Origin of the sequence: Sulfitobacter sediminis, assembly GCF_040811725.1 — a bacterium.
GTDB classification, from domain to species: Bacteria; Pseudomonadota; Alphaproteobacteria; order Rhodobacterales; family Rhodobacteraceae; genus Sulfitobacter; species Sulfitobacter sediminis.
The window spans coordinates 1-55,999 of the sequence record NZ_JBFNXX010000013.1 but is presented as its reverse complement, the minus strand read 5'-3'; the positions used below and the strand labels follow the sequence as shown (position 1 = coordinate 55,999).

At 61.7% G+C, this 55,999-nt stretch carries 52 protein-coding genes, 1 tRNA gene and 1 pseudogene (1 of these 54 cut by a window edge); 35 read left to right on the top strand and 19 right to left on the bottom strand.

Annotation, left to right across the window (positions count from 1 at the left end):
- Positions 1-336, top strand: the 3' portion of a protein-coding gene (locus AB2B41_RS16325) for an arylesterase (protein WP_367878880.1). 306 nt of this gene lie to the left of the window's left edge; 336 of the gene's 642 nt are visible here — the last part of the coding sequence; the start codon falls outside the window, past its left edge; its stop codon occupies positions 334-336.
- A 3-nt stretch (positions 337-339) separates the two neighbouring features.
- Complete coding sequence (locus AB2B41_RS16320; RefSeq protein WP_367878879.1) at positions 340-924, top strand: SOS response-associated peptidase; 585 nt, start codon at positions 340-342, stop codon at positions 922-924.
- A 124-nt stretch (positions 925-1,048) separates the two neighbouring features.
- On the opposite strand, the gene AB2B41_RS16315 is transcribed toward AB2B41_RS16320, so the two are convergent.
- Positions 1,049-1,255, bottom strand: coding sequence for a cold-shock protein (locus AB2B41_RS16315; RefSeq protein WP_367878878.1), 207 nt, complete (start codon positions 1,253-1,255; stop codon positions 1,049-1,051).
- A 286-nt stretch (positions 1,256-1,541) separates the two neighbouring features.
- On the opposite strand from AB2B41_RS16315, the gene AB2B41_RS16310 reads away from it, so the two are divergent.
- From AB2B41_RS16310 to preA, 4 genes are read left to right on the top strand one after another with little or no spacing between them, the layout of a single operon-like run.
- Positions 1,542-2,864: an NAD(P)-dependent oxidoreductase gene (locus AB2B41_RS16310; protein ID WP_367878877.1), complete on the top strand. Its 1,323-nt coding sequence runs from the start codon at positions 1,542-1,544 to the stop codon at positions 2,862-2,864.
- Between the two features lie 36 nt (positions 2,865-2,900).
- Positions 2,901-3,725, top strand: a complete 825-nt coding sequence (locus AB2B41_RS16305; protein ID WP_367878876.1) for a class I SAM-dependent methyltransferase — start codon at positions 2,901-2,903, stop codon at positions 3,723-3,725.
- A 31-nt stretch (positions 3,726-3,756) separates the two neighbouring features.
- Positions 3,757-4,542 carry an Fpg/Nei family DNA glycosylase gene (locus tag AB2B41_RS16300; RefSeq protein ID WP_367878875.1) on the top strand — a complete coding sequence of 262 codons (786 nt, stop codon included), beginning with the start codon at positions 3,757-3,759 and terminating at the stop codon, positions 4,540-4,542.
- A gap of 46 nt (positions 4,543-4,588) precedes the next feature.
- Positions 4,589-5,893: an NAD-dependent dihydropyrimidine dehydrogenase subunit PreA gene (gene preA, locus AB2B41_RS16295; RefSeq protein ID WP_367878874.1), complete on the top strand. Its 1,305-nt coding sequence runs from the start codon at positions 4,589-4,591 to the stop codon at positions 5,891-5,893.
- A gap of 18 nt (positions 5,894-5,911) precedes the next feature.
- Here preA and AB2B41_RS16290 read toward each other — a convergent pair whose 3' ends face one another.
- Both AB2B41_RS16290 and AB2B41_RS16285 read right to left on the bottom strand, forming a co-directional pair.
- Entirely contained in the window at positions 5,912-6,403 is a 492-nt protein-coding gene (locus tag AB2B41_RS16290; RefSeq protein WP_367878873.1) for a hypothetical protein, read from the bottom strand.
- 112 nt (positions 6,404-6,515) lie between these two features.
- Positions 6,516-7,136, bottom strand: a complete 621-nt coding sequence (locus AB2B41_RS16285; protein WP_367878872.1) for a TetR family transcriptional regulator C-terminal domain-containing protein — start codon at positions 7,134-7,136, stop codon at positions 6,516-6,518.
- Positions 7,137-7,287: 151 nt separating this feature from the next.
- Between AB2B41_RS16285 and AB2B41_RS16280 the strand changes: the two genes are divergently transcribed.
- From AB2B41_RS16280 to AB2B41_RS16240, 9 genes are all read left to right on the top strand, one after another.
- Positions 7,288-8,538, top strand: a complete 1,251-nt coding sequence (locus AB2B41_RS16280; protein ID WP_367878871.1) for a Zn-dependent hydrolase — start codon at positions 7,288-7,290, stop codon at positions 8,536-8,538.
- 52 nt (positions 8,539-8,590) lie between these two features.
- A complete protein-coding gene (locus AB2B41_RS16275) occupies positions 8,591-8,914 on the top strand; it encodes a hypothetical protein (RefSeq protein WP_367878870.1) in 324 nt (107 codons plus the stop codon).
- Positions 8,915-8,984: 70 nt separating this feature from the next.
- Positions 8,985-10,445: a dihydropyrimidinase gene (gene hydA, locus AB2B41_RS16270; protein WP_367878869.1), complete on the top strand. Its 1,461-nt coding sequence runs from the start codon at positions 8,985-8,987 to the stop codon at positions 10,443-10,445.
- Positions 10,379-11,092 (top strand): hypothetical protein, encoded by a 714-nt coding sequence (locus tag AB2B41_RS16265; protein ID WP_367878868.1) that lies wholly within the window; start codon positions 10,379-10,381, stop codon positions 11,090-11,092. Before hydA ends, AB2B41_RS16265 begins: the two co-directional genes overlap by 67 nt.
- Positions 11,089-11,868: an ABC transporter ATP-binding protein gene (locus AB2B41_RS16260; protein WP_367878867.1), complete on the top strand. Its 780-nt coding sequence runs from the start codon at positions 11,089-11,091 to the stop codon at positions 11,866-11,868. Before AB2B41_RS16265 ends, AB2B41_RS16260 begins: the two co-directional genes overlap by 4 nt.
- Positions 11,869-12,006: 138 nt before the next feature.
- Entirely contained in the window at positions 12,007-12,927 is a 921-nt protein-coding gene (locus AB2B41_RS16255; protein ID WP_367878866.1) for an ABC transporter permease, read from the top strand.
- The gene (locus AB2B41_RS16250) at positions 12,924-13,766 is read left to right on the top strand and encodes an ABC transporter permease (protein WP_367878865.1); all 843 of its coding nucleotides are present in this window, start codon (positions 12,924-12,926) and stop codon (positions 13,764-13,766) included. The genes AB2B41_RS16255 and AB2B41_RS16250 overlap by 4 nt, the downstream gene beginning before the upstream one ends.
- 45 nt (positions 13,767-13,811) lie before the next feature.
- Entirely contained in the window at positions 13,812-14,807 is a 996-nt protein-coding gene (locus tag AB2B41_RS16245) for an ABC transporter substrate-binding protein (protein WP_367878954.1), read from the top strand.
- 72 nt (positions 14,808-14,879) lie between these two features.
- Positions 14,880-15,275, top strand: a complete 396-nt coding sequence (locus tag AB2B41_RS16240; protein WP_367878864.1) for a nuclear transport factor 2 family protein — start codon at positions 14,880-14,882, stop codon at positions 15,273-15,275.
- 63 nt (positions 15,276-15,338) lie between these two features.
- Here AB2B41_RS16240 and AB2B41_RS16235 read toward each other — a convergent pair whose 3' ends face one another.
- Entirely contained in the window at positions 15,339-15,890 is a 552-nt protein-coding gene (locus tag AB2B41_RS16235; RefSeq protein ID WP_367878863.1) for a L,D-transpeptidase, read from the bottom strand.
- Positions 15,891-16,372: 482 nt separating this feature from the next.
- Here AB2B41_RS16235 and AB2B41_RS16230 point away from each other — a divergent pair, with 482 nt between their 5' ends.
- On the top strand, positions 16,373-17,332 hold the full coding sequence (locus AB2B41_RS16230; protein ID WP_367878862.1) for a PleD family two-component system response regulator: 960 nt from the start codon (positions 16,373-16,375) through the stop codon (positions 17,330-17,332).
- Positions 17,333-17,429: 97 nt separating this feature from the next.
- Here AB2B41_RS16230 and AB2B41_RS16225 read toward each other — a convergent pair whose 3' ends face one another.
- On the bottom strand, positions 17,430-17,636 hold the full coding sequence (locus AB2B41_RS16225) for a cold-shock protein (protein WP_367878861.1): 207 nt from the start codon (positions 17,634-17,636) through the stop codon (positions 17,430-17,432).
- Between the two features lie 210 nt (positions 17,637-17,846).
- Between AB2B41_RS16225 and AB2B41_RS16220 the strand changes: the two genes are divergently transcribed.
- Positions 17,847-18,371 (top strand): REP-associated tyrosine transposase, encoded by a 525-nt coding sequence (locus AB2B41_RS16220; protein WP_367878860.1) that lies wholly within the window; start codon positions 17,847-17,849, stop codon positions 18,369-18,371.
- Between the two features lie 114 nt (positions 18,372-18,485).
- Here AB2B41_RS16220 and ettA read toward each other — a convergent pair whose 3' ends face one another.
- Positions 18,486-20,141 carry an energy-dependent translational throttle protein EttA gene (ettA, locus tag AB2B41_RS16215; RefSeq protein WP_367878859.1) on the bottom strand — a complete coding sequence of 552 codons (1,656 nt, stop codon included), beginning with the start codon at positions 20,139-20,141 and terminating at the stop codon, positions 18,486-18,488.
- 396 nt (positions 20,142-20,537) lie between these two features.
- Here ettA and AB2B41_RS16210 point away from each other — a divergent pair, with 396 nt between their 5' ends.
- Genes AB2B41_RS16210 through AB2B41_RS16200 form a run of 3 tightly spaced genes read left to right on the top strand, consistent with a single transcriptional unit; the run spans position 20,538 to position 23,223 of the window.
- Positions 20,538-20,978, top strand: coding sequence for a universal stress protein (locus tag AB2B41_RS16210; RefSeq protein ID WP_367878858.1), 441 nt, complete (start codon positions 20,538-20,540; stop codon positions 20,976-20,978).
- Positions 20,979-20,994: 16 nt separating this feature from the next.
- Complete coding sequence (locus tag AB2B41_RS16205; RefSeq protein ID WP_367878857.1) at positions 20,995-22,545, top strand: alanine/glycine:cation symporter family protein; 1,551 nt, start codon at positions 20,995-20,997, stop codon at positions 22,543-22,545.
- Between the two features lie 21 nt (positions 22,546-22,566).
- Positions 22,567-23,223 carry a nicotinate-nucleotide adenylyltransferase gene (locus AB2B41_RS16200; protein ID WP_420014306.1) on the top strand — a complete coding sequence of 219 codons (657 nt, stop codon included), beginning with the start codon at positions 22,567-22,569 and terminating at the stop codon, positions 23,221-23,223.
- Here AB2B41_RS16200 and AB2B41_RS16195 read toward each other — a convergent pair.
- Entirely contained in the window at positions 23,206-24,030 is an 825-nt protein-coding gene (locus tag AB2B41_RS16195) for a DMT family transporter (RefSeq protein ID WP_367878856.1), read from the bottom strand. The genes AB2B41_RS16200 and AB2B41_RS16195 overlap by 18 nt on opposite strands.
- A gap of 86 nt (positions 24,031-24,116) precedes the next feature.
- Here AB2B41_RS16195 and dacB point away from each other — a divergent pair, with 86 nt between their 5' ends.
- Complete coding sequence (gene dacB, locus AB2B41_RS16190; RefSeq protein ID WP_367878855.1) at positions 24,117-25,619, top strand: D-alanyl-D-alanine carboxypeptidase/D-alanyl-D-alanine endopeptidase; 1,503 nt, start codon at positions 24,117-24,119, stop codon at positions 25,617-25,619.
- 91 nt (positions 25,620-25,710) lie between these two features.
- On the opposite strand, the gene AB2B41_RS16185 is transcribed toward dacB, so the two are convergent.
- The gene (locus AB2B41_RS16185; protein ID WP_367878854.1) at positions 25,711-26,133 is read right to left on the bottom strand and encodes a tellurite resistance TerB family protein; all 423 of its coding nucleotides are present in this window, start codon (positions 26,131-26,133) and stop codon (positions 25,711-25,713) included.
- Positions 26,134-26,254: 121 nt separating this feature from the next.
- On the opposite strand from AB2B41_RS16185, the gene AB2B41_RS16180 reads away from it, so the two are divergent.
- From AB2B41_RS16180 to AB2B41_RS16170, 3 genes and pseudogenes are all read left to right on the top strand, one after another.
- On the top strand, positions 26,255-27,835 hold the full coding sequence (locus AB2B41_RS16180; protein WP_367878853.1) for a lysine--tRNA ligase: 1,581 nt from the start codon (positions 26,255-26,257) through the stop codon (positions 27,833-27,835).
- 60 nt (positions 27,836-27,895) lie between these two features.
- Entirely contained in the window at positions 27,896-28,309 is a 414-nt protein-coding gene (locus AB2B41_RS16175; RefSeq protein ID WP_367878852.1) for a DUF4864 domain-containing protein, read from the top strand.
- Between the two features lie 204 nt (positions 28,310-28,513).
- Positions 28,514-30,801: pseudogene (locus AB2B41_RS16170) on the top strand (right-handed parallel beta-helix repeat-containing protein).
- Positions 30,802-30,843: 42 nt separating this feature from the next.
- Here the strand turns inward: AB2B41_RS16170 and AB2B41_RS16165 are convergent.
- Positions 30,844-31,473 carry a hypothetical protein gene (locus AB2B41_RS16165; protein WP_367878851.1) on the bottom strand — a complete coding sequence of 210 codons (630 nt, stop codon included), beginning with the start codon at positions 31,471-31,473 and terminating at the stop codon, positions 30,844-30,846.
- A gap of 157 nt (positions 31,474-31,630) precedes the next feature.
- Entirely contained in the window at positions 31,631-31,816 is a 186-nt protein-coding gene (locus tag AB2B41_RS16160; RefSeq protein WP_367878850.1) for a PLDc N-terminal domain-containing protein, read from the bottom strand.
- Between the two features lie 158 nt (positions 31,817-31,974).
- Here AB2B41_RS16160 and AB2B41_RS16155 point away from each other — a divergent pair, with 158 nt between their 5' ends.
- Positions 31,975-32,523: a hemerythrin domain-containing protein gene (locus AB2B41_RS16155; protein ID WP_367878849.1), complete on the top strand. Its 549-nt coding sequence runs from the start codon at positions 31,975-31,977 to the stop codon at positions 32,521-32,523.
- Between the two features lie 13 nt (positions 32,524-32,536).
- Here AB2B41_RS16155 and AB2B41_RS16150 read toward each other — a convergent pair whose 3' ends face one another.
- Both AB2B41_RS16150 and uvrB read right to left on the bottom strand, forming a co-directional pair.
- Positions 32,537-32,965 carry a hypothetical protein gene (locus tag AB2B41_RS16150; protein WP_367878848.1) on the bottom strand — a complete coding sequence of 143 codons (429 nt, stop codon included), beginning with the start codon at positions 32,963-32,965 and terminating at the stop codon, positions 32,537-32,539.
- Entirely contained in the window at positions 32,962-35,172 is a 2,211-nt protein-coding gene (gene uvrB, locus AB2B41_RS16145; RefSeq protein WP_367878847.1) for an excinuclease ABC subunit UvrB, read from the bottom strand. The genes AB2B41_RS16150 and uvrB overlap by 4 nt, the downstream gene beginning before the upstream one ends.
- 147 nt (positions 35,173-35,319) lie before the next feature.
- Here uvrB and AB2B41_RS16140 point away from each other — a divergent pair, with 147 nt between their 5' ends.
- The 4 genes from AB2B41_RS16140 (at position 35,320) to AB2B41_RS16125 (ending at position 36,602) form a co-directional block, all read left to right on the top strand.
- The gene (locus AB2B41_RS16140; RefSeq protein WP_367878846.1) at positions 35,320-35,631 is read left to right on the top strand and encodes an ETC complex I subunit; all 312 of its coding nucleotides are present in this window, start codon (positions 35,320-35,322) and stop codon (positions 35,629-35,631) included.
- Entirely contained in the window at positions 35,619-36,083 is a 465-nt protein-coding gene (locus tag AB2B41_RS16135; RefSeq protein ID WP_367878845.1) for a GNAT family N-acetyltransferase, read from the top strand. The genes AB2B41_RS16140 and AB2B41_RS16135 overlap by 13 nt, the downstream gene beginning before the upstream one ends.
- A gap of 58 nt (positions 36,084-36,141) precedes the next feature.
- Positions 36,142-36,218 (top strand) — tRNA-Arg (locus tag AB2B41_RS16130).
- A gap of 156 nt (positions 36,219-36,374) precedes the next feature.
- Positions 36,375-36,602 carry a helix-turn-helix transcriptional regulator gene (locus tag AB2B41_RS16125; RefSeq protein WP_367878844.1) on the top strand — a complete coding sequence of 76 codons (228 nt, stop codon included), beginning with the start codon at positions 36,375-36,377 and terminating at the stop codon, positions 36,600-36,602.
- A gap of 164 nt (positions 36,603-36,766) precedes the next feature.
- Here AB2B41_RS16125 and AB2B41_RS16120 read toward each other — a convergent pair whose 3' ends face one another.
- Positions 36,767-38,299 (bottom strand): recombinase family protein, encoded by a 1,533-nt coding sequence (locus tag AB2B41_RS16120; RefSeq protein WP_367878843.1) that lies wholly within the window; start codon positions 38,297-38,299, stop codon positions 36,767-36,769.
- Positions 38,300-38,759: 460 nt separating this feature from the next.
- Here AB2B41_RS16120 and AB2B41_RS16115 point away from each other — a divergent pair, with 460 nt between their 5' ends.
- The 3 genes from AB2B41_RS16115 to AB2B41_RS16105 all read left to right on the top strand — a co-directional run bounded on the left by AB2B41_RS16115 (position 38,760) and on the right by AB2B41_RS16105 (position 40,184).
- Complete coding sequence (locus AB2B41_RS16115) at positions 38,760-39,104, top strand: helix-turn-helix domain-containing protein (protein WP_367878842.1); 345 nt, start codon at positions 38,760-38,762, stop codon at positions 39,102-39,104.
- A complete protein-coding gene (locus AB2B41_RS16110; RefSeq protein WP_367878841.1) occupies positions 39,094-39,573 on the top strand; it encodes a hypothetical protein in 480 nt (159 codons plus the stop codon). The genes AB2B41_RS16115 and AB2B41_RS16110 overlap by 11 nt, the downstream gene beginning before the upstream one ends.
- 80 nt (positions 39,574-39,653) lie before the next feature.
- Entirely contained in the window at positions 39,654-40,184 is a 531-nt protein-coding gene (locus tag AB2B41_RS16105; RefSeq protein ID WP_367878840.1) for a DUF3768 domain-containing protein, read from the top strand.
- A 15-nt stretch (positions 40,185-40,199) separates the two neighbouring features.
- On the opposite strand, the gene AB2B41_RS16100 is transcribed toward AB2B41_RS16105, so the two are convergent.
- From AB2B41_RS16100 to AB2B41_RS16090, 3 genes are all read right to left on the bottom strand, one after another.
- Positions 40,200-41,357 (bottom strand): type IV secretory system conjugative DNA transfer family protein, encoded by a 1,158-nt coding sequence (locus tag AB2B41_RS16100; protein WP_367878839.1) that lies wholly within the window; start codon positions 41,355-41,357, stop codon positions 40,200-40,202.
- A 285-nt stretch (positions 41,358-41,642) separates the two neighbouring features.
- Entirely contained in the window at positions 41,643-42,116 is a 474-nt protein-coding gene (locus AB2B41_RS16095; RefSeq protein ID WP_367878838.1) for a DUF3291 domain-containing protein, read from the bottom strand.
- Positions 42,117-42,538: 422 nt separating this feature from the next.
- Positions 42,539-45,868: an AAA family ATPase gene (locus AB2B41_RS16090; RefSeq protein WP_367878837.1), complete on the bottom strand. Its 3,330-nt coding sequence runs from the start codon at positions 45,866-45,868 to the stop codon at positions 42,539-42,541.
- Positions 45,869-46,036: 168 nt separating this feature from the next.
- On the opposite strand from AB2B41_RS16090, the gene AB2B41_RS16085 reads away from it, so the two are divergent.
- A complete protein-coding gene (locus AB2B41_RS16085; protein ID WP_367878836.1) occupies positions 46,037-47,434 on the top strand; it encodes an FAD-binding oxidoreductase in 1,398 nt (465 codons plus the stop codon).
- Positions 47,435-48,938: 1,504 nt separating this feature from the next.
- Here the strand turns inward: AB2B41_RS16085 and AB2B41_RS16075 are convergent.
- From AB2B41_RS16075 to AB2B41_RS16065, 3 genes are all read right to left on the bottom strand, one after another.
- Positions 48,939-49,127, bottom strand: coding sequence for a hypothetical protein (locus tag AB2B41_RS16075; RefSeq protein ID WP_367878835.1), 189 nt, complete (start codon positions 49,125-49,127; stop codon positions 48,939-48,941).
- Positions 49,128-49,829: 702 nt separating this feature from the next.
- Complete coding sequence (locus tag AB2B41_RS16070; RefSeq protein ID WP_367878834.1) at positions 49,830-50,750, bottom strand: SDR family NAD(P)-dependent oxidoreductase; 921 nt, start codon at positions 50,748-50,750, stop codon at positions 49,830-49,832.
- A gap of 68 nt (positions 50,751-50,818) precedes the next feature.
- Entirely contained in the window at positions 50,819-51,652 is an 834-nt protein-coding gene (locus AB2B41_RS16065; RefSeq protein ID WP_367878833.1) for a class I SAM-dependent methyltransferase, read from the bottom strand.
- A 167-nt stretch (positions 51,653-51,819) separates the two neighbouring features.
- Between AB2B41_RS16065 and AB2B41_RS16060 the strand changes: the two genes are divergently transcribed.
- Positions 51,820-53,769, top strand: coding sequence for a BTAD domain-containing putative transcriptional regulator (locus tag AB2B41_RS16060; protein WP_367878832.1), 1,950 nt, complete (start codon positions 51,820-51,822; stop codon positions 53,767-53,769).
- Between the two features lie 443 nt (positions 53,770-54,212).
- A complete protein-coding gene (locus AB2B41_RS16055) occupies positions 54,213-55,802 on the top strand; it encodes a GMC family oxidoreductase (RefSeq protein WP_367878831.1) in 1,590 nt (529 codons plus the stop codon).
- The last annotated feature ends 197 nt before the right edge of the window (positions 55,803-55,999 follow it).

Here is a 55,999-nt window from a genome sequence, read left to right as displayed (position 1 = left end):
GCGCAGGCGCGGGCGAACCTCGACGGGATTATGCAGGCGGCAGGGACCGCCGATGTCGAGGTTCTGCTGATCGGGATGGAGGCGCCGAACAACTATGGCCCCGATTACAAGGCCGCGTTCGATGCGATCTATCCGGAATTGGCGGAGACCTATGGCAGTCTTTACCTCGACAGTTTCTTTGCCGGTTTGCGTGACGGTGAAGGCACGCCGGACCCTGCCGCGCTGCGGCCGTTCTTCCAGGCGGACGGCATCCATCCCAATGCCGAAGGGGTGGCGCGGATCGTCGAGAGCGTGGGCCCTAAGGTGCTGGAGCTGATCACCCGGATCGAGGATTAGGCATTGCCCGGGCGGCTATTTCTGGGGACGCCGGCCGAGCATGTGGCAGCGGAACGGCCACGCCAGAACATCGCGCCGGGGCAACAGATCATCACGCTGACTGAGGCGGGGCTGAAACTGATGCGCTGGGGGATCATTCCGGTGGGCAGGGTCAACGCGCGGGGCCGTCCGGTGATGGAGACGCTGATCAATGCGCGCTCTGAGACGGTCTTTGACAAGACCGCCTACGAAGGCGTGGGCCGCGCCGTGGTGCCGGTGAGCGGCTGGTACGAATGGACGGGCGAGACCCGGCGCAAGACCGCGTGGCGGATTGCTGACAGGGATGGGGGGCCGCTGTTCTTTGCTGCGATCACCGATGTCTGGAATGCGCCGGGTGGGATGGAGGTGCCGCAGGTCGCCACGGTAACCTGCCCGCCGAACGAGGACGTGGCACCGATCCATCACCGGATGGGGGTTCTGTTGGAAGAAAGCGATGTCGCTGGCTGGCTGACCGGTTCGGAGGAAGAGGCGCGCGTCATGATGCGGCCTTGGCCGAACGGGCGGTTGCGGATTGAAGAGGCGACAGGTGTGGATTGGAACGCGCCGTAGGATGGGTGCTTGCACCCATCTTGCCCGGCCAAATCTCTGATGGGTGCAAGCACCCATCCTACGGGACCCGCCACACGAAAACGGGCGCCGAGGCGCCCGTGATCTTCGACGAGATGCCGTTGGCTCAGGCCAGTGCGATGTTGTCCGCGCTTTCGCGGCCGTCGCGGCCTGCCTGCACTTCGAACGTCACCTTCTGATTGTCGGCAAGGCCCGTGAGGCCCGCGCGCTCAACCGCGGAGATGTGTACGAAGATGTCCTTGCCGCCCTCGTCGGGGGCGATAAAGCCGTAACCTTTTGTGGTGTTGAACCACTTGACTGTTCCAGATGCCATGACCTGTGTCTCCTTTAGTAAATCTGCCCGCAGGATGCGGCAGCGTGGCTCGGACGAAGTCGTGATCGTTCCAAAGCCCGTAAAGGCAGGTCGGGTCGAGAGTCGTTCGCGTTGCGTTCACCGGTATCGAGTGGAATCAGCTGAAAAGCAAGGAATTCCCCCAGGACACGCCTAATTGGCGGTTGTTTGCGCAGAAAATTTCACACGCCCGAAATAATTTTACCAGTTGATAAAAAAATCATTCCGTGTGAGCATTTTTCAGAACCAGTGAACAGGGATGGACCAGATGGGATCAGACGTCTTTCAATCGGGCATCAAGGCAGGTCGTTTGGCCGCGGAAAGCTACGCCGAACATTTCTCGGATTTGCATCCCCGGCTGGACCCGCACGAGGCGCTTGTCGCTGCGGATCGTTGCTATTTCTGCCATGACGCGCCCTGTATCACGGCCTGTCCCACGGACATCGACATTCCGCTGTTCATCCGGCAGATCGCGACGGGCACGCCGGACGCAGCGGCCAAGACGATCCTGAGCCAGAACATCATGGGGGGCATGTGCGCGCGCGTCTGCCCGACCGAGACACTCTGCGAGGAGGTCTGCGTGCGCGAGGCGGCCGAGGGCAAGCCGGTGCTGATCGGGCAGTTGCAGCGCTATGCGACGGACCATCTGCAGGAACAGGGCATCCATCCGTTCTCCCGCGCTGCGGTCACGGGCAAAACCGTGGCCGTGGTGGGGGCGGGGCCTGCGGGGCTCTCCTGTGCGCACCGGCTGGCGATGCTGGGGCATGACGTGGTGGTGATGGACGCGCGGGCAAAGCCGGGCGGGCTGAATGAGTTCGGGATCGCGGCCTACAAGACACCCGGCGGGTTTGCGCAGGCGGAGGTGGATTGGCTCTTGAAGATCGGCGGGATCGAGATGCGGTATGAGACCGCTTTGGGCCGGGATGTGACGCTGGCGCAGTTGCGCGATGAGTATGATGCGGTTTTCCTTGGCATGGGGCTGGGCGGCGTGAACGCGCTGGGTGCCGAGGGCGAGGACAAGGACGGCGTGCGCGATGCGGTGGATTTCATTGCCGATCTGCGCCAGGCCACCGATGTGGCGGACGTACCGATTGGGCGCGATGTCGTCGTGATCGGCGGCGGGATGACGGCGGTGGATGCCGCCGTGCAGGCCAAGCTTTTGGGGGCTTTGAATGTCACCCTTGTCTACCGGCGCGGACGCGACCGGATGAATGCGAGCGTTTTTGAACAGGATCTTGCCGCATCAAAAGGCGTGCGGATCGTGACCCATGCGGTGCCGAAAGCGGTGCACGGCAACGGCGCGGTGCGCGAGATCGAGTTCGAATATGTGGACGGCAACATGAAAGGCACGGGCCAGAGTCTGCGTATCCCCGCCGACCACGTGTTTCGTGCCATTGGCCAGCGGCTTGTGGACGGCGATCTCCCGGAGCTGGCACAGCGCAAGATCAAGGTGGACGCGCAGGGACGCACCAGCGTCGAGGGCGTCTGGGCCGGCGGCGATTGTGCTTCCGGTGGCGATGATCTGACCGTCACGGCGGTGGCCGAGGGGCGGGACGCGGCGATGGATATCCACGCGAAATTGACGGGGTGATGTGGTAGACCAAGCGAAAAAGCGGAGGAAATCGCCATGGCCGGACCGGAGGATAACATCGTTGCGCATTACGCGCAGACCGATCTTTTCGGCACGATCATGGCTGCCTTCGAGGCGAACGGAAAGACCCCCGAGCAGATCGGCCTCGGCGATCTGAAGCCCATCGACGAATTCCACATCGGCGGCTTTCCGGCGACGCGGGCGCTGCTTGATCCGCTGGGGTTCGGGAGTGACACCCGGGTTCTCGACGTTGGCTCGGGGCTTGGCGGCACGGCGCGCCACATGGCCCATACCTACGGTGCGCAGGTGACGGGTGTCGACCTCACGCCGGAGTTCGTGGAGACGGCGCGCAAGCTGTCGGGCCTCGTTGGGCTGGACATTCGGTTCGAGGTCGGCAGCGCGCTCGATCTGCCGTTCGGGGACGAAAGTTTCGATGCGGCGACGATCCTGCACGTTGGCATGAACTTGCCCGACAAGGCGCGGCTGTTTTCCGAGGTCTCGCGCGTGCTGGTGCCGGGCGGTGTCTTTGCCGTTTACGACGTGATGCTGAAGGGCAGGCACCCGCCCTTTCCGCTGCCTTGGGCGGAAGAGCCGTCGTTCTCGTTCCTGGAAAAGCCGGACGAGTACCTTGCTGCGGGGGAGGCTGCCGGGTTCACCTGCACGCATCAGGCGGGCAAGGGCGAGGTGGCAAAGGCGTTTTTCGCCGAGATGCAGCGGCGCATCGCCGAAAGCGGCCCGCCCGCGGTCGGGCTGCCCCTGCTGATGGGAGAGACCGCGCCACAGAAGGCGGCGAACATGGCGCAGGGTGTGGGATCGGGCGATATCGAACCGGTCGAAATGATTTTCAGGAAGCCCGGATGACGCATCGCGGCCTTTCAAAGGGGGTGGCCTGATGCCTGAATTGCCCGAATGCGAAGCGGCGCGCAGGCGCATTGACGCCGGTGCCCTGCACCGGACGATCGAAGGTTTCGATCTGGGCGAGGTGAGCCACGTGGAATTGCCGAGCGAGGACGAGAGGGCGCGTTTTGTCGGCACCCAGTTCAGCCGCACGCACCGGCATGGCAAGTATATCTTTGTCGGCTCCAAGGATGGGCCCTGGCTGCACATTCACCTTGGTATGGCCGGCTCCGTTCGTGTGCTGGAGGAAGGGGCGGAGTTGCCTGACTTCATCCGGTTCACGGTGAAGTTCGAGGGCGGCAACCGGCTGCATTTCCGCGATCCGCGCAAATTCGGACTGGTCCGGCTGGTTGAGGATGTGGACGAATTCATCGCGGACAAGGGTCTCGGTCCGGACGCGCTTGAGATCGGGGACAACGCCTTTTCCGAGACCATCGGCAAGACGAAAGGTGCGATCAAATCGGCGCTGCTGAGTCAAAAGAAGCTTGCGGGAGTCGGCAATCTCTGGGCGGACGAGGCGCTTTATCGAACCGGGATTGACCCTGAGGCGAAAGCGAACAAGCTGGAAGCGGGAAAGGTGAGCGAGTTGCACCGCGCCGTGAGGGATATCCTGCGCGCTGTGGTGGATACCGATGCGACCTATTCGAAGCTACCTGACGACTGGCTGATACACCACCGCGAGGATGGGGACGCCTGCACGCGCTGCGATGGAAAGATCACGAAAAAGACGGTGGGCGGCAGGACGTCCTACTATTGCCCGGACCACCAGTCCGGAACCTGAATGAAGCCGCCATGACAGGCGGCAGGAACAACAACGGGAGGCCCATATGGCTGATCTGACTTCGAACTTCCTCGGGATCACATCCCCCAATCCCTTCTGGCTGGCCTCGGCCCCGCCGACGGACAAGGAATACAACGTGCGCCGCGCCTTCGAGGCGGGCTGGGGTGGTGTGGTGTGGAAAACCCTCGGCTCAGAGGGGCCGCCTGTCGTGAACGTGAATGGGCCGCGCTATGGGGCGATTTACGGGGCGGATCGGCGGTTGCTGGGGCTGAACAACATCGAGTTGATCACCGACCGGGACCTTTTCACCAACCTCGAAGAGATCAAGCGCGTCAAGGCGGACTACCCCGACCGCGCGGTGATCGTGTCGATCATGGTGCCTTGCGAGGAAGGGGCGTGGAAGGCGATCCTGCCCTTGGTGGAGGAGACCGGGGCGGATGGGATCGAGCTGAACTTCGGCTGCCCGCACGGGATGAGCGAGCGCGGCATGGGCTCCGCCGTGGGGCAGGTGCCGGAGTACATCGAGATGGTGACGCGCTGGTGCAAGCAATATTACTCCAAGCCCGTGATCGTGAAGTTGACCCCCAACATCACCGATATTCGCAAGCCTGCGGCGGCGGCGAAACGGGGCGGGGCGGACGCGGTGTCGCTGATCAATACGATCAATTCGATCACTTCCGTGAACCTCGATACGATGTCGCCGGAGCCGTCTATTGACGGGAAGGGATCGCACGGGGGCTATTGCGGGCCTGCGGTCAAGCCGATTGCCATGTCGATGGTGTCGGAGATCGCGCGGAACCCGGAAACCCACGGGTTGCCGATCAGCGGGATTGGCGGGGTCACGACCTGGCGCGATGCGGCGGAGTTCATGACGCTGGGTTGCGGCAACGTGCAGGTCTGTACGGCGGCGATGACCTATGGCTTCAAGATCGTGCAGGAGATGATCAGCGGGCTGTCGGAGTGGATGGACGAGAAGGGCTATACTTCGACCGCCGATTTCGTGGGGGCGGCGGTGCCGAATGTGACGGACTGGCAGTACCTGAACCTCAATTACGTGGCCAAGGCCAAGATCAACCAGGACCTTTGTATTTCCTGCGGGCGCTGTTTTGCGGCCTGTGAGGATACCTCGCATCAGGCGATCGCGATGTCGGAGGACCGGGTGTTTTCCGTGATCGACGAGGAGTGCGTGGCCTGCAACCTTTGCGTCAACGTCTGCCCGGTGGAGGATTGCATCACCATGGAGGCGATGGCGCCGGGCACGACCGATCCGCGCACGGGCAAGGTTGTCCAGCCGGAGTACGCCAACTGGACAACCCACCCCAACAATCCGGCTGCGAAGGCAGCGGAATAGCCCGTTGGCGGCGGAGCCCTAGGATCCGGTGCGCTTGAGAAAAGGTGAGGTCGGCAGCGGGTCCGGCATCGGGCTCGCCTCTTTCTGCGGGTTCAGTTCAACGACCTCTGGCGCTTTCTTGAGCCCGTCTATGAGGTCGAGCTTGCGCTGACGCTCCATCAGGCCGATGGCGGTCTGACGGGCGAATTCCTCCGGCGGGGCAGCAAGGGGATCGCGGTCGGTTACCTGCGCGTTGACGACCGATATCGGAGCGGCATCGGGCGCGCGCGAGAAATTGGTCCGGGTCGAGCGGATCGGGGCCTGAGAGGCCTCTCCGCCAGCGCCGGCACCGCCGCCCGAGTTTGAGGTGGATGAACCGCTGTCATTCCTGGTGTTGGTTTCTTCGCTCGGCGTGACCGCCTCCGGCTCTTGGAGGCCAAGCACTGCGGTTGTGCCGCTGCCTTCTGTCGGCTGGGAAGAAGAGGGCTGTGTCGGCTGAGCAAACGGATTTGTAAGCAGTAGAATAGACATTCAGCGCTCCTGTCTGGATCAGAGGAGCCCGCCACCCATCCGCCTTATTGCGCTTTTAGAATGAAGGAAAGGTTAAGGCGGTTGAATTTCACGTCGGATGGTTAATCAGCCGCTACGGCATGCTCAAAAACTTGCGAAACATGGTTTCGAGATGCCGCGCAGCACTGGCGTGCGTATCGCTTTCCCCGTCCATCAGGAGGCTGACCTGGGTTTCGAAATCCGCGTAGTGCTGGGTGGTCGCCCAGATCGAAAAGATCAGGTGCCGGGGGTCGAGCGGCGGCAGTCGGCCCTGCTCGATCCATGTGGCAATCAGCGCGCATTTCTCGTCGAAGAGCGGTTTGAGGTGGCCCTCCAGTTCCGGGCGCATACGTGGCGCGCCCTGCAGGATTTCACCCGCGAACAAGCGGCTTTCCCGGGGCAACTCCCGGGCCATGTCGAGTTTGCGTCGGACGTAGGCCAGGATTTCCTCGACCGGGTCGCCATCGGGTTTCATCTCGACCAGCGGGTCGAGCCAAGTGTCCATGAGCTGGCTCAGGAGGGTGACATGGATGTCCTCCTTGCCGTCGAAGTAGTAGAGTATGTTGGGTTTTGAAAGCCCGGCCTCGGCCGCGATCTGGTCCAGAGTGGCGCCGCGGTAGCCATGACGGGAAAAGACGTCGAGCGCGGCGTCGAGGATGACGCGGCGGTTGCGCCTCTGGATGCGGCTTGGCTTCTTGGTCGACCCGTCTGGCACTATCTTTCTCCGGCTGCTGCGTCAGGAACGGGCTTGGTGCGGTGCATGGGGGCAGTCGTCCAAAGCAGTTCTTGACACGGACCAGCCTAACCGTAATCGTGGATTTACCAAATGGTAAAAATTTTCAGCCGAAAGCCGAAGGAGCCTGCCCATGCCCGCCCCCGGAGAGAACCTCAAGATCAACCCGGACCGTTTGTGGGACAGCCTGATGGAAATGGCCAAGATCGGCCCCGGCGTGGCGGGCGGCAACAACCGCCAGACGCTGACCGATGCGGATGCCGAAGGCCGGGCGCTATTCCAGAAATGGTGTGAGGACGCGGGCTGTACCATGGGGCTGGACCAGATGGGCAACATGTTCGCGCGGCGCGAGGGTACGGACCCGGAAGCGCTGCCGGTCTATGTCGGATCGCATCTGGATACGCAGCCGACGGGGGGAAAGTACGACGGGGTCCTGGGTGTGCTTGGGGGACTGGAGATCATCCGGACGCTGAACGATCTCGGGATCAAAACCAAGCATCCCATCGTGGTGACAAATTTCACCAACGAGGAAGGCACGCGCTATGCGCCGGCGATGCTGTCCTCGGGGGTGTTTGCGGGGATTCACACGCAGGACTGGGCCTATGACCGCGTCGATGCGGAGGGCAAGAAATTCGGCGATGAATTGCAGCGGATCGGCTGGCGCGGCGACGAGGAAGTAGGCGCGCGGAAGATGAAGGCATTCTTTGAACTGCATATCGAGCAGGGGCCCATTCTGGAGGCCGAGGGCAAGGACATCGGGGTTGTCACACACGGGCAGGGCTTGTCCTGGACCCAGGTGACGGTGACGGGGAAGGATGCGCATACGGGCTCAACGCCGATGCCGATGCGGAAGAACGCGGGGCTGGGGATGGCGCGTATTCTGGAGAAGGTGGATGAGATTGCCTGGTCCCATAAGCCGCATGCAGTGGGGGCGGCGGGGCATATCGACGTCTATCCGAACTCGCGCAATGTGATCCCGGGGAAGGTGGTGTTCACGGTGGATTTCCGGTCGCCGGAACTGAGTGTGATCGAGGATATGGAGAAGCGCCTGCGTATCGAGGGCCAGAAGGTCGCCGATGACATGGGGCTGGAGATCGCCTTTGAGAAGGTCGGCGGGTTCGATCCGGTGGCCTTTGACGAAGGCTGTGTTTCGGCCATTCGGAATGCGGCGGAGCGGTTGGGGTATTCCCATATGAACCTGATTTCTGGGGCCGGGCATGATGCCTGCTGGATCAACCGGGTGGCACCGACGGCGATGGTGATGTGCCCTTGTGTGGACGGGCTAAGCCACAACGAGGCGGAGGAGATCACGCGCGAATGGGCGCAGGCGGGCGCGGATGTGCTGATGCATGCGGTTGTCGAGACGGCGGAGGTCGTGGGGTGATCGATTTCTTCGAAGAAATCGGGCCGGAGTTTTCGAAAACTCCGGGGTGCGCGTGATCGAGCCGGAGCTCTCCATCGGCGCGCGGATCGACGCGCTGCTGGATGCGGAGATCGCGGAGGCGATGGCCGCCGAGGACCGGGTTATGCGGCGTACGGCGGAGGCCTTTCAGCTTACGCGCCGCGCGCCGCGGGAAGTGACGGTGAATTTCTCGGGCGGGATCACGCAAAGGTGCTGGTCGGTGTCGAAGGGGGATGGAACCTATCGCGTGGTATACCTGCCGACGGCGGGGTATTTTTCGCTTTGCGTGGAGAGCGATTTCGGGCCGCTGGATATCGGCGTGCATGGGCCGGCGTTGGGATGTTTCGGATCGGTGTGACATTCGGGGCTCTGCCCCGGACCCCGGGACTTTATAGGGCCAGAAAGAGAATGAAGACGGGAGAGTTGACATGAGCAAGGTGATCAAGGGCGGGCAGGTCTGTACGGCGGACCGGACCTGGGAAGCGGATGTGCTGATCGAGAGCGAGAAAATCGTCAAGATCGGGGAGGACCTGAAGGGGGACGAGTGTATCGATGCCGAGGGGGCCTATGTGATCCCCGGCGGGATTGATCCGCATACGCATCTGGAGATGCCGTTCATGGGGACGACGGCGGCGGAGACCTTCGAGACCGGGACCTGGGCGGCGGCCTGTGGGGGGACGACGATGGTGGTGGATTTCTGTCTGCCGGGGGCGGATGGGTCGATCAAGAACGCGATCAACGAATGGCACCGCAAGTCGGCGCCGCAGATTTGCTCCGACGTCGGCTATCACATGGCGATCACCGGGTGGGACGAGAACGTCTTTAACGAGATGAAGGACGCCGTGGATATGGGCGTCAATTCGTTCAAGCATTTCATGGCCTACAAAGGCGCCCTGATGATCGAGGACGACGAGATGTTCGCCTCTTTCAAGCGCTGTGCCGAATTGGGTGCGCTGCCGATGGTGCATGCGGAGAATGGGGACCTCGTCGCGGAGTTGCAGGAGAAATATTTCAACGAAGGGATCACCGGGCCGGAGGGGCATGCCTATTCGCGGCCGCCTGAGTTGGAAGGCGAGGCGGCGAACCGGGCGATCACGATTGCGGATGCGGCGGGGGTGCCTTTGTACATTGTCCACGTGTCCTGTGAGCAGGCGCATGAGGCGATCCGGCGGGCGCGGCAGAAGGGGATGCGGGTTTATGGGGAGCCGCTGATCCAGTTTCTGACGCTGGATGAGACGGAATATTTCAACAAGGATTGGGACCATGCGGCGCGGCGGGTGATGTCGCCGCCGTTCCGGTCGAAGGACCATCAGGATTCGCTTTGGGCGGGTCTTCAGGCCGGGTCGTTGCAGGTGGTTGCGACGGATCACGCGGCGTTCAATACCGAGCAGAAGCGGGCGGGGCGCAATGATTTCCGGATCATTCCGAACGGGTCGAACGGGTTGGAGGAGCGGCTGTCTGTTTTGTGGACGGAAGGGGTTGAGACGGGGCGGTTGACACCGAACGAGTTCGTCGCCTGTACCTCGACCAATGTGGCGAAGATTTTGAACATCTACCCGCGCAAGGGTGCGATTGTTGAAGGGGCGGATGCCGATATCGTGGTGTGGGATCCCAAGATCACCAAGACGATTTCGCCGGCGAACCATCATTCGATTTTGGATTACAACGTGTTCGAGGGCTTCGAGGTGACGGCGAATGCGCGGTATACGCTGAGCCGGGGGGACGTGATCTGGGCCTGGGGGCAGAACTCGCAGCCGCAGCCGGGGCGGGGAAAGTTTGTGCCGCGTCCGGCGTTCCCGTCTGCGTCGGTGGCGTTGTCGAAGTGGAAGGCTTTGACGAGCCCGAAGATGATCAAGCGCGATCCGTTGAATATTCCGGCGGGGATTTGATGTACCATCAAAACCCCGTTGGGTTTGAAAAGGAAAGTGCGAACTTCGGCACGATTGGTCGGACGATGGTTGAGTTGTCCAACCTAGAATGGGCGCACGACAAGTTCGTTTTGACAGTCAATGAGAAAGCACCTGACTTTGCCACGTCTCTCAGCAAAAAATTTCCGCGTCACTTAAAAGAGAAGACGGACTTTCTCATCCATGCAATTGCTCACATGCCGAAATTAAAGCAAGTTCCGATGTTTGGCGATGGCACACTCAATCTACAATGGTTGCAGTACCAACTCGATGAACTTTACCAGTTTAGGGCGGCGTTGGCTCATGGTTCTGTTCTCCTAACAGAAATTGACGACCGTGGAACGGTCTGGAAATTCGACAGATTTACAAGGCGTCGTTCGAATGTCTATGGGGAGCAACATAATTCCGTGGGCGATGGCTTCTTAGCGGACGTTTGCACCACGGCTGATGCTGTAGGTCACTACATCAACACTCTAACGAGAATGTTGGATGACAAGGAGTCTTGGGAAAGGGGCTACAAATGTGATCTGGAGATCAGGCAAAATCACCAGAAGATAGCGGAATTGGTAGAGTACGGGATAGTTGAAAGCGATCCTTTCGTAGATGCGTTGATCGGTTCAGCCAAATGACAAGCGTTATTTCAGCCCAATCCCTCGACCTGACCTTCCAGACGAACGACGGCCCCATCCACGCGCTCAAGGACGTGAACCTTGAGATCGAGGCGGGGGATTTCGTGTCTTTCATCGGGCCATCGGGCTGCGGGAAGACGACGTTTTTGCGGGTCATGGCGGACTTGGAGCAGCCCACCGGGGGGACGGTGACGGTGAACGGGGTGTCTCCGGCGGAGGCGCGGCGGGCGAGGGCCTATGGGTACGTGTTTCAGGCAGCGGGGCTGTATCCATGGCGGACGATTGGGGGGAATATTCGGCTGCCTTTGGAGATTATGGGTGTGCCAAGGCCTGAGCAGGCGGAGCGGGTTCGACGCGTGCTCGAGCTGGTGGACCTTGCGGGGTTTGAGCGGAAATTCCCGTGGCAACTCTCGGGGGGGATGCAGCAGCGGGCGTCGATTGCGCGGGCTTTGAGCTTTGACGCGGATATCCTGCTGATGGACGAGCCTTTCGGGGCGCTCGACGAGATCGTGCGGGATCATCTGAATGAGCAGTTGTTGAAGCTGTGGGAGCGGACCGGGAAGACGATTGCCTTTGTGACCCATTCGATCCCTGAGGCGGTGTATCTGTCGAGCAAGATCGTGGTGATGTCACCTCGACCCGGGCGGATCACGGATGTGATAGAGAGTCCTTTGCCAAAGGAGCGGCCTTTGGACATTCGCGATACGCCGGAATTCCTGGAGATTGCGCATCGGGTGCGCGAGGGGCTTCGGGCGGGGCATTCCTATGATGACTAGGGGGAGGCTCTTCGCGCCCCTGGCGGGGGCTCATCGCGGGTGGGGGCTGAAACGGCTGCCGCTGTGCGTGGTGCAGCCGGGGATGAGTCGTATTGGAAAGAAGAAGGGTCTGCCGTTCATGCCCTGTGGGGGCGGATCGTGAGGTCGATCCTGCCTGTCCTGACCGTGGTGGCGGCGATCCTGGGCTTCTGGCTGCTGGCTGTCATCCCGATGAACATGCATCTGGTCGCGGATCAGGCGCAGCGGGATGGGCTGGTTGTGACGCCTGGGGAGCCTGCCATGCGGCAGGAGGTGAGCGGGCTGGGGCTGGCGTTGCGGAATAGGCATTTGATCCCGCTGACCTATGATTTCGTGCGGCCCCGGCTGCCCGCGCCGCAGCAGGTGGCGGTGGAGTTGTGGGAGACGACGGCGGAGAAGAAGATCACCTCTAAGCGGTCGCTGGTTTACCATGGATGGGTGACGCTGGCGCCGACGCTTCTGGGCTTCGTCATCGGCACGGGGTTGGGGATATTGCTGGCGGTGGGGATCGTCTATTCGCGCGTCATGGACCGCAGCGTGATGCCCTGGGCCATCGTCAGCCAGACCATTCCGATCCTGGCGCTGGCACCGATGATCATCGTGGTGCTGGGGTCGATGGGGATACAGGGGCTGTTTCCGAAGTCGCTGATCGCGGCCTATCTGAGTTTCTTTCCGGTGGTCGTGGGCATGGTGAAGGGGTTGCGCAGCCCGGACGGGATGCAGCTTGATCTATTGCGCACCTATCATGCGTCGAACGGCCAAGGGTTCTGGAAGCTGCGGCTGCCGGCCTCGGTCCCCTATCTCTTTGCCTCTCTCAAGATCGGGATTTCGGCGTCGCTGGTGGGGACCATCGTGGCGGAGCTCCCCACGGGGGCCAAGGCGGGGTTCGGGGCGCGGATGCTGGTGGGGGATCAGTACGGGCAACCGCTGGTATCCTGGGCCGCGCTTTTCGCGGCGGCGATCACCGCAGCCGCCCTCGTGGGACTCTTCGGGCTGATCGAGCGGATGACCCTGCGGCGCATGGGGATGGCGGCGGCATGATCTGGGCGGTTCTGGCACTTCTGATCTGGGTGGCGGGCTGGTACCTGAATGTCCGGCTGGCCAACGGGGCGGCGTCGGACAATTGGGGCGTCAAGATCGCGGTGCCCGCGATTTTCGGCATCACGGTTCTGATCGTCTGGGAATTGCTGGTGCGGGGGTTCGAGATCAACCCGGTGATCCTGCCCGCACCTTCCGCGATTTTCGAACGGCTCCTAAGCGAAGGACCGCGGCTTTGGGCGGATTTCGAGCAGACGATCATCAAGGGGGCAATGTCGGGCTATATCATCGGGGGGCTCGCGGCCTTTGGCGTGGCGATCCTGGCCGACCGGTCGGAGTTCCTGACGCGGGGGATATTGCCGGTGGGGAGCTTCATGGCTGCGCTGCCCATCGTGGGGACCGCGCCGATTTTCGTCAAATGGCTGGGCAGCGACTGGCAGTCCAAGGCGGCGGTGGTCGCCGTCATGGTTTTCTTTCCGATCCTCGTGAACACGGTGGCGGGTCTGCGCGACACCACGGCGATGCAGCGCGACCTGATGCGGACCTATGGTGCGGGCTACTGGCCGACGCTGCTGAAACTGCGCCTGCCTGCGGCGATGCCGTTCATTTTCAACGGATTGAAGATCGGGACGACGCTGGCGCTGATCGGGGCGATCGTTGCCGAATTCTTCGGCTCGCCCACCGTGGGGATGGGCTTTCGCATTTCCACCAGCTTCGGTCAGCTTGCGCTCGACATGGTCTGGGCAGAGATTGTGATTGCGGCGCTTGCGGGCAGCGCGTTTTATGGGCTGATGGTGCTGATAGAAAAGCAGGTGACCTTCTGGCATCCGTCACAGAGATAAGACCCCGGCGAAGGGGCACAACAACCAACAAGGAGTATGACAATGATGAAGAAGATGATGTTGGCGGCGGCAGTTGCAGTCGGCATGGGCGGTGCACCCGTCTTTGCAGACGGGCACGCCAATTCCGTGACGCTGCAGTTGCAGTGGGTCACGCAGGCCCAGTTCGCGGGCTATTACGTGGCGCTCGACAAGGGGTTCTACGAGGAAGAAGGGCTCGAGGTCGAGATCCTCGCCGGCGGTCCCGACATCGCGCCGCCGCAGGTGCTGGCCGGTGGCGGTGCCGATGCCATGCTGAACTGGATGCCCTCTGCGCTGGCCGCGCGGGAAAAGGGTCTGCCGGTGGTGAACATCGCGCAGCCGTTCAAATCCTCTGGCCTGATGCTGACCTGCTGGAAGGACACAGGGATCACCGGGCCGCAGGATTTCAAGGGCAAGACCATCGGCGTCTGGTTCTTTGGCAATGAATATCCGTTCCTGAGCTGGATGAGCCAGGAAGGGATTTCGACCGAAGGGGGCGAGGACGGCGTGACGGTGCTCAAGCAGGGGTTCAACGTCGATCCGCTGCTGAACCGCGAGGCGGATTGCATCTCGACGATGACCTACAACGAATACGGTCAGGTGCTGGATGCGGGCGTGTCCGAAGATGAGCTGGTGACCTTCAAGTACGAGGACATGGGCGTGGCCACGCTGGAAGACGGCATCTACGTGCTGGAAGAAAACCTGCAGGACCCGGTCTTTGTCGACAAGATGGTGCGCTTCGTGCGCGCCTCGATGAAAGGCTGGAAGTATGCGGAAGCGAACCCGCAGGAAGCCGCCGAGATCGTTCTGGACAATGACGAGACCGGTGCCCAGACCGAGGCGCATCAGGTGCGCATGATGGGCGAGATCGCCAAGCTGACGGCTGGTTCCGACGGCTCGTTGGTCGAGGCGGATTTCCAGCGCACGGTGGATACGCTGCTTGCTGGTGGCTCCGACCCTGTGATCACCAAGCAGCCTGAAGGCGCCTGGACCCATGAGATCACGGACAAGGCGCTGAACTGACCCAGTTCCGAAATCCAAACCAGGGGCCGGCGCTGTGCGTCGGCCCTTTCTTATGCTGCAAGGAGTCGAGCCATGCCGGATACACCGCGTGACTTCGTTGCGCATTTCTGGACCGTGATGGGCGGCAATGACTTTACCGCCGCCAGCCTGCTGCTCTCGGAGGACTTCGAGTACTACATGCCGCAAACCGGGGAATACCTGACGGGTCGCGCGAATTTCGCCGGCCTGAATGCGACCTACCCTGCGCAGGGGCCCTGGCGTTTCGATCTGCGGCGGATCGTGGCGGAAGGGCGGGAGGTGGTGACCGAGGTGGGCGTCACCGACGGAGCGGTCAAGGCGGTCGCGTTAACCTTTCACACCCTGCGCGATGGGGTTATCTGGCGGCAGGTAGAGTATTGGCCCGATCCCTATCCCGCGCCCGCGAACCGGGCGCGATGGGTCAGCCAGGTCAAGAGCGCGCCCTTCTAACGGCTGATGCGAAAAGGGCCCGCATAAGCGCGGGCCCTTTCCTGAAACAGATGTACTGAGGCGTTACAGCACCGTCACCTTCGTGCCGATCGGCACCCGTTCGTACAGGTCGATGACGTGCTCGTTCATCATCCGGATGCAGCCGTTCGACACCGATCGCCCGATGGAATTGGGCTGGTTCGTGCCGTGGATGCGGAAGAACGTGTCCTTACCCCCTTCGAAGAGATAGAGCGCGCGGGCACCAAGCGGGTTGTCGGGGCCACCGGGCTGTGCGTCGGTATTGCCGATGAAACGCTTGTAGTTCTCCGGCTCACGCTCGATCATCTCGTCCGTCGGGCGCCATGTGGGCCATTCTTTCTTGACCGCGATGGTTGCGGTGCCGGTGAATTCGAAACCCGCCTTGCCGACGCCCACGCCATAGCGCATCGCGCGCCCCGGGGCGGTGACGAAGTAAAGGTAATGGCTGCGTGGCAGCACCAGAAGCTGCCCGGTTCCGAATTGGGATTTGATCGCCACTTCCTGCGGTCTGGGGTCGTAGGCGGCGGTCGAGGCCGCAAGTACCTGCGGCAGGGCAGCGGCGGCCAGGGTGCTGGCCAGGAAAGTGCGGCGGTCCATGGGACGCTCCATAATTCAGATTTCGGAGACACCATTTTCGCAAAGCGTTCCTCATTATCAACCCTGCCGCGCCAGAATTCGCCCCATTGTTGCCGAGCGGACAGTCAAATTGCCGTGTGCTTGTCACCGATGACGGATGGGCGACGCAGGCCGTCTGCGCGATCAAGACGGAAAGACGGCAGAGACGGGGCCGCGAATCCTTCCTTTTGGGCGCGTTCCCCGAAACCGCGACTCACTATAATATGTCGGATCGACGCTCTCCCCTGAAAATGTTCAAGAATTTGGCCGATTGCGGCGAGAATCCGGACGATCAGCGGGCCTTCAAAAGGCAGCGGCACATTCCCGCCACAATTGGGCCGAAAATATCTCGCGATCTTCAAATTGCCCGATCTTGAACACAATCCTGCCCGCAATCGTCAGCTTTCACTAAGGACATAAACCGTGGGGGTTTGGGCATCGCCCGACATACTGAGAGGAAGAAAATGCGTATTCTGGCTGTTGATGACGACCCCATCGTTCTGGACCTGCTGCGGGATGCCCTGACCGGTGATGACATGCAATGCGACCTGGTCTGCTGCGAGACCGCCGAGGACGCCATGGAAGTGATGGACACCGACCCCACCCAATTCGACTGTTTCCTGTTGGATATCATGCTGCCGGGTATCGACGGGATCGAGCTTTGCGACATGGTCCGCCAGAAGGCCGCCTACCGCGCGACGCCGATCATCATGATCACCGCCAGCCGCGACCCGAGCCTGATGGGCCGTGCCTTTGGCGCCGGTGCCACGGATTTCGTGACCAAGCCGCTCAACGGCCTCGATCTGGGCGCACGGATCAACACCGCCGCGATGCTGAACGACAGCCTGCTGCGTGAGCGTCAGGCCCAGCACTCGCTGGCCGAGATGACCGCCAAGATGCGCATCCGCTTCGACGAGGTGCTGGCGCTTGAAACCAAGGGCGTGACCGACTTCCGCACCCTTGAGAACGAGCTGCTGCGCCTGCCCGAAGGCTGCTACCAGATGCAACTTTTCTCTCTCGACGTGGTGGGACTGCGTGACGTGCATGAAAACGTCTCTGCCCCTGCCTTCCGTCAGCACCTTGAAGCCGTCGCAACGGCCGCGACCGGGGCGCTTGACGGGCTTACCTTCAAACTGGCCTACGCGGGCCAGGGACGTTTCGCCGGCTACATCACGGGCCGGGGCCGTCTGAAGACCGATGACGTGGTGTCCAAGGCGACCGCCGCCCTCCAGGCCGCCTGGGACACCGAGCGTTGCGAGGCGGACACGCCCCCGATGCTGCGCGTCGAAACGCTTTCCGACCGGCGCCTGTGGTCGGGCCGTTCTGCCGGGGACCGTCTGCACGAAGCGATGGAAGCGCTTGCGGTGCAGGAGGCCGCGGAGATGGAAGCGTTCGAGCCGGTCTTCGCGATGGCCGCGGAGTGAGCCAAAAGCGGCCCGTGCGGGGGCCGCGATATCCAGAATTTCTGGGTGGGATCAGGGGAGCGCCATTGGCGTTCCCCTGATTGCTTTCTTGGGGGCATCAGGCGAGCGCGATGTTCGCAGCGCTCTCGCGGCCGTCGCGGCCCGCTTCGACGTCGAAGGTCACCTTCTGATTGTCGGCGAGGCCGGTAAGGCCCGCGCGTTCAACGGCAGAGATGTGGACAAAAACGTCCTTGTTGCCGCCATCGGGTGCGATGAAGCCGAAGCCTTTGGTGGTGTTGAACCATTTGACTGTGCCAGTGGCCATAGTCGTGTCTCCTTTTGATACGTCATCCGCGTTGGTGCGATGACCCGGCGTTGGTCGGTCTAGTCGAACGTGGCGCCGGATTAAGGGAGACAGGGGGTCGAGGTAGAAAAACGTTAGCGAGGGGATGTGTGACAGGTTTGGGGGGTGGGGGCAAGGGGGCTCAGAGACTGCGTTTATCGTCTGTTAACCAAGTTCCTTCTTTCTTTGGACATGACCGCATACCGCCGCCTTCGTGTTCCTGGAGCGACCTACTTTTTCACGGTGACGCTAGCAGACCGAAACTCGGGCATTCTGATTGACCGGATTTCAGAACTGCGCCGCGCTTTTCGTCTAACGATGGACGAACGCCCATTCGTCTGCGATGCGGCTGTGATTCTCCCTGATCACCTGCACACCATCTGGACCTTGCCGGAAGGGGACGCAGATTTTTCGACACGTTGGAGGCTGATCAAGTCGCGTTTTTCGCGTGCTTCTGGAATACGCTCGCCCATTGGCGCTTCGCAATGTGCAAAGCAGGAGAGAGGCGTCTGGCAACGACGCTTCTGGGAACATTGCATTCGGGATGAGACGGATTTCGTCGCTCACTTGTCTTATTGCTGGGGTAATCCAGTCAAACACGGATATGTGTCTAGCCCAATGGCATGGCCGTTTTCGTCAATCCACCGGGACCGACTGAACGGCAGGGTTCCGATGGAATGGATTGGTGAACCGGAAGGTGACTTCGGAGAGCCGTAGGATGGGTGCTTGCACCCATCGTCTAGACAGGTAGATCGGAAAGATGGGTGCAAGCACCCATCCTACAGTTGACGGCGTGTTGAGATTGCAGGAATTGCCCAGCTCGCCCAAGCCCTACCGCACAAATTTCTTATGTTTCAACCGCTTCGGCTCCAGCGCATCCGCCCCGAGCCGCCGCTTCTTGTCCTCTTCGTAGTCCTCGAAGTTCCCCTCGAACCACTCCACATGCGCCTCGCCTTCGAAGGCGAGGATATGCGTACAAATCCGGTCGAGGAAGAAGCGGTCGTGCGAGATCACTACGGCACAGCCTGCGAAATCGACCAAAGCATCCTCAAGCGCCCGCAGCGTTTCCACGTCCAGGTCGTTGGTCGGTTCGTCGAGCAGCAGTACGTTGCCCCCCGACTTCAGCAGCCGCGCCATGTGCACCCGGTTACGTTCGCCGCCTGACAGGAGCCCCACCTTTTTCTGCTGATCCCCGCCCTTGAAGTTGAAGGATGAGCAATAGGCGCGGCTGTTCACCTCGGCATCGCCCAGCTTGATCAGCTCCGCGCCGCCGGTGATCGCCTCCCAGACGGTGTCGTTCGCGTTCAAGTCGTCGCGGGACTGGTCGACGTAGGACAGATCGACCGTGTCGCCGTATTCGATGGTGCCCGCGTCCGGTTTCTCCTGCCCGGTGAGCATCTTGAAGAGCGTCGACTTACCCGCGCCGTTGGGGCCGATCACGCCGACGATGCCGCCGGGGGGGAGCGAGAAGCTGAGGTTTTCGATCAGTTGCTTGTCGCCCATGTGTTTCGACAGCCCGTTCACCTCGATCACCTTGTTGCCAAGGCGCGGGCCGTTGGGGATGACGATCTGGGCGCGGCTGAGTTTCTCGCGCTCGGATTGGGCGGCCAGTTCGTTGTAGGCGTTGATCCGGGCCTTGGACTTGGCCTGCCGCGCCTTGGCGCCCTGCCGCATCCATTCCAGCTCGCGCTCAAGCGTTTTCTGCTTGGACTTGTCCTCGCGCGCTTCTTGCTCGAGCCGCTTGGCCTTCTGCTCCAGCCAGGCGGAGTAATTGCCCTCGTAGGGGATGCCGCGGCCGCGGTCCAGTTCGAGGATCCAGCCGGTGATGTCGTCGAGGAAATAGCGGTCGTGGGTGACGATCAGGATCGTGCCCTTGTAGTCGATGAGGTGCTGTTGCAGCCAGGCGATGGTTTCCGCGTCGAGGTGGTTGGTCGGTTCGTCGAGGAGCAGCATGTCGGGCGCTTCGAGCAGCAGCTTGCAGAGCGCCACGCGGCGCGCCTCACCACCCGAGAGCTTGGTGACATCGGCGTCGTCGGGCGGGCAGCGCAGCGCTTCCATTGAGACGTCGATCTGGCTGTCGAGGTCCCAGAGGTTCTGGGCGTCGATGTCGTCCTGCAATTTGGCCATCTCGTCGGCGGTCTCGTCCGAGTAGTTCATGGCCAATTCGTTGTAGCGGTCGAGGATCGCTTTTTTCTCGGCCACGCCCAGCATGACGTTTTCGCGCACCGTGAGGTTCGGGTCGAGCTTCGGCTCCTGCGGAAGATAGCCGACCTTGGCACCCTCGGCGGCCCAAGCCTCGCCCGAGTAATCCTTGTCGAGGCCCGCCATGATCTTGAGAAGCGTCGATTTACCGGCGCCGTTGACGCCGACCACACCAATCTTCACGCCCGGCAGGAAGTTGAGGTTGATGTTCTCGAACACCTTCTTGCCGCCCGGATAGGTCTTGGAGACACCGGACATGTGGTAAACGTACTGATAGGCGGCCATGGGCGGAATCCTGTCTGGGTTGAAAGGCTTTCGCAGTCCAATATCCCGCGCGCGGGGCAAGATCAACGCAAGGAGTGGGCATCGGCGGGCGCGGAGGTTGGTTCCGCGCACCGGGCGTATCGCCTGCGAAAATGGTGCGCGGGGCACTGGGATTCGACTGGTGGAGGGCGCGCAAGCGTCGGGGTTTTCTTTCCGCTTCGACTTCCGTTTCCCTGAATAACGGTCGATATGACTGTCCGTTTTCAAGTCTTAAGTCGATATGGACTGCGACATTTTGGTACACTCTCCGCCAACCTGTGGTTGTTCCGGGTCTCGGGGCAGGACACGGGGGAAACCGCGTACACGGCGATCCCGAACGAAGAACGCCGGTCGCGACAGGGACAGTAAGGAAATCACATGTCAAAAACCACAATCGTCGTGGGTCTGGACGGGTCGGAGGCCGGCGCGCGCGCGCTGGCCTTTGCCAAGGGACAGGCCAAGCTGATCGGGGATTGCGTCATCGCGATCTGTTACGTGATCGAATGGTCGCCCTTTACCTTCCAGACTCCGGAAGAGAACGAACAGCGCCACAGGCGGCGCGAGGAAGAGCTGAAGATCGCGCATGAACGGGTGCTCGATCCTGCGGTGAAAGAGACCGAGGCAGCGGGCTTTCAGGTCGTTGGGATCGTCCAGCACGGTGATGCGGCGGATATCCTCGATGCGACCGCGAAAAAGCATGAGGCGGCGCAGATCGTCGTGGGCCGTGTCGGTGCCCGCGGGCTGAAAGAGCGTGTTTTTGGCGGCGTCACCGGACGTCTGGCTGCGACAGCCAGCGTGCCGCTGACCATCATTCCGTGAGCCTGAGGGGGCAGATATGAACAGAATTCTTGCAACAGGTCTGACCGCTAGCGCGCTTGGCCTGCCGACGCTGGCTGCCGCGCAGGACGCGGTCAGCCTTGATCAGCGTGTGAACGACATTTTCGCCAATTCGACGGGCTGGTTCGTGAACCTGATCTTCATGAACCTGCCGGGGACGAATTTCCCGTGGATCGTGCTGTGGCTGGTGGTCGCGGCCTCGGTCTTCACGATCTATTTCGGGTTCATCCAGCTGCGCTCCTTTTCCCATGCGATCTCGCTGGTGAAGGGCGACTATTCCGATCCGAACGACGCGGGCGAGGTCAGCCACTTCCAGGCGCTGGCGACAGCGCTGTCCGGGACCGTGGGTCTGGGCAACATCGCCGGTGTGGCGGTGGCCGTGGGCATCGGCGGGCCGGGGGCGACCTTCTGGATGATCCTCGCGGGTCTGCTGGGGATGGCTTCGAAGTTCACCGAATGTACGCTCGGGGTGAAGTACCGCAATGAATACCCGGACGGCACCGTCTCGGGCGGGCCGATGTATTACATGACCAAGGGCTTCAAGGAACGTGGGCTGCCGGGCGGTGCCTTTCTGGCCGTGATGTTTGCGATCTTTACCATCGGTGGTGCGCTGGGTGGCGGGAACATGTTCCAGGCCAACCAGGCGCATGCGCAGATCACCCAGATCACCGGAGATTTCTCGGGTCTGATTACGGGCGTGATCTTTGCCGCCGTGGTGTTCATGGTGATCGTCGGTGGCATCAAGTCCATTGCGCAGGTGACTGAAAAGGTCGTGCCCTTCATGGGCATCCTTTATGTCGCCGCGGCACTGGTGATCCTGATCGTGAACGCGGACCAGATCGGCTGGGCCTTTGGGCAGATCTTCGAAGGAGCCTTTACGGGCCTTGGCGTTGCGGGTGGATTTGTCGGCGCGCTGATCCAAGGGTTCAAGCGGGCGGCCTTCTCGAACGAGGCGGGCGTTGGCTCGGCTGCCATCGCGCATTCGGCGGTCAAGACCAAGGAACCGATTACTGAAGGTGTCGTGTCGCTGCTGGAACCTTTCATCGACACGGTCGTGATCTGCACGATGACGGCGCTGGTGATCACCATCTCCGGTCAGCTGGTCATGGACCCGGCCACGGGCAACTTCATCCTGAACGAGGCGGGTTCGGCGATCCAGACCGTTGACGGCAATTCCGGGGTCGCGCTGACATCGGCGGCCTTTGCCACCGGGTTCAGCTGGTTCCCTTACGTGTTGGCGGTTGCGGTGATCCTCTTTGCCTTTTCGACCATGATCTCCTGGTCCTACTACGGGCTGAAGGCGTGGACGTACCTTTTCGGTGAGGGGAAAACGAAGGAGCTGATCTTCAAGGTGATCTTCTGCTTCTTCATCATCGTGGGGGCGGCGGCCAACCTTGGCGCGGTCATCGACTTCTCGGATGCGATGATCTTTGCCATGGCGGTCGTGAATATCACCGCGCTCTATTTCCTGATGCCCATCGTGAAGCGCGAGATGAACAGCTATTTCGCGCGGCTGAAGTCGGGTGAGATCGTCAAGCACGCGCACTAACCGCGTTGACATTGCGGGCTTATGCCCGTCCTTTCGGCCCCTGAAGCAATTCGGGGGCCGTTCTTGTTCCGCCATGACATTCCCTTTGCCGCGCCCGGTCAGGTGATCGGGCTTTTGGGCGGGTCGTTCGATCCGGCGCATGCGGGCCACGCGCATATCACGCGTGAGGCGCTCAAGCGGTTCGGGCTGGACCGGGTGTGGTGGCTGGTCTCTCCCGGTAATCCCCTGAAGGCGCGGGGGCCTGCGCCGCTCCAGACGCGCATGGCGCGGGCGCGCGAGGTGATGCGGCATCCGCGCGTCGAGGTGACGGATATCGAGGCGCGGCTGGGCACGCGGTATACGGCCGAGACGCTGGCGCGGATGCGGGCGCTTTATCCCGGTGTGCGCTTTGTCTGGCTGATGGGGGCGGACAACATGGCGCAGCTGCATCTGTGGCAGGACTGGCGGCAGATCATCGAAGGGGTCCCGGTGGGCGTGCTGGCGCGGCCCGGGCAGCGGATATCGGCCCGGATGAGCCGGGCTGCGGCGATTTACGCGTCCTATCGCATTCCGGGGCGGTTCAGTCATTTGCTGGCGGGGGCAGAGGCGCCTGCGTGGTGTTTCGTGAACGTGCCGATGGTCGATGTGTCCTCGACCGCGATCCGGGCTAGTGGTGCGTGGTCAGCGCAGGCGGGCTGAGGCAAGACCGGCGGTGATGATCACGGCGAGCCCGGCCCAGGTGAAAGCGTCGGGCAGGTCGCCGAAGATGGCCCAGCCGAGGATCACGGCGGCAATCAGCTGGAAATAGACGAGCGGTGCGAGGCGTGTGGCGGGCGCGATGCGGTAGGCGTAGAGCAGCATCAGGTTGCCGAGCATGGAGCAGAGCGCGGAGGTGAGCGTGAGGCCCGCGATGGTCGCTGTCCCCGGGGGGAGATGGCTGAGGCCGAGGGGGAGCAGCAGGAGCGCGCTGATCGACAGTTGGCTGAAGGTGAGGGCGATGGGCGTGCCGAGGCCGGAGAGCCAGCGGGACATCGTGAGGAACGCGCCGTAGCAGAGGCCCGCAACCACCGCCCAAAGGACACCGGGATCACTGCCCGCGCCGGGGCGGACGACGAGCAGCACGCCGAGAAAGCCCATGAGGATCAGCGCGCTGCGGAGCAGCGTCACGGGTTCGCGCAGGAAGATCATCGCGAGCGCGTAGCTGAAGATCGGGCCGATGAAGAAGGCGGCGAAGACGGTGGCCACGTCTGCGGTGCTGAGCGCGGTCTGAATGGCCGAGATGCCACCCGCGAGGATCGCCGCGCGCAGCCAGATGCGCCAGTCGCGCAGCAAGCGCAACGCATCGGGGCTGATGAAGGGCAGAACCATCAGCGTGCCAAGCGCAAAGCGCGACCACGCGACGAAGAGCGGCGATACGCCGAAGGTCGAGGTCAGAAGCTTGCCTGCGCTGTCGCCCGCGGGGATCAGGGACATGGCCAGGAACATAATCAGGACGGCGCGTTGCATGATGCCGCTTAGCATGGGGTCCGGGGCGTGAAAATGTGATACCGTGCTGCTTGTACGCGTCGCGCGGGTGCGCTTTAACTTGGGCCATGAGTGGCGGTCTTTCTCGGCGGAAGTTCCTTGGATCGGCAGCGGGTTTTGCGCTGGCCGGACAGGCGGCACTTGCCGCGCCGCCGACGACTTCCCTTCGCCCGGTGCTGCGCGGCCCGGAGTTCTTCAAACGCACCATTCCCGGTGCGGAAGAGATTATCCGGGACGCCAATCTGTCGGGGCAGGTGGCATTTGCGATGGCCGACGCGCGTACGGGTGCGTGGCTGGAGTGCGAGAACGAACAGACGGGTCTGCCGCCCGCAAGTGTGACCAAGGCGGTGACGGCGCTCTATGCGCTGAAGACGCTCGGGGCCGGGCATCGTTTCGAGACGCTGGTGGCCGCTTCGGGCGGCGTGACAAATGGCGAAGTGCAGGGCGATCTGCTGCTTATTGGTGGGGGCGATCCAACGCTCGACACCGACGGGCTGGCCGAGATGGCAGCGCGGCTGAAACAGGCCGGCATTCACGGCGTGAAGGGTGATTTCAAGGTCTACGAAGCCGGATTGCCGGTGATGCGCCAGATCGACCCGGCGCAGCCCGAACACGTGGGCTACAATCCGGCTGTTTCGGGACTGGCCTTGAATTTCAACCGGGTGCATTTCGAATGGAAGCGCGCCGACGGCAAATACGCCGTCACCATGGACGGTCGGTCACGCAAGTATCGGCCCGACGTGACCATCGCGGCGATGCGGATCGAGGACCGGTCGACGCCTGTCTATACCTATGCCGACCTGAACGGGCGCGATCAATGGACAGTGGCGCGCGGAGCCTTGGGGCAGGGCGGGGCGCGCTGGCTGCCGGTGCGGCGGCCTGGGCTTTATGCGGGCGAGGTTTTCGCAACGCTTGCCGGGGCGCATGGCATCCGGCTGCGCAAGCCGGAGGTGATCGACGCGCTGCCGACGCACGAGGTCCTCGTGCGGTTCGCCAGCGGCGATCTGCGCGACATCCTGCGGGACATGCTGCGGTTCTCGACCAACCTGACGGCCGAGATGGTGGGCCTTGCCGCGACGTCGAAGCGGTTGGGGCAGGTGGGCGACTTGCGCGCCTCGGCGGCGGAGATGAACCGCTGGGCGATTGATGCGCTAGACATGACCGCGCCCAAGCTAGTGGACCATTCGGGGCTGGGCGAGGACAGCCGACTGACCACGTTGGATATGGCCAAGGGGTTGCTGGCGGTACGGGATACCGATTTCCGGCCGATCCTGAAGTCTTTCGAATTCCGGGACGAAAAGGGCCGTCCGGTCAAGCAACAGGCGATCCGTGTGGACGCCAAGACCGGCACTCTGAATTTCGTCTCGACCCTGGCGGGCTATGTGACGGCGCGCGACGGGCGGGAGATGGCCTTTGCGATCTTTGCGGCCGATGACGCGGCGCGTGCCGGGATCAGCCGCGAGGAGCGCGAGCGGCCGCCCGGGGCGCGGTCGTGGAACCGGCGTGCCAAGCGGGTGCAACAGGCACTCATCGAGCGATGGGATGCGATGTACGGGCAAACGGAAGCCTGAGGCCGGTACCCTGTCCCCGTGGGGACAGACGGGAAATTTGCAGGCATGCCAATGACCTAATGGCCGTTAACACATTAATAACACAATGATTTCAACTGAGGTGGCGGGCGCGTGCGCCGCGTTCGATGGCGGCGGCGTGCAAACGGTCGATTTCAAGCTCGTAGCGGATTTCCTCGAGCAGCCGCAGCTCCGCCTCTTCGAGCGTTCCATCGGCGGCAGCGACATCGCAGGCCAGCGCGTAGGCTGTCTCGTAAAGGCGCGGAGGCAGCGCTTCCTTGACGAGGCCAAAGAGGGCGTCGAGACCGTCTTCCTGCTCGAAAAGGTCGAAAACCGTCTTGGTGATCGTGCTCATCCGGTCGGTGTCGTAGCCCGCGAAGATCGGCAGCATGTTCACGGCCGCCTGTATCTTGATCAGCTCTGCTGTGCGGATGTCCTCGTCCGAGGCCGAGACCGCCACCATGAGCGCGACAAGGCTGTCCTGTGCGCTGAGCGAGAGGGAGACGTCATCGGACATGGGGTTTCCTTTGGGATTTCATGTTGCGGTGCAGAATATTGACGGCTTGGGGGTGAGGCAATAGGTACACGCGCAGCCCGGCGCACATGGGGTGCGCGGCTGTGAAGAATGGATGATCCAGATGTCTGAGATGCGTGACGCGGCAATGACCAGCAAGGCGTGGCCTTTCGAAGAGGCCCGCGCGGTGTTGAAACGTTACGAGAAGGCACCGCCGGAGAAGGGCTATGTGCTGTTCGAGACGGGCTATGGGCCGTCCGGGCTCCCGCATATCGGGACCTTTGGCGAGGTGCTGCGCACGACGATGATCAAGCGGGCGTTCGAAGAGATTTCGGACATTCCGACGAAGCTTATTTGCTTCTCGGACGATCTTGATGGCATGCGCAAGGTGCCCGGCAACGTACCCCAGCAGGAGATGCTGGCGGAGCACATGCACAAGCCGTTGACATCCGTCCCCGATCCGTTCGGTGAGTACGAGAGCTTTGGGCATCACAACAACGCCATGCTGCGGCGGTTCCTTGATACCTTCGGATTCGAGTACGAGTTCTATTCGGCACGCGAGTTCTATAAGTCCGGGCAGTTCGACGAGATCCTGTTGCGGGCGGCGGAATGCTATGACGAGCTCATGGCGGTCATGCTGAAATCGCTGCGTGAAGAGCGGCGGCAGACCTACTCGATCTTCCTGCCCATTCATCCGCAGACGGGCCGCGTGATGTACGTTCCGATCAAGGAGGTGAATGCCAAGGATGGCACGATCACCTTCGACGACGAAGACGGGACTGAGATGACGCTGCCGGTGACGGGCGGCAATGTGAAGCTGCAGTGGAAGCCAGACTTTGGCGCGCGCTGGGCTGCGCTGGACGTGGATTTCGAGATGTACGGCAAGGAGCATGCCACGAACACGGCGATCTACGACCGGATTTGCGAGATACTGGGCGGCAAGAAGCCGAACCACTTCAGCTATGAGCTGTTCCTCGACGAGAACGGGCAGAAGATTTCGAAGTCCTCGGGCAACGGTATCTCGATTGACGAATGGCTGACCTATGCCAGCACCGAGAGCCTGTCTTATTTCATGTTCCTCAAGCCCAAGACGGCAAAGCGGCTTTATTTCGACGTGATCCCGAAGGCGATGGACGAGTATCACCAGCAGTTGCGCGCCTATGAGACGCAGGATGCGGCGGCGCGGGTGAACAACCCGGTATGGCATATCCACGGGGGCGATGTGCCGACGTCTGACATGGTGGTGCCGTTCTCGATGCTGCTGAACCTGGCGTCAGTGTCTTCTGCCGAGGACAAGTCGCAGCTTTGGGGGTTCATCCAGCGGTATGCGCCCGAGGCCTCGCCCGAGACGCATCCGGGGATGGATGCGGCGGCGGGGTACGCGGTGCGGTACTACAACGACTTCGTGAAGCCGCAGAAGGTGTTCCGCGCGCCGACTGAGTTGGAGCGCGAGGCGTTGGTCGAGTTGCGCGAAAAGCTGGTGGCCTGGGATGGCGGCCTTGATGCCGAGGAGTTGCAGTCGATGGTCTTTGCCGTGGGCAAGCCCCGGTTCGAGCCGCTGCGCGACTGGTTCACGGCGCTTTACGAGGTGCTCTTGGGCGCGTCGCAGGGGCCGCGATTTGGCGGGTTTATCGCACTTTATGGCGTGGACGAGACCGTGCAGCTGATCGACGACGCCTTGGCAGGAAAGCTGATGGCGGCTTGATGCGCTTGCCGTGACCTGACTGCGGATTACTTCTGATAGGCAGGTCACGGGAGAGCGATCATGTGGAAATCCATTCTCAATACCCTTGGCGGTGTGGCGCTGGGGCTGATGCTGGCCGTGGGGGCAGGGGCGCAGCAGGCTGAGATCGAAGGGACGATCAGCAGCCAGATCGAGGCCTTCAAGGCGGATGATTTCGAGCAGGCTTTCACCTATGCTTCCCCGCGCTTGCAGGATTTGTTCCAGACACCGCAGAACTTTCAGCGGATAGTGACGCAGGGCTATCCGATGGTCTGGCGTCCGGCGGATGTGCAGTATCTCGAACTGCTCGACCACGGCGGGTCGCTTTGGCAGAAGGTGCAGATCATTGACGAGAAGGGCGTGATGCACCTGCTGCTTTACCGGATGCAGGAGACCGAGGAAGGCTGGCGGATCGCGGGCGTGCAGATACTGGAAGCGCCGCAACCGACAGTCTGATCCGAGTTTCGTTTCAAAGCTAAGCGGCCTGCCCCGAGGGGCAGGCCGTTTTCGTTTGCGCCCCGCTGTTGCGCCCGACTGCGCGCGGTGATGTCAGCGGCGATTAAGCCTTCGTTGATACTTCCCTGCCCCGGCGGCCTCTGGTCGGGATGATGGGCAATCAGTCGGGGCGGCGCGCGCCTGCCCTGCGGAAAGGGATTATTGATGAACAAGGCGATTACCGAAGGTTTGGTTCTGATGCCGACATCGTTCACGCAAGGTTTGGACGTCTGGTCGAGCGGGGACGGGACGCCGGGGTCGGATACCTATGAGAACGCCGCGAACGCCCTGTTGATCGCGGCGGACCAGGATTTCGGCGGTGCGCTGGAACTGCTCAAGACGCAGAACACGCAAAAGGTTCGGTTCATGGGGCAGACGCCGATCCTGCCGGGGTGTTACCTGCGGATCAGCACGCGGGTGAAGGCGATCAGTGGCAACCTGCCTTCGGTCCGGATCGGCGGCTATCCGGCGCGCGGGGACGGGAGCCGGGTGGCGGGACTGCAGGAGTTTTCCTTTTTCACGACGCTGCAAAGCTACGGCGAGGTGGTCGAGATCAGCGCCATCGTCGGCACGGGGTCGCGCGGCGGGGTGGACATGCCCTGGGGGACGGAGCCGATCTACGGGCATTTCGGGATCGACCTTGTGGGGCCGAACGGCGGGATCGTGCGGGTGGATGACATCCAGATCGAGGATGTCACCTCGGTCTTTCTGCGCGACATGGTGTCGATTGTCGATGTGACGGATTTCGGGGCCGTGGGCGACGGGACGACCGATTGCACGACCGCCTTCGAGGCGGCGAATGCCGCGGCCAATGGGCGGACGTTTTTCGTGCCGGAGGGGGTGTTCCTGCTGAACAGCGATGTGACGGTCGATACGCCCGTCCGCTTTGAGGGGCGGGTGACGATGCCTGCGTCGGCGGTGCTGCTGCTCAGGCGCAACTTTGATCTGCCGACCTATATCGAGGCTTTCGAGGATGAGGAACTGGCCTTCAAGAAGGCGTTTCAGGCGCTCTTGAACAACGTCGATCACGAGACGCTGGACATGGGCGGGCGCAAGGTGAACGTCACGGAGCCTCTCGATATGCAGGGGGCTGTGCCGGACCGCACGAGCTATGCGACGCGGCGCGTCGTGCGGAACGGGCAGCTGGAGGCGGCGGCGAGTGCTGCGTGGAATACGGATGTCTTTTCCTCGCCCGCGACCTATGCGCCAACGGACTCGCGCACCCTGACGGCGGTCGACAACGTGTCGAGCATTCCCATCGGCGCGCTGGTAGAAGGGCCGGGCGTGGGGCGCGAGGTTTACGTGAGGGACAAGGACCTGACGCGGCAGGAGATCACGCTGAGCAAACCGCTTTACGGGGCGGCAGGGCGTCAGACGTACACCTTCCGCAAGTTCAAATACATCATCGACTTCGGCGGTTTGAGTCGCTCAGCAAGTTCGTGATGGCGGATATCGAGTTCCAGTGTAATGACCGGTGCAGCGGGATCATGCTGGCGCGGGGCGGGATCACCTTTCATTTGCGCGATTGTTTCGTCAGCCGTCCTGCGGACCGGGGGATCACCTCCATCGGGACGGGCTGCCAGGGGATGCTGATCGACAGGTGCCAGTTCCTGTCAGCGGAAGATGCGCTCGATGTGCCCGCGCGCAGGACCATCGGGTTCAACACCAACACCAACGACGCCAAGATCCGCAACAACCGGGCGACGCGGTTCCGGCACTTTGGACTTCTGGGCGGGTCGAACAACATCTTCACCGGCAACCACTTCTTTCAGGGCGATGAGGTGCCGGACGGCATCCGGTCCGCGGGAATCATTCTGGCCAGCAATTCGCCGGGGTCGATCATCTCGAACAACTACATCGACAACTGCTTTATCGAGTGGACGAATGAATATGATCCTGCCCCCGATTTCACGACCGGTTTTTCGTTCAGCTCGCTGAGTATCACGGACAACATGTTCCTGTCGGGTGACGTGGCCCCGTGGATCAGCTGGATCGTGGTGAAGCCCTATGGGACCGGACACTTCCTGAACGGGGTGGCAATCACCGGAAACCGGTTCCGCACGCTGAACGGCGCGGTGGACCGGGTGGAGCGGGTGGACACCACCTTTGCCGATCTCGACGACACCCGGAACAGAAACGTTGTAATGACCGGGAATTCCTTCCTCGGTATCACGACGCAGGCGTCGAACCCGGCGGTCATCGATTTTACGCAAGGGACGGAAGACACCGCCTGGGTCATCGTCGCGGGCGATCACCTGCCCTTTGGCGGGGAGACGCGGGCGGTGGAGAGCGTCATGGCCATCGGCGGCATCCGGAACGCAAACAACGTGCGGCAGTATGTCATGCCCTATGCGGATATCGGTTTCGGGCCGAACCGGGACCAGGTGCAGCTGGTCTGGCCCTCGGCGGTGCGGGGGCGGGTGATGGCCACGGTACGAATGGACAGCCGGTGAGGGCATTGCCCCGCGCCTTGCGCGGCGCGGGGCAATGGTCTGTCAAAATCGGTGCCAGAGGCCGAGCTTGAGCGCGCTCTTCTCAGTTTCCTTGTAAGGGATCTCAGCACCGATCTTGACGTTGAACGAACTGCCCCGCGGGCGGAACAGGAGGGATGGTTCCACCGCGCCGTAAGCGTCGTCGTTCTGTTCGGAAAGAGTGAATTCGATCAGGCCCGTGGTGAGGGTGCTGAAATCGACGCCAAGCGTGCCGTCGATCTTCGCGATATGGTTGCCCATGCGCGGTTCGTAGACATAGGCGGCATCGAGGCTCATCCAGCCGTTGCCTGAGGCGTGAGAGAAGCCGTAGCCCCATGAGACGCCCGTCTTGACCGTCGGCAGCTGCATTTCGTTGCCCCAGAGGCCGCCAAGGCCGATCTCGTAGGCGAAGCGGTGGGGTCGGTCGGTGGGGCCAAGCGCGCGGCGGGCAAAGAGGTTGCCGAAGCCGTTGCGCACGTCTTGGGCGTCGGTGAGGCCGTATTCGATGTAGAGCGCGTTCTTGGTTTCATCGAACCGGGTGGCACCGAAGGAGAGGGAGACGAAGCCTTCGCCACGCTCGCGCAGCCATGCGCCTGCTTGCGCAGCGGTGGAAAGGGATAGAAGCGTCAGTAAAATCAGAAAAATCAGTCGCATCGCGGCCTCCTGCGCGGAGGTTTGGCCGAGATGGTTAACAAAAGGTTAACGCGCTTAAGCACAAGTCTCGAGCACGCTCTGGTGCGGTAAATGAGTCACGAAAAAGCCCGGCGCTATGAGGCGCCGGGCTTTGATACTTTTCAGCCGTACTGTGTGATTACACGCGCACTTCGCCACCGCGCGGGCCGAAGATCAGCCATGCCAGCAAGCCAATCACGGGCAGGGCGATGATCACCACAGACCAGATGATCTTGGACAGGCCCGATGCGCCGGAAGTGAGAACCTGATAGATCGCGTAAATGTCCGCGATCAGGATGATGAGGCCGAGAATGCCATATTCCATTGCTTGTCTCCTTCGTGACAAATTCAATTGATCGTTGGCGACAAAACGTCCCACCCCTCTTGCGGTTCCCAAAAATTATTTGCGGGCGTCTCATTTACCTTGGCTAAAAAGACGGAAATGCCATTGTTTTGCAGGCATTTCCGCCTATGTCGCGGCGCATGGAAAAAAATCTGAAAGACAGCCTGCACCAGCGCAAGGCATTGCCAGACGCCCTGCGTGTTCTGGCCGAGCAATACCCGCGCGCGCAGTGGGAGGGGCACCCGAATTTTGGTGAGATGATCCAGTTCTGGATGCAACGGCATCTGATGTTCCGGCAGTTGATGCAGTTGTTGCGGGAGGACGCGCAGGGGTTGCTGGACAAGAAGATGCCGTTTGAAACTTACGCGCAGCGGCTGTCACATTACGGCGGGACGTTCCTGAACCAGTTGCACGGGCATCACCAGATCGAGGATGCGCATTACTTTCCGCAGCTTGTCCAGCTTGATCCCCGGCTGGAGCGGGGGTTCGAGCTGTTGGAGACGGATCACGAGGCGATTGACCCGCTGCTACACGACTTCGCCGGGGCGGCGAATGCGGTTTTGCAGGGAGGCGAGGCGGGGGCGTTCCTGCGCAAGATCGAAGGGTTCGAGAAGCTCTTGGACCGCCATCTGGTGGACGAAGAGGATATCGTCGTGCCGGTGGTGCTGCATACGGGGTTTCGGGGGTAACGCCGCCTGCGCGTCAGGTCGTGGGCACCACATCGCAGGCGCGGAACGCTGCCACTGCATCAGCGGCATCCTTGAGCGGAATGGGGACATAGCGCGCGCCAAGGGTCGCGACAGCGGTGTCGTTGAACTGCAACCCGTTCAGGACATTGCCAAACCCTTGGTCGACGACCGTTAGGGTGCGTCCGCCATTGCTAAGGCGGTGCTGATCCGTCGAAATGGCGAGCGGGAAGGGACCATTGAACCGCATTGAGAAGATCGGCGCGGGGTCGAACGGCGTCTTTTGTGTGAGCGAGATGGAGTAGAGCGGAGCCGTGGGGTCATAGGTCAGCTCGACCGCGACCTCGCCGGTCTCATGGGTCAGAAGGCAGGGCGTGCTGGGGGTGAATTCCCATGCGTCAGCGGGCAGGGCAAGAAGCGTCAGGCCGATTGCTGCTGCCTTCACCGCCCCCGCTTCCCCCGACGCTTCACACCTCCACGCATGCCGCCCCGGCCCATGGTGCTGCGCCCCGACGCCTTCTGCGCATCGTCCACGGCCTTTTCCACTGCGTATTGCCGCGCCATCGGGTCGTCGGCGATGGCCAGATCCACCGCTTCGAGCCGCTTGATCTCGTCCCGCAGACGCGCGGCCTCTTCGAATTCGAGGTTCTCGGCGGCCTTGCGCATGTCGTCGCGCAACCCATCCAGCACCACCTGCAGGTTGGAGCCAGCCATCTTGTTGTCGATCTGGGTGGTGACGCGGGCCATGTCGACGTCGCCCTTGTAGAGACCGGCGAGGATATCCTCGACGTTCTTCTTCACCGTCTCGGGGGTGATCCCGTGTTCCTCGTTGTACGCAATCTGCTTGGCGCGGCGGCGGTCGGTTTCGGCCATCGCGCGCTCCATCGAGCCGGTGATCCGGTCGGCGTACATGATGACGCGGCCTTCGGCGTTGCGGGCGGCGCGGCCGATGGTCTGGATGAGGGAGGTCTCGGAGCGCAGGAAGCCTTCCTTGTCGGCGTCGAGGATCGCGACGAGGCCGCATTCGGGGATGTCGAGCCCCTCCCGCAGCAGGTTGATGCCGACGAGCACGTCGAAGGCACCGAGGCGCAGGTCGCGCAGGATTTCGATGCGCTCGATGGTATCGATGTCGGAGTGCATGTAGCGCACGCGGATGCCCTGTTCGTGCATATATTCCGTCAGGTCCTCGGCCATGCGCTTGGTCAGCGTGGTGCAAAGCGTCCGGTAGCCCTTTGCCGCCACCTTGCGCACCTCGTCCAGAAGGTCGTCCACCTGCATCTCGACGGGGCGGATTTCGACCTGCGGGTCCAAAAGGCCGGTTGGCCGGATGACCTGTTCGGTAAATACACCGCCGGTCTGCTCGATCTCCCATGCGGCGGGCGTGGCGGAGACGAAGATGGATTGCGGGCGCATGGCGTCCCATTCCTCGAATTTCAGCGGGCGGTTGTCCATGCAGGAGGGCAGGCGGAAGCCGTGTTCGGCCAGCGTGAATTTGCGGCGATAGTCGCCCTTGTACATGCCGCCGATCTGGGGGACGGAAACGTGGCTTTCGTCCGCGAAGACGATGGCGTGGTCGGGGATGAATTCGAAGAGGGTGGGGGGCGGCTCGCCCGGCGCGCGGCCGGTGAGGTAGCGGGAGTAGTTCTCGATGCCGTTGCAGACGCCGGTGGCTTCCAGCATTTCCAGATCGAAGTTGGTGCGTTGCTCCAGCCGTTGTGCTTCGAGTAGCTTGCCCTCGTTGACAAGCTGGTCGAGGCGCTGCTTGAGCTCTTTCTTGATGCCCAGGATGGCCTGCTGCATCGTGGGTTTCGGCGTGACGTAGTGTGAATTCGCATAGACGCGGATTTGCTCGAACGTGTCCGTCTTCTCGCCCGTAAGCGGATCGAATTCGACGATGCTTTCCAATTCCTCGCCGAAGAAGGACAGCCGCCACGCTCGGTCTTCGAGGTGGGCGGGGAAGATTTCGAGCGCGTCGCCGCGCACGCGGAAGGTGCCACGCTGGAAGGCCTGATCGTTGCGGCGGTACTGTTGGGCAACAAGATCGGCGATGACCTTGCGCTGGTCGTACATCTTGCCGACCTTCAGGTCCTGGGTCATCGCGCCGTAGGTCTCAACCGAGCCGATACCGTAGATGCAGGAGACCGAGGCGACGATGATCACATCATCACGCTCCAGCAGCGCGCGGGTGGCGGAGTGGCGCATCCGGTCGATCTGTTCGTTGATCTGGGATTCCTTCTCGATATACGTGTCCGAGCGCGGCACGTAGGCTTCGGGCTGGTAGTAGTCGTAGTAGCTGACAAAGTATTCTACGGCGTTGTCGGGGAAGAAGCCCTTGAATTCACCGTAAAGCTGGGCTGCCAGCGTCTTGTTCGGCGCAAGGATGATGGCGGGGCGCTGGGTTTCCTCGATCACCTTGGCCATGGTGAAGGTCTTGCCCGTGCCGGTGGCCCCCAGAAGCACCTGGTCGCGGTCGCCATCCAGCACGCCGGCGGCCAACTCCTTGATCGCGGTCGGCTGGTCGCCCGCCGGCTCGAACTCGGTGTTCAGTCTGAACTTCTTGCCCCCTTCCAGCTTTTCGCGCGTGCGCACGTCGGGGGCGGGGTTAGACATGAACGGCTCGATCGTGGAGGTATCGGTGTGGGCGTGGGGCATGGTGGCTCGCTTGGCTGGGCAGACCCTTAAGGTGTCATGTTTCGCGCGGCATTCAAGGGGACGCGACGTCCGGTCCCGGCGATCCGGCTCTTGCCCCCTGCGCCCAAATATCCGATAACCGCACCGCGATCAAAGAGGTAAGCTTTCATGCGCGCACGCATCTACCAACCGGCCCGCACGGCCATGTCCTCGGGCACGGCCAAGACACATCACTGGCTGCTTGAATTCGCCCCCGCCGAGGCGCGCGAGGTCGATCCGTTGATGGGCTGGACGTCGTCCTCGGACACGCAGGCGCAGGTCCGGCTGACATTCGATACCAAGGAAGCGGCGGTCGAGTACGCGCAGGAGCACGGGATCGAGGCTGTGGTGCAGGAGCCCCACAAGCGCAAGCCCAACATTCGCCCGGGCGGGTATGGTGAGAATTTCGCAACCGGTCGGCGCGGGGCATGGACGCATTAGGAACGGGTCCCGAAAACCCCGATACACCAGACGTGCAGTCGCTTTTGACGCGTCACTTTGACCTGATGCGCGCATTGACGCCGGAAGAGGGCTGTCACGTCATCCTGCCTGCCAAGCTGAACGCCGAGGTCGCCCTGCTGATCGGTGTGCGGCGGAACGGGACACTGCCCGGGATCGGCGCGCTCAAGCAGATCGGGCCGGATCACGGAGAGCTCAAGTCAATGCATACCGTGGCCGAGGCGCGCGGCCAGGGCGTGGCCCGAAAGCTTCTTGAGGCGCTCACGGCGGCAGCGAAGGCCAGAGGCATCGCCCGTTTGAGTCTCGAGACCGGGACTGCTCCTGCCTTTGGCCCGGCCCGTGCGCTCTATGCCAAGGCTGGTTTCGAGGAATGTCCGCCCTTCGCGGATTACAAGCCTTATCCGCTCAGTGTTTACATGACGAAATCGCTGTAACCTGCGGTTTCCTTCGGACTTGCCAAGTTCCGTTCGATAGGTGACAAACGCCGACAGCGGTCCCTTAGCTCAACTGGATAGAGCAGCTGACTTCTAATCAGCAGGTTGAGGGTTCGAGTCCTTCAGGGATCGCCAGAAAATCAAGATCTTAGAGATACTTTGGGCAAGAAGCTCACCGTTTGGGTGCCAAATGGGTGCCAAAGAAAGCGGTTTGCGATGTAGACTCGCTCCAAAACCAGAGATCGTCTACGCTCACCCTGCCTAGGCATTGTCGTAACCTAGGGCATCGCGATGCTCTTCAATGAAGGAGAGATCGCGATGAGGATACTGTCGAAGCGTCAGCTGAAGGAGCTGGTCTTGTACTCGCCGCAACATGTCGCACGTCTGGAGAAGGCAGGCCTATTCCCTAAGCGGGTACAGCTAGGCCCAAACCGGGTGGGATGGGTTGAAGCCGAGGTGCTCGAATGGCTCGAAGCACGGCTGGCAAATCGGGACACCCCGCCCGACACTCCTGAGTAAGGAGCAGGGTGGCCAAGGGTGCACACCTTGGTCACCCTATTTATCCGTTTTGAATTTGTGCTGCGACAAGCCACTATCCAACGCGACTTGTGCCAATTGGACAGCGCAGAGTTGAGATCCTCACTCTGCTCCCGTTCGAGTGGTTCCCGCGCCGTCTTATCGCATCAACCTCGGCCGTCTTGATCTCCAGGTGCCTTGGAGGAAGTCTCCCTTTTGAGCGCCTTGCGAGACAGTTCCAGTATTGACCCAAAAGTTCGGCCATGGCCCCGGACAGGGTCACCAAAGGAGATGGGGTTGCCGGAGACGGCCTCCTGAAGCCAAGGAAAGGGCTTTACAACAACGCGCTTTTCAAAGACCTTCCGGTTCGGCCAGACGTCTTGGATAAATTCACGTTTTTCGTCGGCTGTCGCTCTTTCGTAGGTAAGGCAAAGGTTCTTTTGCAGTTCGGCCAATTCATGGCGCATCTGCTGAAGTTGTGCGGTGCTCGGCAACTTCGCGAGACGTTGCTTCAGATCCAGCAAGCGTTGTTCGCTCTGTGCTTTTCGATTGCTGTAGTCGGTGCGCTCCAATGTGCCGTCGATGAGAAGGTCTGTGAGACGTTCCTGGCGTGCCACTTCGTCTTCGATTTGAAGTTCAATGGCAGTTCTGGCTTCTTGCAGCTGGAGGTCGGACGCCTCCGTATCGGAGGCAGCTTGAACCGTTGCGCTTGATCGCGCAGTAAGCTCGAGGCGTTCGAGTTCCGCCCGCAAAGCGGCATTGATGGCGTCCTCGCGGATGGTCTTTGTTGGACAGGCCTTGGATTTGCAGCGGTAATAGACGCGACCCTTCTGCAATTCCGGGATCATACAGCCATCACAGTGCCCACAGCTGAAGAGGCGCCGGAACAGGTGCTGATGGCGCGTCTTTATTTGGCCGCGCCGCCCAGTTCGAACCGCTTCGACCTCTTCATAGAGTGATATGGTAATGATTGGGTCATGTATGCCTGGATAGCTTTGACCCGTCCGCTTGATACGAATGAGACCCGCATAGAATGGATTGCCCAGAATTGTTTCAATACCGTGGAGGGATAGAGGGCCCCCCTTTTGATTACGTAGGCCTCTCCGTTCGGCCCAGTCGATCAACGACATGTAGGTCTCTTGGCCCGTTGAATAGCGCCTGAACATCTCGCGGATGATGGGCGCGGTTTTTGGGTCTGGGACCTTAGGCTTGCCGCGCCCCTGATCAAGATACCCGACAGGTGCTTTGAAGGGATAAAGGCCCTGTTTGAGGCGCCCCTGGATGCCCTTGATTGTCTCCTCGCGCAGGTTGCGGATGTAGTCGGCGGCGATGACAGCCTGGATATCGGCGGTGAGCCGCCCGCCGCGCGAGGTGAAGTCGAGGCTTTCTGTGGCGACATAGACGTTGACGCCTGCGTCGGGCAGTTCGCTAAACATGGCCCAGTCGCGCAGGTTGCGGGCGGAGCGGTCGATCTTGTGGATGATGACACCGGAGGCGGCGCCCCGGCGGAGTTGCCTGAGCATCTGGTTGAAGATGGGTCGTCCCCCTTTGGCGGCGGTCTGCTTCTCTTCGAACCATTTGGTGATGGTCAGACCTCTCTGACTCGCAAAGACCTGGATGGCCTCTTTCTGCGCGTCGAGCGAGACCCCTTCGCCTTGCTTCTGGGTGGAGACCCGGATGTAGCCAAAACAGGAACTCATACATCGATACTGGGGTCCTCAGACTCTACCATATCGTCAGATTTTGGCGACTCTGGTGCCTCCGTCGGGGGCCAGGTCCCTTCGGCCAGCATGCGCAGGTAGATGCGGCGGCAGAGATCGAGATGGCGTTGTAGGTGTTTGTCGTGCTCCATGCCCTCAGGGTACCGGGGCAGGGGAGCTTGCCTAGACACGCGTTCATGTCAGCTGGGGTTGCGGGTGAGTCTTGCAGAGCCATGCCCATGGCGTAAGCTGTGTCTTAGACAATCCCGACAGGATAGCGATGACCTCACCACCGGGCTGGTCTCGGGGGATCGGAGGGGTTTGACCCCTCCGACGATGATCCCATGCGAGACCGGCCCGGTGGAGGAAGAGGAAGAGACATCGCGCCATCGGGTCGTAGAGCGGTGCTGGCGGCTGAGAGGGTCGTCGGCGGATTACCAGCTTAAGTCAAAAGTTCTTTATGCAAGACTTCTCACAATGCCTGGCTGAGGCCCGTCGCAAAGCTGGGCTCAGCCAGGAAGACTGCGCACACCTGCTCGGTGTGTCGCAAAGCCATATCTCTCGCCTGGAGCTTGGACGGGCTGTCCCAAGCGTGTCCGACCTCTGCGGGGTGGCCGTTCTCTTTGGGCGCACCATGGAGGTCCTGGTGGAGCCCCTGTTCAAGGACCGGGCTGCCACCATCCGGGAACGGCTGTTTGACCTGCCAGAGCCGCGCCTGAAGTGGTTGACGCGCTTTGCGCGGCACAATGCTCTGCGCAGTCTGGAAGCGCGGGTTGAGCGTATAGCCAGGTACTATGACCGCTAGGCGCAGTGTGCTGGCCTTTGCTGCCGCCAGCGGACGGGTGGCCCATGTCCTTGTGGTTCAGGGCACCGTCAAGAGTGTGGGCATGTCCCGGAAAGCGAGCGTTGGGCCCAGAGAGGCCCGGGCCTACGCCGCCCGGCAAATTGAGCGGTTCAGGCCAGACACGGTGATTACCGAGAAGCTCCTGGCCCGCTCAAAGAAGGGTGCCAAGACCCGGAAGATCATCGAGGCCTTGGGATCCGTTGCGGAGCTTGCGGACGTGGAGAGTATCGCGGTCGTCCGCGGGCAGGCGCACACCAACCGGTTTGTGGAGGCCCAGGACCTGGCGCGCCGCTATCCCGCACTGCAGCCCTATCTGCCGAAGATGCGTCGGCTCTGGGACCCCGAACCCAAGACCCTGATTTACTTCGAGGCTCTTTCGCTGATCGAAGCCACCTTTGGTCAAGGGCCGTCCTCACCCCGCAGGCCTTAAAGCGAGGTCTGCCCTCTCTCTCCCTTCGTGGGGTGCGTCCGAGATGGTCTCGGGCGGCCACCCGACCGGAGGGAAGAGAGATGACGACCAAAGAGACAACAGGGTTCGATATCCTTGGCGAAGCACCGATCTGTGCGCGCTGTGGCTCGGAGCACGTTGTAACCGATGCCTGGGCCTGCTGGAACAGGGAGGCGGGCTTCTGGGAGTTGGAGACCCACTTCGACCAGGCCTACTGTCGCACCTGTGAGGACGAGACCGACTTGCAATGGATCAAGCCGGAGGGCCCGGAGAATGGCCGTGTGCGCGATCTGAACGACGCGTTTCGAAGGCTTGGACAGGGGCGCGGGTCGGTCTTTGTGACCAATGGGGTGTCGGCACTGGGGCCAGAATTTGTCGCCCGTGCCCTGGCGGCTGTCAGATGCTTCAACAACTTCAGTGAAGAGAACGACCCGTGGGGGGAGCATGACTTCGGAGCTTTCGAGCTCGAAGGTCACAAGCTCTTCTGGAAGATCGACCCGTTCGACCTGGCCCTGCAAGCGCACTCACCAAACCCGGCCAATGCGGCTCTCACCCACAGGGTGCTGACCCTGATGCTGGCCAGCGAGTACTAGGCCTGACCGTCTCCCCTAGGGGGAGGCGGTTTTTTGCGGTGGGGGCACCGTCGCCACCGAGAAGGCCGGTGTCCTTTGACCCTTTACCATGACCCGCACATAGGCGCGGTGGTTGGGCAGGTTGATCAGATCGCTTGTCGTGACCCGCTCTAGCTGGCGCACAAAGACGGGGGCGTCATTGGCACCCACCCGGAAGACCATGAGGCTGCCGACATTCCCGAGAATGGCCTCCAAAACGCCGGTCTCCACCTGGGCGATGTGCTGATGAACGAGCGTGAGCCCAAGCCCGTACTTGCGGGTCTCTGGCAGGATGTCGGCGATGGAGGTGGTGGTGAAGGCGTGGAACTCGTCGACATGCAGCATGAAGGGGCGCCGCTGAGGCTCAGGGAGGGTCTGACGGCTGAGGGCGGCGTTGACGATGCTGGCGACAATCAGGCCGCCGAGGACGTTGGTGACGTCTGCTCCAAGACGGCCCTTGCTGAGGTTGACGATGAGGAGCTCTCCTTCATCCATGATCTTGCGGAACCGGAGGGGTCGCGCGGGCTCACACAAGGCACGGCGGACATTGGGATGGGCGAGGAAGGCCCCCAGCTTGTTGGCAATGGGCGCGACACCATCAAAGGCTGTCTTGTAGTTCATCTTCGGGAACTCGGCGGTCCAGAAGGAACGCACCTGCGGGTCCGTGACGTGGCTCAGCATATGTGCCTGCGCGGACTTGTCGATGAAGAGCGGGACGAGATCGCGCAGATCGGCCCGGGGCTGAGCCAGCAGGGTGAGCAGGGCGTGGCGCAGGAGGTGCTCCATGCGCACGCCCCAGGCGTCGGCCCACTGCTTCTTGAAGGCATCGATCAGGCCTGCGGCCACCAGAGGGTGGTAGGTGGCTGGTACAGCCGTCAACGGGTTGTAGCCGTAGGGATTGTCCGGATCGGCCGGTGCCCAGAGATGGGCGCGGTCCCCAAGATGGGCCGCCAGGGTGTCCGCCAGATCACCGTGCGGATCGATGAGACAGAAGCCAAAGCCGCGCGCGGCATCCTGGAGGGCGAGATTGGCCAGAAGCGTCGACTTCCCGGTCCCCGTCTGCCCCACCACATGCAGATGCATCAGCCGGTCGGCCAGCCGGATGCCAAAAGGGGCATCTCCGTATCGACCGAGCGCCAGGCCCAGTGTGCTCACAGTCTCCGAGATGTGCTTCATTCAAGAATTGTCGGATGAAGCTGCGCGAGCGGCTAGGTGCACGTGATTGGGCCAATGTGGCTCTGACCAGGAAGCGCCCAATCCAGAGCGAGATCAGAGTGGTAGAGTCCGCATTTCCGATTATAGCCGACATTGCTGAAGCTAGGAGCAATGGCTCAGTTGCGGACAAACCAGCCCTTTGTCACGTGATCATCGCGGGCTGAATACGTCTGTCCATAAAAAGCTAGGCCTACTCTATGGTTTGAACGGACCGATGGGCCTAAATCAGGATTGATCTGAGATCGCTGACGGCGCGAGTTGCGCGAAGGTGAAGACCGCGTCTGACGGGCCCTCAGCCGCCAGTTGGTCAACCTTGCTCCACGCTTCGATTATGTCTGGGTTGTGACCTGGTACGACCCACCACAGAACGTAACCGCGCGGAGCGTCCTGATCGAACCATTCGGCGCGCTTGTTGTAGAAGGCGCCGTGTGAGCCGTTGTAGACGAAGGCCTTCAGAGCCTCGGGTGTTTCCCAAATCGAGTAGGACGCGATAACGCGCTCATCATCGAAGAGCGGCCAGCCCGCCGCCTCCGCCGGAGGTCGCTCGTCGCCGAAACGCCAGACAAAGCCTAAACTAGCCTCGGCTCGCGCGTTGACGCGCGGAACGGCCTCGGCGAAGGTAGTGATCTTAGGGTCGTCAAAAGGGGCACGCAGAGTGCCCCAGCTGAAATGGGCGAGGTGGTAGCTCGGTGTCGTCATTCTTGAGACTGTGCGCGCGACCATTCGACTATTCAATCGATTTTCTCGGCTTGCAGAAGACAACAGCGGAATGCGCCACAATTTTTACGAGCCTTATTCCCGGCAGCCCTACTATAACGGGCCGTGAGCTGACTTGAAGCGCGCCAAGTCTACCTATCGGTTTTGTCCATTTCGAACGTCTGTTAGCACCAAATGCGGCCAAAGGCTCCGGTAGCTCCGATCGACTGCTCAGCGGGACACAACAGTCATTAGCCGCGGCGCGGCACCTCTATGCTTCTGGACCGGCCACTGCGCGGACAAGATGCAAAAGAACCAGTTGCGTGGTCTACGATGAGCGACATTTAGGCACCGTCTCATCACACTTTTGGAAGCAATAATATGGTAGTGGTCGTCGGGGACGCCCCTTTATCTGGTCGGCCATGCTAACGGCTATCTGGGAGCGTGGTGACACAGGCCAATAACACTGCCTGCGCCCGTTCGCGATCTGTAGTTGGCGCAGTCTTACTCAGGGCGTTCAGCGGGGCTTCGATGATCTCGGCTGCTGCCGGGCGGTCGCCAAGCTCGATCATCAACTCGGCAAGATCCGTGCTCGCGCGGATTTCCAGCAGCAGCGCGCCCTGACGCCGGGCCAGAGAGGTTGCGCGGCGCAGGGCCGCTTCCGCGCCGGACGTGTCGCCACTGTCCGTGTCGAGCAGACAGCGCGCCAAGGCCTGCAGGGTTTCGGACAGGCCCCAGCGTGCGGCGAGATGTTCGGCATCGTTGACGGCTTCTTCGAGGGTCGCGCGGGCCTCTGACCGGCGTCCAAGCCGCCGGAGCGCGTCCCCGATCAACCCTTTTGCGAAGCTGACGCCAACATAGTTTCCTCCGATCGGCAGCGCCTTCAGCGCGTGTCGCGCCGCGTCCAAGGCGTCCTGCGCGCTAAGTTGCGTCGCGGCAAACCGGGCTTCGGCGAGCGCTGCAAACCCCTTCCAGCCTATGAAATCGTGCTCCTCCGCAATGTCGCCCATTTCACGAAACGAAACCTCGACCCGACCCCACTCCCCGGCATCGCAGGCCTGCATCGCTTGCCAGTAAAGCGCGTAAGCCAGACTGTGCGCGTGGTTCAACTCGCGCGCCAAGGCAACGGCGCGGCCCATGCGTTCGATTTCTTTGCGATCCGGAGCGACCCGATAGGAGTTCGAAGACCCGCGCGACATACAAACGATGCCCGCATCGTGCGGCCCGAGCGCCAAGAGGTCCTTGTGCATGCTGGGATCGTACGCGTCGCAGCCCGCCGCGAAGGCCTCGGCCGCCTCCCGACACGAACCGCGCCAGCACCGTGGAACGGCCATTGCGTAATGCGACATGACGCGCTGTATCGGCTCGCCCGAGGCATCCGCGAGCAGTTTTGCTCTGTCCGCGAGATCAAGAGCCCGGGTTCCCTCGCATGAAACTGCCGCCTGTGCCGTAAGGGCGACGACAAGCGGAAACTCGGTCCGCGACATGCCCGCCGTCTGGCACAAATCAAGCGCGCGGCGCAGCGGTTCTGCAACCTCCTTGCGCCCGTATCCGTAGCGTATGGTGAGGATGCGCCCGAGGCACAGAAGTGCCGCTATCTCGCGGCGGTCGCGGTCAGCTCCACCATCGAGCATTTCGGCCAGCTCCAGAGCCCTGCGTGCATAGCCTTCGGCTTCCCGGTTGGCCGCCCGGGCGGCAGCGGCATCGGCAGCGCGCAGGTAATAGTCAATCGCCGCCGTCATCCGGCCCGCGCCCTCGAGATGCTGTGCGAGCGTTTCGGGCTCGCTCGCAAACCGCGTGCGGAACCGCCCGAGCATGGCCTCGGCAATCCGCCCATGCAACTCCTGACGCTGGCTGCGCAGCATGGATTGATAGGCCGCGTCCTGAACGAGCGCGTGGCTGAAGGTGATCCGCCGCCGGGCGACAGAGGCAAGACCGACCTCCACGAGCCGCGCTATATTCACCTCCACGCTCCCGGAGTTGCTTTGCACGCTGATCGCTTCGAGAAAGTCGATATCAACCTCGCGCCCGATGGCTGAGGCGATCTGCGCGGTGTTGCGCGCAGCGCCCAGCCCATCGAGCCTTGCGGTCAGCGACTCCCGCAACGTCGCGGGCACCGCATCCTGAGATGTGGCGCCGTCCACTACAGCCGCGGTCACCTCCTCAAGATACAGCGGAATGCCGTCTGTGCGCGCGATGATCTGCGCAACGGTTTCGCCTTCGAGGCTCTGGCCGCCGGCGCGCTGGCGCACAATCTGCTCGGCATCCGCGCGGTTTAGCGGGCTGAGCGGAATGCGCACCGGCGCGACGTCCTCGAACTCCGGAGCACCTTCCGGGCGGCTTGTCATGACGACCAGAAGCCGCGCCGTGCCCGCCTCCTTCAGCAATCCTTCGACGAATTCCAGCGTGGACGGGTCGATCCAGTGCAGGTCTTCGACGAGCACGAGAAGCGGTTTCTGATCCGACAGGTCGAGAAGGATCCTTATCAAGGCGTCCAGCACCGAGTTCCGCCTGCGCGAAGCGCTCATTTCCGGGAGCGTGTCCTCGGTCACGAGGTCCAGCAGGTAACCGATCAGGTCGCGTTGCAGTTTACCCACGTGCGTCAGTCGGTCCAGCCAGGTTCCAAGCGCTGAACGACGCTCAGGGATCGGGGCATCCCGGTCGAGGGCTGCTGCCGTAATTATCGCTTCGCGCACCGGCCAGAACGGGCTGGAGCTGCGCCCCTCCGCAGTTTGCAGGCGGAGCAGGGTTGCGCTGGCCTCTTGCGCTTGCCGCGCGAGGCTCTCTGCAAGGCGCGACTTTCCGATACCGGCCTCACCGAGCAGAAGCACGGCGCCGCCCCGGCCCGTGGTGGCGTCACGCCACGCCTCGTGAAGGATTTCCAACTCCTGTCGCCGTCCCACAAGCGGCGACAGCTGTGTGCCGTGCGGCCGGGTTTCAAAGCGCGTCAGATCGCGCCGTTCCCGCAGCAGCCGGAAGATCGGCACCGGCTCACGGATGCCGCGCAGTTCCGTCTCTCCGAGCGGCTCTGTCTCGAACCGCGTGCCGATGAGCTTGTGGGTTAGATCGGAGACGATCACCCCGCCGGGCTCCGCAACGGTCTGAAGCCGCGCGGCCAGATTTGCCGCCGCGCCGGTGAAATCGTGGGCGCGGCCCGCGCCCCCCTCGACGATGACCACACCGGTGGCCACGCCGACCCGCACGTCCATGCTCTGCCCGGGTCCGGTGGAAATCCGCCGCACGGCCTTTGTGATGGCGAGCGCGGCGCTGGCGGCGCGGTAGGGCGCTGTTTCCGCCCCGTCCGGCCAGCCGAAAATCGCGATGGCGCCGTCGCCCGGAAATCCGGCGGCATGTCCATCAAAGCTCGTCAGGACTTCCTGCACGGATGCGCGGAAACGGTTCAGAAGGTCACGCATGTCTTCTGCGTCGAGATGGGTGGCGAGTTCGGTGGAGCCGACGATGTCGGCGAAGAGGAACGTGACCTGCCTGCGTTCGGGCACGCGCGCGCCGGTCTCCTGCGCAACCTCTGCCTGCGTGCTTTCGGCCGACTCCGGAACGGCAGCGGCGGTCGGCTGCAGCCTGCGCATCAGTTCCGTGCGGCTCGACACTTCGAGCTTGCGGTAGATCGAATTGAGATGTGTGCGCACGGTCCCGGGCGAGATGTCGAGGGCGCGGGCAATCTCTTTGTAGCTCAGCCCATCGATGTAGAAGCCAGCAACTTCACTCTCCCGTGCACTTAGCAAAGCGACGTCCATGCTTTGACCTTCCCTTCGGACCAAATAGCGATGTCTCATCCTGACTTTGGCCCATCACCTCTGCGGCTCACTAAACGTCATCTGACGGATACCCGGCGACACAGGAAAGGACTTTGCTTGACGAGCAAGCCCGGAGCTTCCGTGGCGCTTAATAGAGGGACAAAACAGATGGATGATGCGAAAACCTTTCCCACGGGCATGCTCGAGGCCCTTCGCGCGCAGGTTAAAGGCGCCGTTCTTGAGCCGGGCGAGGCGGCCTATGACGAGGCGCGCGCGCTGTGGAACGCGATGATAGACCGCCAACCGGCGGCGATCCTGCGTTGCGCCGGTCCGGAGGATGTCAGCGCTGCCCTGAAGGCCGCAGCCGAGTTCGGCGTGCCGCTCTCGGTCAAAGCGGGCGGTCATAATATTTCCGGCTCCGCGCTGGTCGAAGGCGGCTTGACGCTCGATCTATCCGGGATGCGCGATGTGGTCTTGGACCCCGAGGCGTCTTGCGTGTCTGTGGGCGCCGGTGCGCTTCTTGGCGACGTGGATGCCGCGACCGCCCAACACGGGCTGGCTGTGCCGACCGGCATCAATTCGACCACCGGGATTGCCGGCCTGACGCTCGGTGGTGGCTACGGATGGCTCACTCGCAAGATGGGTCTAACGATCGATAGCCTCGCAGCGGTCGAGATCGCGACTCCGGCGGGCGAGCAACTGCGCGCAAGCGACGCGGAGAACAGCGACCTGTTCTGGGCGGTGCGCGGCGGCGGCGGCAATTTCGGTGTCGTCACGCGCTTTCACTTCAACCTGCACCCGCTGCCGCATGACGTAACCGCGGGTCTGATCATCCACTCGGCGGAAAACTCAACCGAGATCTTGCAAAAGCTCAGAGACCTTGCACCGACGCTGCCGGAAGAATTGACCGTGTGGGCGGTTCTGCGCAAGGCGCCGCCGCTGCCGTTCCTCGATGCGGCCTATCATGGGGCGCGCGTGGTCGTGCTGGCCTGCTGCTGGTGCGGCACTCCGGAGGACGCGGACAAGGCCCTCGAGCCCGTGCGCGCGATCGGCACGCCCCTTGCCGAGGCCATCGGCCCGCAACCCTTGAGCGCGTGGCAAACCGCCTTCGATCCGTTGAACTCCCATGGCGCGCGCAACTATTGGAAATCGCACATGTTCGATGAGGTGAATGACGATCTGATCGACGTGTTCGCCGAGGCCCTGGAGCGGCTGCCGGGCGATGAGTGCGAGATCTTTGTGGCCCAGCTTGGCGGAGCGCCAACCCGGATCGACGCGTCTGTGACGGCTTATCCGCATCGCTCCGCCGCCTTCATGATGAACGTGCATGCGCGTTGGCAAGACGCTGCCGAGGACGACCGCTACATCGCGTGGGCGCGGGAATTCTTCGACCGCACTGAGCCGCATGCCAATGGCGGTGTGTACTCGAACTTCATGCCCGAGGACGAGACGGACCGCGCCACGGGCGCGTTCGGCGCGGCCTATGCGCGGCTGGCGGACATCAAGGCGCGCCACGATCCGGCAGGGCTCATGCGGACACAGGCGAACGTGGTGGCGTCTGCCTAAAACCGTGCCGGAGGCGGATGGAAACCGCCTCCGGCAAGCCTCATTATAGAGTGCTGTGGTAGCGTCGCTGTTGGCCGGTGCGGCGCGTGGGATCATGAACCTGATCCGCGCGTTATTCGCGACGTTTCGGCCCTTTCCCGTGCGATTAACGACCCGCTGAATTTGGTGTTGTGCAATTCCCATTAGGTCAGAGGGACGATCAATGGACTATTTCAATGAGTCTCCCCAGCGGAATTGGTCCACCGCTCTGGTTGGCAAACGGCGGACCAGGAATGGCGAACAAGCGACAGGGTCCGTCGTCAGAGTTTTCCGTACTTCTGGAGCAGTTTTGTAACGGAGGCTGTGGTTCAGTTTCTGGGCCACCCCGGCAACGGCCTAAGGAACGTTCCCAATCAAGCGCAACAGCGATGTGCTCGTGTTCCTACTACCGACTTCTTCAACACAATGGGCTCGGTTGAGACATCTGAGGATTTCGGTCAGATGACCGCTTGGTCTTGATTAGCGGCCAATCAGCGACCGTCAGCGCCAAGGCAATGTCCGCTTTGACCGGGCGACGACGGCTTACGTAAGGACCGGACCTTGGGCGCAGAGACGGCTTCGGCAGCAACGCGGACGGAGCTGCCTAATGCTGTTGCAGCGAAATTCGCCTTGTTTGATCGACGGTGTAGCGGAATGACTAGCGGCGTGCAGCACGCTTGCCGCAAGGGGACATTCAACATATACGAATTGGTCAAAACCAGAACCGGCCGTGTTCTGCACCGTCTTCGGATGTCTCACATGCGGACGATTGGTTCATATGACGGTTTCAAGGCTTCGGATGCTATTTCGTTTGAGCACTATCGGGCTGGCCAGAATAAGAGGTGCTCGGATTCCTCTCAGCAGTCAACCAGCGTCGAACCGGTTTATCCTGAGGTCTTTCGCGGGCGCAAGATCCAGCAAATCCAAACACGCTGCCGCCAAGTCAGAGCTAGCGATCTCCGAACCAGGGACGTTTGCCCACCCGGTCCGGCGAACTGCATCCCGTCGCAAGAATAATTGAGCCCCATTGATTGCCTGGAGTTTTGCAACTCGGTCAGCGTCACTAAGGGACTGAGCGAGACAGGTTGGCACCAAGGCAGTTATCATTGCGTTATGCGCCCTCAGTCTCGCTGACTCACGCGCATCTGGACCATTCGTTAAGTTGCCCAAAAAGAACCCGGTGACACCAAATACTATCGCAAATGTCAAAGGCTCATAAAGTTGTGAAAGAAGCAATTTAGGGGATTTCATAGGGTCTCCTTCAGCGGGAAAGCCCAACTGAAATTATGTCTACACGACCAGCTTCGCGAGAGTGGACTGGTCACCTTCGGTGATGGCCAGGTGACGTTCCACGACTATGCCGGGCTGGTGGAACTTGCCGGGTTCGATCCGGCATATTTGGATCAGACCGGGCCGCTCCTGAAGTGAAAGGGCCGCCCTCCCTTGCTCGGCAGGCGACCCCAAGTATCACATCAAACGATGGCGTTCACGCGAGCGCGTGGGTCGCCGCAGCGAGTTCCTTGTTGGTCTCGGCGTCGTTCTTCGCCGTATGCGCCTTCTCGGCTGCCTGGTAATGCTTCAGAGCAGCGTCCTTCTTCGGACCGGAGGGCGCCTTGTCCCACGCGGCTTTCACGGACTTCATCTTCTCTGCAGTCTTGTTCTGTTCGGGAGTCATTGGAATTGTCCTTTCCTGGACGCTCCGAGAATAAGACGCGCGCCGACATGCCGTCCTTTGAGGATCAACACGCCCACACGCTTCTCAGGTACTCGGAAAAATGCACCACCGAATGTTCGGTGGGCACGTCTCACCTAACCAGCGTCGGAGCCCCCCGCACTGACGCAGGTTAGTCCTGGCGGCCGCGGCAGGTCGATTGACGTGCTCCACTCAAGCCACTGCAGTTTGCTGATGGGAAATTCTCAGCCAGGTGTCGTCATCATTGAGGTACATTGGCAGGTCTATCCCGTGGAAACTGAAAAATCTGTAGTTTCACGCGCCGCACATCATCATTGACGGCTGGTCGCTTAGAGCTGATTGTGTTGAAAAACTCGGTTCGCGGACCGAGGCGACCGATTTGGGAGAACATCTTCCCGCCAAAGCCCGCTTTTGCGAACGTAGTTTCATCGAGCCTGAATCAGAGGGACGTTGTTCCAAAATTTTGGCGCGAATTTTGCGGCGACGAGTTTTTCAACACAATCCTGCTGTCAGCGGCCACTCATGTCTGGCTCGCGCCGCGGCAACGTCCGCTTTCGCGCTGCAACAACCGCCTTTGCCAACACCGGCCACTCGTTTTGACTGCGTCCGATGTCTCAGAAGCGGACAGAGCCGCTGTAGTACCAAAAATAAGCAGAACACGAAGGTTGATGCCCTTGGTAAGCCTCACTTTGCGATTTTTTCGAAAACTAGCGGAAACACGTGACCAAAGTTTTCCAACATCGGATCAATGAACATATGGCGGATTGCCGGTCGTCCGTCCGTATCGGAGAAGCCGTAGTACTCGGACAGTTCGGCCAAAGTCACCACTTTGCCGTTGCGCCCGATTTTGTCCTTTTCGTCGGCGGCCAATTGGGCGATGCCGCGCCCCACCATTTCGGGCGAGTTTGCGCCCGTCGCGGGGTCGAACCCTTCGGGGACGTCAAAGCCGGCGGGCTGGCCTTCAGCCGCCATCACCAGCCGTTCGGTCCGGATATAGGAGGGCCAGAGCGAGTAGGCGCGAACCCCTGTCCCGTCCAGGTCAGTGGCAAAGGCCTGCACCATGCGGTCTGATGCGGCGCGCGCCACGCTGTAGGCCGCGCCATAAAAGTCTATGCAGGAGCCTGGCGAAGAGATGTTGACGACGACGCCACCGCGCTGCTCGATCATCATCGGTACACATGCGCGCGCCGCCAGAAAATACGAGCGCGGGCCAATCGTCATCTGGCCTTCGTAGACCTCTGCGGGCAGTTCCCAGAAACGGCCTGTCATCGTGTGCTGGGGCATGCCGCTATTGACCAGAATGTCGATGCGCCCAAAGCGATCCTTGACAGCATCGGCCAGCGCGGTGATTTGGTCGGCCTGGCTCAGGTCGCAGGGGAATGCCACGGCCTGTCCGCCTTCATCCACAATCTGCGCCACGAGGTCGTCGAGCGAACCGCTGACTTGCACCCCGTCGCCATCCACGCGGGCCGGACTGTCCGGCGATACCGTTCGCGCCGCAACGGCAACTGCAGCACCTTCCCGTGCTAGTTCGACTGCGATACCTCGTCCGATGCCTCTGCTGGTGCCCGTGACGAGAGCTGTTTTTCCGTCCAGAAGTCCCATCGTTCTCTCCATTTGCTTAACGTTCCGGGACCACGGTTGGCCCGGAACCGTTTTCATCCCATCAGAAGTTAGGAGGAGGTTTTGATGCCGGCGCTGACGACGTACCGAAACGGCATCGCAATCCCCAGATCGGTGCGGAATTGTTCGACCCACTCTAGGAAAGCACTGCGCATCTCTGCCAGCCGGGTTTCATCCAGGCTCTGCGCCACCGCACGTACTGGTCCGAAACCGCGGGAGTATTCTTCCCAAACCGTTTGGGCATCCGGAAGACGGTGCACGGTATCTGCCTCTTCGATCCCGAGAGAAACATGTTGCCCGAGGCTGGTGCGGAGCCAGTCAGGATCACCCCAATTGAAAGGTGAAGGTGGGATCGGCGCGTCGGCCGACGGCACGGACATGAAAGGAGCCACAGCCTTCCGCAGGGCAACTGCATTGCTGTCGTGTGTCCAGGCCGCCACGACGATCCGTCCGCCGGGGCGCACCACTCGGACGAATTCGGACAGGGCCGCCTCCTGATCGGTGGCGAACATGATCCCGAAGGTGGAAATTGCCCCGTCAAAGCTGTTGTCGTCAAAGGGCAGCAGCTCGGCATCGCCCAGCCGCCAGTCGATCTGCAGGCCCTCGGCTTTGGCCTTGCCACGCGCTGCCTCGAGCAGCCCTTCGGCAATATCAACCCCGGTCACGCGGGCACCGCGTCGCGCCGCCAGCCTGGCGGTAAAGCCTGTACCGGTCGCGATGTCGAGCACCTTCATTCCCTCGGCGGGTGCAAGCCGGGCGACGGCGTGATCGAGCGCCGAAGAGATCCCGAGGCTGATACGGTCGTAATCTTCGCCACCACCGCTCCACATGGCCGCGGCCTTTGCATTCTTTTCCAGTACCGGATGTTCTTGAAGCTCTTGCATGGTCCGTCTCGCTGCTGCTGTTCACCCATCGGAACTGCCGCCGAACCTTGCAGGCGGGCGTCCTCGCCAACGTCCGGCTTGCGGCAAACAAACGGCAAAAATGCATCCTCTCGGGTCAACTACGGCGAAATTCTTGACCGAAAGCGCGAATTAGCGAAAATTTGACCATGAAATTTTCACTGGCGCTTTTCGGCGGCCCTGAGTTGCGGGACCCAACCGGGCAGATCGTGAAGCCGGCATCGCGTAAGGATATGGCGCTGCTGGCGTATCTAGCGCTGCAACGCCGTCCCGCGCAGCGAGAAAAGCTCGCCGGATTGCTTTGGCCGGACCGGTCCGAGGAGCAGGCGCGCAAAAGTCTGCGCCAGTCTCTGGTGGTTCTGAGACGTCTGTTCGCAGACGCGCAGGTAATCCTGACCCGGGGAGCAGGCGACATCTCGCTGGATTGGTCGCACCTTGAAATAGACGTTGCGCATTTCACTGAGACTGCACTTTCAGGCGCGAGAACGGTGCCGGAGCGGCTGTCCCGGACCTTGCTTGACGGGTATGATGGACTGACGCCGGAATATGACGACTGGCTTGCGCTGGAGCGCCGACGGCTGAGCGATCTGGCTGTTAACCGGCTGACGCAACATTGCCAGGCTCTGCTCGACCAGAGCGGCTGGGCCGAAGCGATTGCCACTGCGCGCCGGATTACCGAACTGTCGCCATTTCACGAGGAAGGGCGTCGGCTTCTGATGCGGGCGCTTCATGGCGCGGGCGAGCGGGCGCAGGCATTGCAGGAGTTTCACAGCTTCAGTGGTCTGCTGCGCGACGAACTCGACGTCAGCCCGGACCAGAGCACGGCCGCGCTTTATCGCAGCCTGCGCGGCACGGCCACGGCGGCACCGCGCGAAAAGTCTGCCACCGAACTGATCGCCGAGCGGCCCTCGACACCGCGCCCAGCATTGATCGTTCTGCCCTTCCGCGTTGAAGGCGATGTGGGACAATCGTCCTCTTTGTCTGCGGGACTTTCCGAAGAGCTGATAGCAACGCTTGCAGGCTACCGCTGGTTTTCAGTCATGTCCTGCCTGCAGGCGTCGATCTATGGCAGAACCCCGGTCTCCCCCAAAAGGCTGCGCGAGGAACTTGGCGTCGATTACGTTTTGACGGGCTCAGTCCACCAACGGGGCAGAAAGCTTTGTGCGAAGGTTGAACTCGCCTCAGCGCACACGAGTGAGCATCTCTGGGCTGATAGGTTCGAGACCTACCTGGACGAAACACTGATTGCGCTGGACGAGTTTGCAGCCGGGGCCGCGGCCCGGATTGAACCTGAACTCGTTAAAGCCGAGGCCAACCTTAGAACGCGTGCACCGGAACGGAATTTCGACGCCTGGCTGCAACTGATGCGTGCCCGCCAGCTTGCCGACACCTGCCAGGCGCCTCTCGTGTCCGATGCGGTTGGCATCGTCGGACACGTCTTGCAAGATTTACCGGAAAGCGCCTTGGCACAGGGCACTTTCGCTTATGCGACATGGCTTGACCACGTCTTTTCGGCCAAGCCGCAGGCGAGCATCGAACAGGGTATGGCAGCAGCTGAACGGGCCATCGGCATAGACCCCAATTTCTATCTGGGACACTTTGGACTGGGGGTATTCCAGAATGGCCGAAGGGAACTCGACCGGGCTGCGCCCAATCTCCGTCGCGCCATTGATACCAACCCGTCGTTCCCGGTATCCTACAATCAATTGACCATGTGCTTGAGCCTTGACGGGCGCCCGGCGGAAGCGCTGCAATGGGCGTCTCGGCTGCAGGACATCAGTCCGAACGATCCGATGCGCGGTTTTTACGGCTGTGTGCGCGCCGTCGCCCACTACTTGTTAGGGAATTATGACGCATCCGTGGAAAACGGCCGTATTTCCCTAGCGGATCATCCGGTCTGGCTTATGTCGGAGTTGGTGACATGCGCCGGCCTTCACCGCACAGGTCAAATGGCCGAGGCGTTTGATCAAAGCGATACGCTGATCCGCCAACACGGGCATCAAACGATCGACCAGGTTCGTAACGTATTCCGCCTTCGGCGCGAAGCGGACCTCCAGATGGTCCTCGAGCCACTGTCAGACTTGGGTGTCATCACCTGACAATTTGCCTATTCTGAAGACCGCTCCGGGCTGATTGTGTTGAAAAACTCGACGCCGCGAAATTCGCCCCGAAATTTTGGAACAACGTCCCTCCGATTTAGCCCTCAGGAAACTGCGTTCGAAAAAGCGAGCTTTGGCGGGAAGATATTCTGCGAATTTGGCCGCCTTGGTCCGCACACCGAGTTTTTCAACACAATCGGCTCGTTCGAGCCATTAGCTGCGCTCTGCACTAAGGTCCGTTGAGGGGATCAACCTGCCGTTCGCTGCAATGCGTCGACAGCTCGACGGGTGGATGAGCGCTCCAGAAGATTGAACGGCTGCCAGCTCTGCTTATGCAGATCGATAGCTTGGTTCTTTGCCCCATTTCGAGATAGCCTCGTGATCGGGACACGACGCGATGTTCACGGTTGTCGTGACGTGCTGTCGGTTTGGGGGACAACTTCTTGAACAATGAATTCGATTTTGTGGTCATCGGCGCGGGCTCCGCCGGTTGTGTTCTGGCTTCGAGGTTGAGTGAAAACCGCGATGCACGGGTTGCACTTGTCGAAGCCGGCGGGCAACCCGATCCGGTCATCTCCCGCATACCCGGCACGGCGGTCCGGCAACAGGATACCAAGGCCGACTGGCGCTTTCGCACGGTGCCGCAGACGAATCTTTACGATCGGGTCATCGCGTATCCTCGCGGCCGTGCACTGGGCGGCTCGAGCATTCTCAACTTCATGATCTACGTTCGAGGCAACGCGGGAGATTATAACGGCTGGGCGCAGATGGGAAACACGGGCTGGGGCTATGACGACGTCCTGCCTTACTTCGTTCGCGCCGAGGCTAACGCCGATCTGGACGATATCTACCACGGCACATCCGGGCCGCTGTCCGTCGCGCGTCACGCGCACGCCCACCCTGTATGCGAAGTATTCTTTGAAGCCGCCGCACAATGCGGTATTCCATTCAACCCTGACATCAACGGCGCCGACCAGCATGGCTGCGGCTATTTGCAGGCCACCATCCGTGAAGGCACCCGCTGCGATACCGCGACCGCCTATCTGGACCCCGCCCGTGGCCGGCCCAACCTCACAATCATCCCGGAATCCTTGGTCACCCGCATCATCGTTGAAGGCGGTCGCGCAGTAGCCGTTGAATTGCTGGATAAGGGTCGTATCCTGCGCCGACTGGACGCCAACTGTGAGATCGTGCTCTCGGCAGGTGCCTTCGGCTCCCCACAACTGCTGATGCTATCCGGCATAGGGCCAGCCGATCATCTTCGCGCACATGGCATCGATGTGGTTCTCGACAACGCACATGTTGGCCAGCACATGGAAGACCACTACGCCCAAGACGGTTCTTCCCGACAGGTAAAGGACCCGGACGCGCTGTTCGGCACCCTGACCGAGGGTTTCGAAGAAGCCCTTGCCGAGTTCCATGACACCCGCGGCGGTCCGCTGGCCACTATGCACCTCGACTCCGTCGCCTTTCACTCTGTCGACCCCGGAGCGGCCTATCCGCAGTTCCAGTCGTTCTTTCGGCCGGGGATCTCCGAATTCGAGCGATTTGCCGGCAAGATCGGCCGCAGCACTATCCATCTTGGCGGGTATGTGTGCCGACCGAACAGCCGGGGTTCGGTGACGCTCGCATCAGCCAATCCGCTTGACGCTCCGCTGATTGACCCCAACTACCTCTCCGACCCCGAAGACCTGCGTCTGATGATCGCCCTCAGCCGCCGCAACGCAGACATCCTGAACGCCCCCGCTTTCGACGCGATTTGCGAAGGCCCTGCAACCCAAGCCCAGGCCACCGACGCGGAACTTGAACACCTGATCCGCGAGACCGCGAGCACGTATTGGCACGCGACGAGCACGTGCCGCATGGGGCCGGAAGAGGGCGCGGTCGTGGGGCCGGACCTTGCCGTTCACGGCGTCGAGGGGTTGTCGGTCTGCGATGCATCGGTCATGCCGACAATGGTCAGCGGAAATACCAATGCACCGGTGATCATGGTGGCGGAAAAGGGGGCCGATCTGATCCGTGCAAGACACTAGCGATCCGGGATTGAGAACGCGGAGCTCTCGTGCGCAACGCGCCCACAATTTTGTCGCACAGGGTTAGTATGGGGTCGTTCCGGCTGTTAGTTGCACCTTTCAACAATGTCCGCTCTCCGAGGATGTTGTTGAAAAACTCTGCTTGAGCGAAGCGTGATCGGCTGATTCACTTGCCCTGAGGCAAGGGAGATCTGGCG

Bases quoted from the DNA above. Each gene is read 5' to 3' on its own strand.
- AB2B41_RS16315 (WP_367878878.1), bottom strand. From the start codon at position 1,255: ATGGCATCTGGAACAGTCAAGTGGTTCAACACCACAAAAGGTTACGGC.
- AB2B41_RS16310 (WP_367878877.1), top strand. From the start codon at position 1,542: ATGGGATCAGACGTCTTTCAATCGGGCATCAAGGCAGGTCGTTTGGCC.
- AB2B41_RS16305 (WP_367878876.1), top strand. From the start codon at position 2,901: ATGGCCGGACCGGAGGATAACATCGTTGCGCATTACGCGCAGACCGAT.
- AB2B41_RS16300 (WP_367878875.1), top strand. From the start codon at position 3,757: ATGCCTGAATTGCCCGAATGCGAAGCGGCGCGCAGGCGCATTGACGCC.
- preA (WP_367878874.1), top strand. From the start codon at position 4,589: ATGGCTGATCTGACTTCGAACTTCCTCGGGATCACATCCCCCAATCCC.
- AB2B41_RS16290 (WP_367878873.1), bottom strand. From the start codon at position 6,403: ATGTCTATTCTACTGCTTACAAATCCGTTTGCTCAGCCGACACAGCCC.
- AB2B41_RS16280 (WP_367878871.1), top strand. From the start codon at position 7,288: ATGCCCGCCCCCGGAGAGAACCTCAAGATCAACCCGGACCGTTTGTGG.
- hydA (WP_367878869.1), top strand. From the start codon at position 8,985: ATGAGCAAGGTGATCAAGGGCGGGCAGGTCTGTACGGCGGACCGGACC.
- AB2B41_RS16260 (WP_367878867.1), top strand. From the start codon at position 11,089: ATGACAAGCGTTATTTCAGCCCAATCCCTCGACCTGACCTTCCAGACG.
- AB2B41_RS16250 (WP_367878865.1), top strand. From the start codon at position 12,924: ATGATCTGGGCGGTTCTGGCACTTCTGATCTGGGTGGCGGGCTGGTAC.
- AB2B41_RS16245 (WP_367878954.1), top strand. From the start codon at position 13,812: ATGAAGAAGATGATGTTGGCGGCGGCAGTTGCAGTCGGCATGGGCGGT.
- AB2B41_RS16240 (WP_367878864.1), top strand. From the start codon at position 14,880: ATGCCGGATACACCGCGTGACTTCGTTGCGCATTTCTGGACCGTGATG.
- AB2B41_RS16235 (WP_367878863.1), bottom strand. From the start codon at position 15,890: ATGGACCGCCGCACTTTCCTGGCCAGCACCCTGGCCGCCGCTGCCCTG.
- AB2B41_RS16230 (WP_367878862.1), top strand. From the start codon at position 16,373: ATGCGTATTCTGGCTGTTGATGACGACCCCATCGTTCTGGACCTGCTG.
- AB2B41_RS16225 (WP_367878861.1), bottom strand. From the start codon at position 17,636: ATGGCCACTGGCACAGTCAAATGGTTCAACACCACCAAAGGCTTCGGC.
- AB2B41_RS16220 (WP_367878860.1), top strand. From the start codon at position 17,847: ATGACCGCATACCGCCGCCTTCGTGTTCCTGGAGCGACCTACTTTTTC.
- ettA (WP_367878859.1), bottom strand. From the start codon at position 20,141: ATGGCCGCCTATCAGTACGTTTACCACATGTCCGGTGTCTCCAAGACC.
- AB2B41_RS16210 (WP_367878858.1), top strand. From the start codon at position 20,538: ATGTCAAAAACCACAATCGTCGTGGGTCTGGACGGGTCGGAGGCCGGC.
- AB2B41_RS16205 (WP_367878857.1), top strand. From the start codon at position 20,995: ATGAACAGAATTCTTGCAACAGGTCTGACCGCTAGCGCGCTTGGCCTG.
- AB2B41_RS16200 (WP_420014306.1), top strand. From the start codon at position 22,567: ATGCCCGTCCTTTCGGCCCCTGAAGCAATTCGGGGGCCGTTCTTGTTC.
- AB2B41_RS16195 (WP_367878856.1), bottom strand. From the start codon at position 24,030: ATGCAACGCGCCGTCCTGATTATGTTCCTGGCCATGTCCCTGATCCCC.
- dacB (WP_367878855.1), top strand. From the start codon at position 24,117: ATGAGTGGCGGTCTTTCTCGGCGGAAGTTCCTTGGATCGGCAGCGGGT.
- AB2B41_RS16185 (WP_367878854.1), bottom strand. From the start codon at position 26,133: ATGTCCGATGACGTCTCCCTCTCGCTCAGCGCACAGGACAGCCTTGTC.
- AB2B41_RS16180 (WP_367878853.1), top strand. From the start codon at position 26,255: ATGTCTGAGATGCGTGACGCGGCAATGACCAGCAAGGCGTGGCCTTTC.
- AB2B41_RS16175 (WP_367878852.1), top strand. From the start codon at position 27,896: ATGTGGAAATCCATTCTCAATACCCTTGGCGGTGTGGCGCTGGGGCTG.
- AB2B41_RS16165 (WP_367878851.1), bottom strand. From the start codon at position 31,473: ATGCGACTGATTTTTCTGATTTTACTGACGCTTCTATCCCTTTCCACC.
- AB2B41_RS16160 (WP_367878850.1), bottom strand. From the start codon at position 31,816: ATGGAATATGGCATTCTCGGCCTCATCATCCTGATCGCGGACATTTAC.
- AB2B41_RS16155 (WP_367878849.1), top strand. From the start codon at position 31,975: ATGGAAAAAAATCTGAAAGACAGCCTGCACCAGCGCAAGGCATTGCCA.
- uvrB (WP_367878847.1), bottom strand. From the start codon at position 35,172: ATGCCCCACGCCCACACCGATACCTCCACGATCGAGCCGTTCATGTCT.
- AB2B41_RS16140 (WP_367878846.1), top strand. From the start codon at position 35,320: ATGCGCGCACGCATCTACCAACCGGCCCGCACGGCCATGTCCTCGGGC.
- AB2B41_RS16135 (WP_367878845.1), top strand. From the start codon at position 35,619: ATGGACGCATTAGGAACGGGTCCCGAAAACCCCGATACACCAGACGTG.
- AB2B41_RS16125 (WP_367878844.1), top strand. From the start codon at position 36,375: ATGCTCTTCAATGAAGGAGAGATCGCGATGAGGATACTGTCGAAGCGT.
- AB2B41_RS16120 (WP_367878843.1), bottom strand. From the start codon at position 38,299: ATGAGTTCCTGTTTTGGCTACATCCGGGTCTCCACCCAGAAGCAAGGC.
- AB2B41_RS16115 (WP_367878842.1), top strand. From the start codon at position 38,760: ATGCAAGACTTCTCACAATGCCTGGCTGAGGCCCGTCGCAAAGCTGGG.
- AB2B41_RS16110 (WP_367878841.1), top strand. From the start codon at position 39,094: ATGACCGCTAGGCGCAGTGTGCTGGCCTTTGCTGCCGCCAGCGGACGG.
- AB2B41_RS16105 (WP_367878840.1), top strand. From the start codon at position 39,654: ATGACGACCAAAGAGACAACAGGGTTCGATATCCTTGGCGAAGCACCG.
- AB2B41_RS16095 (WP_367878838.1), bottom strand. From the start codon at position 42,116: ATGACGACACCGAGCTACCACCTCGCCCATTTCAGCTGGGGCACTCTG.
- AB2B41_RS16090 (WP_367878837.1), bottom strand. From the start codon at position 45,868: ATGGACGTCGCTTTGCTAAGTGCACGGGAGAGTGAAGTTGCTGGCTTC.
- AB2B41_RS16085 (WP_367878836.1), top strand. From the start codon at position 46,037: ATGGATGATGCGAAAACCTTTCCCACGGGCATGCTCGAGGCCCTTCGC.
- AB2B41_RS16075 (WP_367878835.1), bottom strand. From the start codon at position 49,127: ATGACTCCCGAACAGAACAAGACTGCAGAGAAGATGAAGTCCGTGAAA.
- AB2B41_RS16070 (WP_367878834.1), bottom strand. From the start codon at position 50,750: ATGGGACTTCTGGACGGAAAAACAGCTCTCGTCACGGGCACCAGCAGA.
- AB2B41_RS16065 (WP_367878833.1), bottom strand. From the start codon at position 51,652: ATGCAAGAGCTTCAAGAACATCCGGTACTGGAAAAGAATGCAAAGGCC.
- AB2B41_RS16060 (WP_367878832.1), top strand. From the start codon at position 51,820: ATGAAATTTTCACTGGCGCTTTTCGGCGGCCCTGAGTTGCGGGACCCA.